Origin of the sequence: Clostridium sp. HBUAS56010 (assembly GCF_007115105.1) — a bacterium.
Lineage (GTDB): Bacteria > Bacillota > Clostridia > Lachnospirales > Lachnospiraceae > Lacrimispora.
The window spans coordinates 1-57,671 of record NZ_SULJ01000003.1; the positions used below are offsets into that span (position 1 = coordinate 1).

The following is a 57,671-nucleotide window of genomic DNA, read 5'->3' on the forward strand; positions in this document are numbered from 1 at the left end:
GTGGTGACTTTATTTTACCAAACGGCTATAGACCATGTCTATTTTTTATGAAACTAAATTTGCGAAATTAATTATACGTCATCCCAATCGGCGGTCATCATTTAAAACCGTACTTATGGTTTACCGTATACGGCAAATCTCAGTTTTGTTGATTAATTCATTCCAATTTGCGTATTAAAAAACTACCAGCTTAACACTGATAGTTAGTAGTTTTCGTTGAATATTCAATTTATTAACTTCACATTATGATAATCTGCTTGTCGCAATTTTTTGTAACTTCATTCAATATATTATCTCCATGTAAATGGATAATCTAAATATTGGGGCAATTTCGTGTTTCGATTACCTTTTGCAGAGTTTATTTGTCCTTGTGATAAAAACACCGCATCCCTTAAATCCGCATTGCTAAAATCTGCGTCTCGCGTATCAGCCCCCAAAAATATTGTTCCACCAAACACACAATTATTAAAATTTGCAGCTATTAATAACTTTGTGCTCAAATCCAATCCCCTAAAATCTTTATTTTCAAAATTTCTCCCCAGAAAATCTGATGGGCATTTTTTGTTTTCCAAACACAAACTCTTTTGCAGTATAGCGCAAACCTGTTTCAAAAAGATATTAGCTCTATTTCTATATTCCTCTATATTAAATATCAAAATATCATGAGGCTTGGAATTACATATTATTTCATTTTCTTCAATCAGGGGGGTGATATTGTTTCGCAACATTTTAGCAGGAAGAATCGCCATAGCTTCTAGCAAAAAGTAACGTATTTGATATAGTTGAAACATCGCTATATATACATCAAATATTTCCTTTGCCTGACCTGGAGTATTTTGCCACGTTTGCCCCGAATAAATGAACTGTGTTACCTGCTGACCCGCACCGAAGCAATCATATCCGATGCAGCCTTTCATTTTTCTTTTTTCAAGTTCCCCATGAATTTTGCATTGAAAATCCCTCTGAAGATTAAAACAGGCTTTTCCTGCTTGTTTATTTTCCGGAAACCCATCCATTTTCGAAAAAAACAACGCCGTACAACATAGTCCACTACATTGTGAACAATCCGATTTTAATGATTGTAACGATATCGTATTCTCATCATGTATTTTTATCACTTATTTGCTCCAATCGTACCTAGCTATATTCCCAATGTCATTTTATAAAATAACTATTTTTCTGCTTAGTATATAAATAATTTCATGAATAGAATACCACTCCACTTGCTAACTATCCATATTAAGTTTCAAAGTACAATACTCCATCAAATAGCAATTTGTTGTAATAATATTCACAAAGCACCTTCACATCCAGTCGGTCATATCAAACAGGCTTAAATATTCCACATTTAAACTATTGGCTTTTTCCTGGATAACAGATTCCCATTAGCAGATAAGCACATAGACCATACCATTTATAATAAGTTCGATTGTTCCCAAAGCTCTCTTTATTAGGATTTCCAGGTTATTATAATTGGGGGATAATATAACTCTGCCGTTCTTGGTTTGTGGTCTAATTGCGTTTGATTACTAGATTGAAGAAATATCATGCTCATGCCCTTCATCTTCTTCGATTTCTTCATTAAGCGGCAGCTTTTTCAAATCCGACCATGCTTTTACACCAATTATGAGGGAGTATATTACCCAAACATGAAATACAATATCAATTATTGCATTAAAATCAATTCCAAAAGATAAAATCCATAGCAAAAAAAGAGTATCTAAGGAGAAAAATACTAGTGCTATAGCAATAAATACTTTTCGTTTTTTTGATAATAAATAACATGCACCATAACAACCAATAATAAGAAAAGCCACAATAACTGCAATATTAAGAAAAGCATTGTTTCCTGTTTCATTTGAAAATGATTGCCCTAATCCGACAACAAACATTGGGAATGTTGTGGAAAATAAAAAATTAATTCCGGAATTGACCAGAGTTAAAACAACATTAATAACAGAAAATGCTATGACTAGACGTAGGTTGCTTCTTGACTTGTTAAAATTCATTTCGACTTCGGATCGCTTCTGCATAAAATATCTCTCCAATTTCCTATAATTTCACTTCTTTTTGTGCTACTGTATGTAACTCGCTAAATACGTTAATTTGTCATTATTTTATCATTCAATGGAAACGTTGTCTATGTATTATTTCCATATAAAAAAGAACTGCTAACCTCTTTCTAAGATAGTTAGCAGCTCTATTTCATTTTTATTCTTGTTCTGTCTTATTTCTTTCTCTTAATTCTTTGGCTATTTCATTAAACCGTTTATCAGAAAGACTATAAAGGAAGAAGACTATAATGCCTGCAATTCCTAATGCAAATGCCGGATATAATAACAACAATCCCTTGATTCCGAATAAGGTTCCTGCAGTCTGCTGTACTTTTGGTACATAACCAATGAGGGATAAGCCAACACCTGCTGCAAAGCCTGCAACGGACTGGGCAATCTTTCTTGAGAAATTAAATACTGAGTATGTAATGGCTCCTTTTTTTTCTCCGGTTTTCCATTCACCGTAATCAATTGCATCTGAAACCAGTGCCCATGTCATACCGTTTGGTATGGATAATCCAAAATAAGCAATACTCTGGAAAATAATAAAGGTAATTAAGTTTGATGGAAGAATAAAGTTAATCACATCTGCAATAATACTAATGATAAAACCGATAATTACTGTGTTTTTCTTACCAACCCGTTTGGAGATAAGAGGCATTGCATATACACCAAGTAAAGAAGTTCCAATACTGATAAAACTTACATATGGCATTAAGATTGTATTTCCTAAATTATACTGGCAGAAATAGATCAACATTGCTGATCTTAAGTTATATGCTGAAATGGTAAATACCGTCATTAAAATCAGCACCAACAATGGTTTGTTTGTAAAAATAATATGCTTAATACTCTTTAATGTTATTTTTTCATGCTCAACCTTTTCAGATTCTGTAACTCTCTCTTTACAATTCCGAAAGGTCATGTAAAAGGCACCAATACCAAGTAATGCCATAACTGCAATTGCAACCGGGTATCCAACGATAGGATCATCAAATTTTGAAACCATAGGAACAACCATAATACCGGAAAGCAATAAAGCCATAGTACTTCCTAATTGACGGAACGCAGCAAGAGAAGTCCGTTCCTGCGGATCTCTGGTCATGGTAGATGCCAGTGTTCCGTATGGAATATTGGTAAAGGAATATAACATACCCCAGATCATGTATGAAGCATAGGCATAAATCACTTTTCCATCAACGCCCCAGTTAGGACTCATAAATACAAAAACAGATAAAATTGCAAGTAAAATACTTGAAATCATCATGACAGGTCTGTATTTTCCTGATTTAGGATTAAATTTTCTAGCTTCGATAAAACCGCCAACAAGAGGATCTACGATTGCGTCAAAAAGTTTTGTAACTAAAAAAATGCTTCCTCCGACAATAGCCGGAATTCCTGCCACATCAGTCAAAAACTTGAGTAAATACAACTGCCCCATATCAAACATAAAGCCATTACCTAAATCACCAAACCCATAACTGATTTTTTCTTTTAACGATAGTTTGTTCATAATTTCACCTGCATTATTCTTTGTTTTCTACAATATGTGACTTATTATAACAATTCTTTCAGCAGGATTTCCTTGACAAAATAGTCAAGTATATCATTATCTTGTTCACTTTTTTTAACAAAGTCAAAGCAAGGACGAAATTGTTATCCACCTAAAAATAAAATAACAATTTTGTCCTTGCTCTTTTAAACGCTTCTTTTTGCCCTTCTTATTCCCCTTCCTTTACCTGTTCCTTATATGCACTGGGTGTCTTACCCACAATCTTTTTGAACACTCTTGTAAAATAATTGGGATCAGAATATCCCACTAATAAAGCAATCTGGCTGATTGTCTGATCCGTTGTTTCAAACAGGGACATTGCTTTTTTTATACGAATTGTGCTGACATAATCAATGTAGCTCATATTGCAGTATTCTTTCATCAGCTTGGAAAAGTAAAAAGAACTAAATCCAATGATATTGGCGGCTTCCTCTAAAGAGATGTCTTCCTGATAATGTTCTTCTAAATAATTACAGATTTTTTGAATCAGTGCCTGGTTTTTTCTGCTTTTCTGTTCCAGACTTTTTTCTGCGTAATCCATTAATTGTTCAAAAAAAGACAAAATATCGGATTCCAGTTTTATATTCTCTACTACCTTGTCCGCTTCCGGCAACAAGGATTCCTTTGATAAGCCTTTGATATATCTTCTGACCACTGTGTATAAACCATGTACTTCTCTTTGCATCAACTCACTATGATCCTGCTTCCCAAGCTCTTTCACAATCTTTCTGATACATTCTTTTGCTTCTGGAAAATTCTTTTTCTCTATTTCAGAAATGAGTCTTTCTTCTATTTCATATGGGTAGAAATAAGTTCTTTTCTTACTGAAAAAGGATTGTTTAAAGGAGTACACGGTTGTCGGCAGATCCTCAATCCTCTGGATTAACCGGCTGCATTCATAAGAAACTGTTATACTCATATTTTTCTTACTATTCTCTATGAGAGTGGTTACAGTCTGCTTCAAGTCTTCTTCCGAATCCGTTTCGCTGAGGAAAAATAATAGCTCCACATCTGTCTCGCTTTGCTGCATACATTTTAGCCCGGCTTTTTCACTTTGTACCTTAATCCTGTTTAAAAATCTGGTACAAATAAAATCCTTTTGAACCTTTCCAATGGATTCTTCTTCCAAAACAGTTTCAAAATCTATGATAACGGCAATTCCTTTGCCAAAAGAATAATCAATAATATTCAAATATTCCTGTAACATCTGAGGAGTTGTGTTATACCTTTGAAGTAAATCCATAAACTCCTGTTCATAACGAATTTTAATCACTTCTAATTTTGATTCTATTTCAACACTGTATTTTTGCGATTCTTCCCTTTTTCTAAGCTTTCCCAAAAGACATTCTACCTGGGAAATAACCTCATGGATATCAATGGGCTTAATCAGAAACTCACTCACCTTTAGGGATATTGCCTCTTTTGCATAATCAAAATAGTCATAGGCTGTGATAATGATAATATCAATATCCGGCAAAAACTCACGAATCTGCCGAATCGCTTCAATCCCAGACTGACCAGGCATCTTGATATCAATGAAAATAATATCAGGTTTTACCTGTTCTGCCTGCTTTACAACATCAAGACCATTGGAGCACTCCGTCACTTCAAAATCGTTGGGGAAATTTTGATAAATGATGCTTTTAAGGGCTTGTCTTTCAATAGATTCATCATCTGCAATTAATAATTGAAACATAGCGATTCTCCATTTCTATAGCAGCTTTCTGTGCGATTCCATCTGATTGTCCTATCATTCCAGTGTAATCTGAATGGTAATCACTGTTCCTCTCTCTTTGGAACTATAAATCAAGAATTTTACCCGGTTTTCGAAACTCCGATACAGCCGATAAGAAACATTCTCCATGCCGATCTGGGCATCCTCTGCAAAATTATCACCTTTATCCATTACCCGGTTTCTTGCATCCTGTAATTCCTCTTTGTCCATCCCTGTCCCGTTATTATAAATACTGATCACCATCCTATCATTTTGCTGTTTCAGCCGGACAATAATTATCCCCTTCTTCACAAGCTTTTCGATTCCGTGTCGAAAGGCATTTTCTACAATGGGCTGTAACGTGAACATAGGGATCTTAATCTGTCTTTTCCTGGTAACCGTATCACTTATGATCACTTGATAATCCAGTTGGTCTGCCATTCTTGCTTTTAAAAGAGTGAGATACTGGGTGATCATATCAAATTCTTCTTCAATGTATACATTCTGATCTGCTTTTTTTAAATAATGGCGTAAAAATTTAGAAAATGCAAGGAGTAATTCATACACATGATCTGCCTTTTCAAGGTAGGCGGTCATGGATATGATATTTAACGTATTAAATAAGAAATGGGGCTGAATCTGCATCTGAAGTCCATGAAGCTGTGCTTCCTTCAGCTTTTCCCTTACCTTGATCTGCTCCAATTCTTCTTTTGTTAATTGTAACTGCAAGTCAGCTTTGTTTTTCTCTTCTTCAATCAGCCGAAGCTCCAGCCTTGACTTTTCTTTTGCTTCTTTATTTAATTTATAAATGGTCTCCAGTAAATGATTAAACTGTATGGTTAACTCCTGTATTTCCTTGGGTCCATCCAAAGTGATTACTTCATTTTCTTTTTCGCCCTTTGAAATATCTTCTGTAATTGCCATGATGTTTTTGATTAATTTACTGGCATATTTGGCAAAGGCATAGCAAAAGCCAATACTGACTGCGAATAAAAACAGAAAGAAACCTAAAACCATTGCCTGCAGATATTTGGAATTATCAATGGACTGATGGATAAATTCCTGATTTTCATCTACGCTATAGCGCAGAATCTCCTGCAGATACAGATTAATGCGGTTGGATATCTCCAAGGTTTCCAAATACATGGAATAAGCGGCACTTTCTTCGCTCATTTCATCTATATCGCCTGGAGCACTGGTTTCATAGTCCCTCAGCCATATCATTTCTTTCGCATGGTTTTGAAACCGCTTTACCAGATACTTTACAGTCCGGATACGAAGTTTGGTGTCTCTTGTTGTAAAGCCATTCTCCAGATCGTCCAGGTATTGATTGGAGAGTCTGATATTATAAAGCAGCTCTTCTGTCTTTGATTCATCCCCACCTTTTTCGATTTCATAAAGAATTCCTTTGTTTTCTTCCTGTAATTTATAGAGTTCATTTATATTGGATATATAAGTTAAGTATGTTGAATTACTCCTTAACACATTATGGTTGAACCGTACAACAAAGAAAGCAATTGCTCCTAAAATTAAACCTATGCTAAGAAAATAAAGAATTAACTGCTCAAGAATTGATAACTTTCTTCGTCCCTTATTCTTCATAAAGACTTAACCTCTGTATTCCTAAACTGTATCATCAGTTCTGTCCTGTTGTCTTCTATTATAATGCTGTTTTCCCCAAACATATCTTCCCATCTTTTTTTCACTTCATAAAAGACATCACAGCCCTCGCTTTCTTTGCTGGTGATCTCCTTCCTTATCTGTGTCCAATCTGCCTGTCCCTTCATTACTAGATTCACAGTCCATATCTGTTCAACAAAAGAAACGGTAACATTTATCTCCAGATCCCGGTCATCTTCCTGCATCTGCTCCAAACAGCCGCTCATTGCACTGCAAAAGGAAAAGTGGGGGATCATCACGGACTTTGTATCAATATCCGGCATGATTACTACTTCCGTCTTCAGCTCATTGTTGGATTTTATTCTATAATACTCCAGCATCATCTTCATATATACCAGTTCCATATTCGCGGTTACCATCTGTTTTTCATAAGACCAGCGGTATTTTAAAACCTTTATATAGTTTCTTAACATCGCCTCTACATGGTAGGCTTCTTCCAATACTGCAACTCTTGAAATATGATTCAGATCCAAAAGTAATTTTTCTTTCCATTTGTCCATTTTATTATTCCATTTCCTTAATTGCCTGAATCGTCTTCTGGTATTCTTCTCCAAACTCCTCATATAAAGAAGAACATGCCTCAATGAATTTCTGCTTCTCTTCCTCTGTTAGCGTAAGAAATACCACCCCTTTTTCTTCCAGTGATGTTCTTGCACGGTCTTCTGCCTTCTTCCACTGCTCCCTTTCATACTGCTCTGTTTCTTTGGCGCACGCTCTGAGAATCTGCATATCCGTATCTGTCAGTTCCTCCAAAGCCGCCTGAGATGACACCAGAATCTCCGGTATTCTGGTATGCTCATCCAAAAGAAAATATTTGCACGCTTCATACTGCTTAAAACTGAAAAAGGTAGGAATGTTATTCTCTGCACCATCCAGTGTCCCCATCTGGACATAACGGATAATCTCATTTTCAGCAACATTCTTTGGATTGCTTCTCAATGCTTCACACATGGCAAACATCATGCTGCTTGTCTGAACCCGTATTCTTTTTCCTTCAAGCTGATCCAGGGTTTCAGCTTTATCTTTAAAATAAAAACTTCTTGCACCGCTGTCATACCATGCCAGTCCTGTCATTCCTGCAGCAGATATGGACTGGAGCATCTGTTCTCCGATCTCACTGTTTAATACGTTCCACATATGGGCATCGTCACGGTACAGATAAGGCAGCATCAACACATTTAATGAATCTGAATATTCTGCCATTGGCGCAATGGAAACTCTGGCAAAACCAAGGGTACCATTCTGCAATTTTTCAATCACATCTGCCTCTTCCCCCAGTTTTCCTCCCGCCGTCACATGAATCTGAATCCGGCCTTCACTTCTTTCATAAACCAGGTCTGCAAACCTTTGATCAGCCAGAACGGTTGGATAGTCACCTTCCTGCAGCTCTGCAAGTTCAAAGGTATGAGTGAAACTGCTTTTATCTTGCTTATTTTCATTCTGTGTCTTTTTTATTAACATACTTCCTGCATATACAGCACCTGTTATAATTGCCAGGATGATTAAAATACTGCATATCTTTGTCTTATGCTTCATCGTCGATCCTTCTCCTATTGCAATTGATTCCATGATTAATCTCTATTAGAAACAGGAATCCTATTATTCTACACTTAAATTTCCTTCTTTATTTATTGTATCACACAAATCTATGATTCTGTCTGGAAAAGCAAAAAAGCACCTCAAATAATTTCATACTTGGGATGCTTCCTTATTACATATACATTGCTTTTTCTCCTCCCCCTGTAACGTTACATATCTTATCATTAATCTGGCACATTTACAAGTATCGTTACCAATCAGGAAAGTTATTTCTGCAATCCACGAACCTTTTTGCAAGACTTTGTTCGTAAGAATAAATTAAGTTATTACAATTTATTGCTTCATCTTGTAAGATTCCCGATTTTCTGCTATGCTAGGACGTGTCCTGAAACAAGCAGGTTTCAGACAATATTTGGGAAACATAAATACAATCAGGAGGAAAGTAAATCAGATGAACCATTATAATAATCAGTCAAGACCAGTCCGCAGGCAATCAGGCGCCCCGAACCGACGGGATTCGGGCAAACGTGGTTTTCTTTCGGTCCTTCTGTTTTATGTGCTGCCTTTTATCGCGATCAATGGTCTTATCTTTTTTCTTGCTACAGAGAAGCCAAAGGGTGATGTAACCATTGCAGAAAGCAGTGATTATATCTCTACAACCATGGAACTGAAAATCAGCTCAATCCTCCCCTTAACCGCTACAGAAGTATTCCTTGACGGAACTCCCGTGGAGATTAAAAAAAGCGGCGCAAGAACTTATACTGCTGCGTTGCAGAATAATGGAGTACTGGAAGTTAAGCTTACCTGTTTTAATAAAATGAAGACAATATTGTACGAGCAGGTTAACGTACTGGATGATACGCCGCCTGCCATTAAAGATAAGGTATTTAAAGATGGGATTCTTTCCTTCCGCCTTGAGGACAGCCAGTCCGGTGTGAATTATTCCTCCATCTCTGCTTATAACGAGGACAAGCCCATCATTCAGCCATTGTCTATTGACAAAAGTACCGGACTTGTGATGTTTGAGATCAAGAAAGGGAACTTAACCGTTTCTGCCAAGGATAAGATCGGCAACGAGATGCACGTTACCTTTAATCCAAGAGGTGAGAATGTGGAAGAAGATGTCCTGGAAGACGAGACACAGGATGAGGAAGATATCTCTGATGAAAACAGTACTAATGAACGTTCTGAAAAGCAGACCAGTCAGACGCAATCCGTCTTTACCCCCTGATCCAGGGATCAAAAAAGAGACTTTAAGAAATATCAGCCGGGAACATGGCACTTATTTCTTAAAGTCTCTTTTCTTGTAATCAGACATCATCAAAGAAGCAGGTTACCGCAAACGCCCATAGAGGAATGCCAGTTCCCGGCACCGATCCAGAACGGATTCGGTTAAAGCACCAGGTTTCAGGCGCCAGCGCCAGTTTTTCCCTATTGTGGACGGCTCATTGATGCGGGCTTCTGAACCAAGGCCAAGATAATCCTGAACCGGAATGACTGCAAGGCGGGCAACACTTGATAATGCCAGACGAATGTAGTTCCAGGAGACTTCCTCCTCCGGAGGGTTCTGTACGTTTAAATAACGGTCTGAAAAGGAACGGTCCTGGTCTGAAAGATGATGATACCAGCTCTTTAAGGTGTCATTGTCATGGGTTCCGGTGTATACCACACAGTTATTTGTATAATTGTGGGGCAGATAATCGCTTTGCTCCCAGGAATTAAATGCAAATTCCAGCACCTTCATTCCAGGAAACCCGGTCTGCTCCAACAGAGTGCGGACTGATTGGGTTAAAAACCCCAGATCTTCTGCAATAATATCCAGGTTTCCAAATGTCTTGTGAAGCTGGCAGAAAAGTTCCATTCCAGGTCCCTTCTCCCAGGTCCCGTTTACGGCATTCTCATCACCCGCAGGAATCGAATAGTATTCATCAAATCCACGAAAATGATCCACCCGCACAACATCATACAGTTCAAAGCTGTATTCCATACGCTTTTTCCACCACTGGTAATCCGTTTCCCTGTGATATCCCCAACGGTACAGGGGATTTCCCCACAATTGTCCCGTGGGAGCGAACTGATCAGGAGGACAGCCTGCCACTGCAATGGGAGAACGGGTTTCATCAAAGAGAAATAATTCCGGATGAGCCCAGGCATCCGCACTGTCAAATGCCACATAAATGGGCATATCCCCAATGATTCTGATTCCCTGGGAAGCCCCATATTCTTTCAGCCGTTTCCATTGCTCCATGAATTTCATCTGGAGAAATCCGTAAAAACCAATCTCTTCCTTTAACTCCTTCTGATAACGCATCACTGCCTCAGGAACCAGAAACCGGATATCTTCCTCCCACACATTCCAGCTTGCACCGTGAAAATGATCCTTACATGCCATATATAAACAGAAAAGAGCGGTTTCTTCTCCGCATGTCTCAATGGATTCCTCCGCCGTATGCCCCTTACTTCTCCACCGTTTGTAAGCACTCTTTAATAAGGGAAACCGATTATGGTATAAACGCTCATAATCAATCTCATCTTCCCTGTGTCCAAAATCTGCCATATCACATTCTTCCCTGGTCAGCAGTTCTTCCCTCACCAGTTCTTCCAAGTCAATGAAATAGGGATTGCCGGCAAATGCGGAAAAGGACTGGTAAGGTGAATCGCCAAATCCTGTAGGACCCAGGGGGAGAATCTGCCAGTACTGCTGTCCTGCTCTTTTTAACTGATCAATAAATTCATATGCTTCTTTTGAAAATGCACCGATTCCATATCTTGACGGAAGACTCGCCACCGGAAGCAGCATACCACATTCCCTCATAAGTACCCTCCTCTTTTTTTGCTGATTCAACAGTAACACGGCGGCTTCATAAATACAATAAATAAAGTTTTTTTCTGTCCGGATTTTTCTGTAAAGAAAATCTATGAATTTCGACCTGGAATGTTAAGAGAAAAGAAATACATCATTTCTTTTTTTCCTGTAAAATAAAGGAACATAAAGGAGGAATTTCCATGAGAAGAATCAATAAGACACTGGCTGGCATACTTTTCGCCGCTACGGCACTCAGTCTTACCGCGTGTGCCAAGACCCAATCTGTGGCAGCACCTGCTGCCAATGTATCCGCTGACCAGAGAGCGGCAAGTACCATTCAGGTACAGAGCACAGAAGATGTAAAAGTAATTCCCGACATTGCACAGATCAGTTTTGCAGTATCAACCCAGGAAGCAGACCCTAAGACTGCTCAGGAGAAGAACAGTGCCGATGTGAATAAAGTCCTTGATTTCTTAAAGCAATCCGGAATCGAAGAAAAGTCCATTCAGACTTCAAACTTTGGGCTGCAGCCTGTTTATGATTACACCTCCGGTCAGACCATCACCGACTACCAGATGCGGACCACTCTTCTCGTATCAGATCTTCCCATCGAGAAAGCAGGAACCATCGTTGCCTCCAGTATTGACGCAGGAATCAACAACATTGACAGCATTTCTTATCTGTCAGGCAAATACGACGAAAGTTATCAGGAGGCTTTAAAAAAGGCAATCGCCTCTGCAAAAGTAAAAGCTGAGGCAATGGCAGAAGCAAGCGGCACCAAACTGGGAGACATCTACAGCGTGGAAGAAGTGAGCACTTACAACAACAGCCGCTATGTGGGCTACACCGCCAATGGCTCCGCCGCTCAGACAGAAGCAAAAGCCATACCGGTTGAGCCAGGGCAGTTAAATATCCAGGCTCAGGTTATCGTAACTTATAAGATTAAATAATACAATTCCCCGGCTAACTCTCCTGCCGGGGAATTTCTGCTGAACGATCCTCTTTTACGGTTTTGATTCAAAAAGATCATAATATATCAGACATTTAACAGATAATTATTTAAAATTGTTTTTATCTTATGCTTATTCCCGGCTCAATGCAGATAAAGAATGATAGGAAATCTCAATACCGGATTCTTCCAGTCTGAGTTTGCTTTGTTCCAGTATCTCTGGCCGCACGCTCCAATATTCTTCCATCAGTGTCCAGCCTCGGATTCCAAGCTCCACCCCCAGATCCGTCAGTCCATTGACATATACCTCCCGCACCTGGTCTTTTAAGATTCCCGGATGATCGTTTATGATCTTCTCAAGAACTTCCTTTGCTTTCTTCAAATCCGATTGATAGCTGATTGTAACCAACAGATCCAGCCTGCGGGTCTTCATGGCAGTTACATTGGTCAGTGCAGAATTGGATAAGACTCCATTGGGGATGACAATCCGCTTGTTATCTGCTGTTGTTAGGATTGTATAAACCAGACCAATGGTATGAACCGTTCCTTCCCCATCCTTTGCCACAATATAATCACCAACCCGGAAAGGTCTCATAAGAAGAATCAGGACTCCTCCTGCAAAGTTCGCCAGACTTCCCTGAACAGCAAGACCGATGGCAATACTGGCAGAACCAAGAAGTGCTACAATAGTTGCTGAATTAACTCCGATCTGACCTGCTATAATAAAAACAAGCAGACAATACATGGCTGCATTGAGAACGGATAAAAGAAATCTTCTCAGACTCAGCTCCATATCCATCTTTGTAAAAGAACGCTCCAGCATCTTATGAAGGATCTTAATAATTCTGGAACCAATAAAAAGAATCACAAGAGCAATAAGCAGATTGATTCCAAAGGAAACCAGATCCGGGACCCAGCCTTTTATGGTATCCAGAATCACGTTTGGTTTTAACTGTTCTAAATTCTCCTGAACCTCCTGTTTGATATCCAGAACAGGTTCCTCTGCTGCCGCAGCGCCAAGGGCATAAAATATCATAAACATTCTCCTGTCTCTTTTCATCTATGCAAAAGCATAGCACATCTTTTGGTGAAATTCCACTCTTATTGCAGGAGATTATGTTTTCTTTATGATTGTGAATATTTTCTTACCATTTCGTGAACCCCCTTGCGTTATGAGGGAAACTCATATAAACTCAAAGAAGAAACTTTCAATGAAAAAACATAGGAAAAGAGACAAAGCCATGCCCAACCAGGAGAAAACATTTAACTGGAAAGAAGAAATTATCAGTTGGATTAAAATTATTATTACGGCTGCTGTTATTGCGTTTGTGCTTAACAACTTCATCATTGCCAACAGCAGAGTACCAAGCGGTTCCATGGAACAGACCATTATGACAGGGGACCGGGTCATCGGTTCCAGACTTTCCTATCACTTTTCTGATCCGAAACGGGGAGATGTGGCAATCTTCCATTTTCCGGATGATCCTACTGAAAAGATCTATTATGTAAAGCGGATCATCGGACTTCCCGGAGATACAGTGGATATCAGGGAAGGCAGGGTTTACTTAAACAACTCTGAGACTCCTCTTGATGAACCCTATCTTCCGGAACCTATGATACCGGAACCGGATGCCCATTTCGAAGTCCCGGAGGACTCCTACTTTATGTTAGGTGACAACCGGAACCACTCCGCAGATGCCAGAAGATGGAATCAGAAATATGTGAAAAAAGATAAGATTATTGCGAAGGTCCTATTCCGCTATTTTCCATCCATTAAAAAGATTAAATGACAGAAAACCATCAGCCAGAGCTGGTGGTTTTCTTAACAGTTACCACTGATAATATTTTACAAGAGCCTGAGTGCCTTCTTCTCCATGCCCTTTCTCATCCATCTCTTCATACATGGAAAGAACATATTCTAACATTCCCAGATTGGCACCTGCTTCCCTGCCCTCTTCTGCGGCAATCTTCATATCTTTGATAAAATGCTTGATGAAAAATCCCGGTGCAAAATCTCCTGCCAGAATCCTTGGTGCCAAAGCCTTTAACTGGGCGCTTCCTCCTGCTCCTGTCGCGATGGATTCCACCATGTTTTTTTCATCAAGCCCGTTTGCTCTGGCATAGACCAGTGACTCACAGACACCGGATAACGCTCCTGCAATGGCAATCTGGTTGCACATCTTGGTGTGCTGCCCATTGCCTGCCTTTCCCTGATATCTGATGTTGGCTCCCATGGCTTCAAACAATGGAAGGCAGGCATGGAAATCTTCTTCCTCTCCTCCTGCAAAGATGGTGAGTGTGCCTTCTCTCGCTCCTGTATCTCCTCCGGTTACAGGGGCATCCAGAGGGTTCAATCCTGCTTTTTTTCCCGCTTCGTAGATACGGACCGAAAGCTTCGGGCTGGTGGTAGTCATATCTATGATATAGGTACCGGGATCTGCACTGGCAATGATTCCGCCTTCTCCCAAATAGACCTCTTCCACATCAGAGGGGTAACCGACGATTGTTATAACCGCATCCTTTCCCTTTGCACAGGAACAGACATCCGGACACCACAAGGCGCCTTCTAAAAGAACCTCTTCTGCTTTCTTCCTGGTCCTGGTATATACAGACACTTCAAATCCTGCCTTCATAAGATTGCGGACCATTGATTTTCCCATAATCCCAACTCCAATAAATCCAATTTTCTTCATGCTATAAACCTCCTTTGGTGTGCTCCTCTTTTATCATGTTAACACTGTGAATGAATAAAATTATTAAGAAATTGCCTCCAGGATTATAACAGAACAATCCCGGAGGCAATCACATTCCCTACTCTCTATTCTCAATATCCATCACCATGTCCACACGGCGCTGGTGTCTTCCACCTTCATACTGGGCATCAAGCCACTGTTCTGTAATCATCTTTGCCATCTCATCCCCGATCACCCGGGCACCAAAGCAGAGAACATTGGAATCATTGTGCATTCTGGACAGCTTTGCTGTATATGGTTCACTGCATACGCAGGCACGGATTCCTTTCACCTTATTGCAGGCAAGAGAGATTCCAACTCCGGTTCCACAGATCGCGATTCCAAGATCAGCCTCTCCGTCTGCTACTGCACGTCCCACTTTTTCCCCATAAGCCGGATAATCACAGCTTTCTGTGGCATTGGTTCCGAAGTCAATGACCTCGTATCCCTTTGCTTCTACAAATTCTTTGATAACATTCTTAAGTCCTATGGCTGTATGATCATTTCCCATTGCAATCTTCATGTGTTTTCTCCTGCTTTCTTCTATTATTATATCGCATTCTATTGATGCAAGTTCTTACTTCTTATAAAAAGACACGATCCGGTCCATTCTTGATGTCATGTTCGTTAAGAGCAGATCGGCAGTTGTCAGAGCTGCCATCGCTTCTACTACCACAACGGCTCTGGGAACAATGATCGGATCATGACGGCCTTTAATCTGAATCTCTGTTTCTTCGCCCTGTGTTGTTACGGTCTTTTGAAACTTTGCGATGGAAGGAGTGGGTTTAAAAGCCGCCCGGAATATGACTCTGGAACCATCGCTGATTCCGCCTAAAATGCCGCCGGAATGGTTGGTGGCTTTCTCCACGGAGCCATCTTTTCCAATTCGGAAACTATCATTATTCTCAGATCCTCTGGACAGGGATGCTGCAAATCCGTCTCCCACCTCAAATCCTTTTACCGCACCCAAAGACATGACTGCCTTTGCAAGAGCCGCATCATATTTTTCGAATACCGGATCTCCAATACCTGCCGGAACCCCGTCAATGATACATTCCACCACACCGCCTACCGAATCTGGTTCTGCCATCATCTCTTCCACATACTTTTCTGCCTTTAAAACGGTCTCTGAATCAGGCATATAAAGCCGGTTATTGTCCCGTTCCTTTATGTCAAAACGGTCAGGGTCAATGGTATAAGGTCCGATTGATCTGGTGTATGCAGCTACGGTGATTCCAAGAGACTTTAAAAAGCTGGCGGCAATGGCACCTGCAGCAACTCTTGCAATGGTTTCTCTTCCGGAAGACCTGCCGCCGCCCCGGTAATCCCGGAATCCATATTTGGAGTCGTAGGTAAAGTCCGAATGTCCGGGACGGTATACTTCCATAATATTCCCGTAATCCCTGGAGCGCTGGTCTGTATTCCATACGATCATGGAAATAGGAGTGCCTGTGGTCTTTCCTTCAAAGATTCCGGATAGGATCTCCACCTCATCCGCTTCATTCCTTTTTGTTGTAAACTTGCTCTGCCCTGGTTTTCTGCGGTCTAAGTATTCCTGGATATCCTCTTGTTTAAGGGCAAGTCCTGCCGGACAGCCGTCTACAACCACACCAATTCCTTTTCCATGGGATTCCCCCCAGGTGGATATCTTAAATATTGTTCCAAGTGTTGATCCTGCCACGTTTGTCCCTCCTTTTAATCCCTGACTTTTACAATTACACAGCTATTGGGTTCATTGACCCTTAATTCTTTTCCATTCATAATCAGAAGACCTTTTTCATAATCCACCGTAAAGAAGGTGATGCTTCCTGTCTCATGGTTAATAGAGGCAATATGCCTGTCATCAGGGAATATACAAAGATCTTTGGGGTAGCTTCCGCTGATGGGAAGGCAGCAGCAAAAGGTTAACAGTCCTGTTTTTTTATCACGTTCATAGACCGTTACGGTATTGTCTCCTGCATTGCCGCAGAACATGTGCTTCTCATCATTTGACAGACGCATGGAACAGGCTGCCGTCAACTGGGTGAGCGGTGCCTTTCCCGTAGTCTTAATGGTCTGGATCTTCTCAATCTTTGGAAGACGCTCTCCTTCTTCATAAGTAAATACATCAATCACGTTCTTTAATTCATATAGAAGATAGAAGAATTTTCCGTCCTCGCTGAACCGGAAGCACTTGGGAGCCGATTCCAGGTCACAGCGGATGGCATCCATTAAAACCATCTGCTTTTCCTTCTCGTCAAAACGGTAGATCTTCACCTGGTCAATTCCAAGATCAGCCACCATAATAAACCTGCCATCCGGTGTTCTTCTGGAACAACTCACATGAGGGCGGAAATTCCTTTCTGCCACACTTCCAAATCCCTTATGAAACACGCTGGTAACAATATCTCCTACAGAGCCGTCTTCGTTTAACTGAAGCACCGTACATTTTCCGTCATGGTATCCTGATACGAAGATGTACCTGTCCTCTTCATCGGTGGATAAATGGCAGCCTCTCATGCCCTTAATATTGGCAGAATTAAGCCTTGTTATAGACCCGTTCTCATGAATGCGGAAGGATACCACCCCTTCGTCAGCAATCGAATAAAGGGTCTTACCATTGCTGGAGGCAATCAGGTAGGAAGAATTATCCACTTCAACCTCGCATCTGGGAATAAAACTGCCCTTGTCCACGTCCACATCATAGACTGTAATCCCTTTTGCTTTCCCGTTGTAGGAATAAGAGCCTACATAAGCCATATATTTACCTTTCATCATTAAATTTCCTCCTGGATTTTTCCTTGTGTAAACTACCAAATATCATATCATAAGATTCCTCATTTGTTAAGGATAAACTTCTTTAAAAACTATTGACATAACAGGAAAAATAAGTATAATGTATCTTGCTGCCTGTTTATTATTACTAAACTTTTAACTTATATTTATCGTCAGTTAGTATAAGTAAACTTTCGGCTTAACATAATAACAAGGAGGAGCATATGGATATCGGTACAAAACTAAAAGAACTGCGCGTGTTAAAAGGGCTGACTCAAGAAGAGCTGGCGGACCGGGCAGAACTGTCAAAGGGATTCATATCTCAGCTTGAACGGGACTTAACTTCTCCCTCCATTGCAACTCTTATGGATATATTACAATGCCTGGGCACTTCGATTGGAGAATTTTTTAACGAAACTCCGGAAGAACAGATCGTGTTTGGAAAAGGTGACTACTTTGAAAAATTCGACTGCGATTTAAAAAATGAAATCCGATGGATCATTCCCAATGCACAGAAGAATATGATGGAACCCATTCTTCTGACCTTGAAGCCAGGCGGACAGACATACCCTGACAATCCTCATGAAGGAGAAGAATTCGGCTACATCTTACAGGGCAATATTTCCATTCATATTGGAAATAAGACATATAAAGCAAAAAAGGGGGAATCCTTTTACTTTATATCGGACAAGAAACATTATTTGAGCAGCAAGGCAGGTGCTACCCTTATCTGGGTAAGTTCCCCGCCAAGCTTTTGACAGGAGGATAAAAGGTCATGGGTCAGCCACTAATTGATTTACGCAATATCACAAAAAGTTTTGACGGTACCATGGTACTGGATGATTTGAATCTCTCAGTAAAACAAAATACATTCGTTACGTTACTAGGACCCAGCGGATGCGGAAAGACCACAACCCTGCGCATTATCGGAGGATTTGAGCGTCCAGGGAAAGGACAGGTAATCTTTGAAGGACAGGATATTACCAGCCTTCCGCCTAACAAAAGACAACTGAACACCGTGTTTCAAAAATATGCTTTATTTAACCACATGTCTATCGCAGAGAATATTGCCTTTGGTCTGAAAATCAAAAACAAACCAAAGACTTACATTCAGGACAAAATCAAGTACGCCCTGAAACTGGTAAACTTAGACGGATTTGAAAACCGCTCCGTTAGTTCTTTAAGTGGCGGGCAGCAGCAGCGAATTGCCATTGCAAGAGCCATTGTAAATGAGCCTAGAGTTCTTTTGCTTGACGAACCTCTGGGTGCACTGGATCTTAAACTCCGCCAGGACATGCAGTACGAACTGATCCGCTTGAAGAATGAGCTGGGCATTACCTTTATCTATGTTACCCATGATCAGGAAGAAGCACTCACCATGTCCGATACAATTGTTGTTATGAACCAGGGCTATATCCAGCAGATGGGTTCTCCGGAAAATATCTACAACGAACCGGAAAATGCCTTTGTGGCTGACTTTATCGGAGAAAGCAATATTATGCCGGGAACCATGGTCCGGGATGAACTGGTTGAAATCTTTGGTTCCAGATTTTCCTGTGTGGACAAGGGATTTGGCACCAACAAGCCGGTTGACGTAGTGATCCGCCCGGAAGACATTGATCTGGTTACTCCAGAAAACGGAAGTATTGCAGGAGTTGTAACTCACTTGATCTTTAAAGGTGTCCATTACGAGATGGAGGTCAAAACTCCAGATGGCTTTGAATGGCTGGTGCACAGCACGGACATGTTCCCGGTAGGACAAAACGTCGGCATTCATGTAGATCCTTTTGACATTCAGATCATGAATAAGCCTGCTTCAGAAGACGAGGAGGCGGTTGGAATCAATGAATAAAAAACTATTATCCGGCCCATATCTGATGTGGATGATTGGATTTATCCTGATTCCTCTGGGCTTAATCGTCCTTTATGGAGTGACAGACCGATCCGGTGCATTTACCCTGGCAAATGTTCTCTCCATCTCCACCGATGAACATGCAAAGGCTTTATGGCTTTCTTTGGAACTGTCACTGGTGAGTACCGTGTTGTGTCTGATTCTGGCATATCCGCTTGCCATGATACTTCGCTCAAAGGGAATGGGACAGGGAAGCTTCATTGTATTTATCTTCATTCTTCCCATGTGGATGAATTTCCTGCTTCGAACCCTTGCCTGGCAGACTCTTCTGGAGCGAAACGGTGTCATAAACGGGATCTTATCCACACTCCATCTGCCAAAACAGACTTTAATCAACACACCCGGAGCCATTATCCTTGGTATGGTGTATAACTTCCTGCCATTTATGGTGCTTCCTATTTATAATGTACTGATGAAGATTGATGACAACGTGATCAATGCTGCCAAGGATTTAGGCGCTAATTCATTTCAGGTCTTATTCCGTATTCTGCTTCCTCTCAGTATTCCAGGGATCGTAAGCGGAATTACCATGGTTTTCGTTCCTGCCCTTACTACCTTTGTCATCTCAAATCTGTTAGGGGGCAGTAAGATTTTATTAATCGGCAATGTCATTGAGCAGGAATTTACAAAAGGAAGTAACTGGAACTTAGGTTCCGGGCTATCTCTTGTTCTTATGATCTTTATTCTGATCAGCATGGCGCTGATTGCAAAATACGATAAAAATGGGGAGGGAACCGCATTCTGATGAGCAGACGCAATGGTATTATCAAACGAATCCTTCAGGACTTTTATCTGGTAGCAATTGTCATCTTTCTTTATGCTCCCATTGCCACCATGGCAGTCCTTTCCTTTAACAGTTCCAAATCCCGCACCCAGTGGGGCGGTTTCACCATGAAATGGTACAGCGAACTTTTTGCAAGCAGTACCATTATGACAGCCCTTTATAACACCCTGCTGATTGCCTTTTTATCCTCTCTGATCGCAGTTATTATCGGCACAGCGGCTGCCATTGCCATTAACAGCATGGAGCGGGGACCTCGTTCCATTATTATGGGGATCACAAATATTCCCATGCTGAACGCTGATATTGTTACGGGAATCTCCCTCATGCTTGCTTTTATTGCCTTTGGGATCTCTCTTGGCTTCCAGACCATCCTGATTGCACATATTACCTTTAACATTCCGTATGTGATTTTAAGCGTCATGCCAAAGTTAAAGCAGACAGATAAAAGTACCTATGAAGCCGCATTGGATTTGGGAGCCACATCGGTTTCGGCATTTTTCAAAGTAGTGTTCCCGGATATCTTGCCAGGAGTCTTATCCGGATTTTTACTGTCATTTACCATGTCCCTTGATGATTTTATTATCACCCATTTTACCAGAGGTGCGGGCATCAATACCCTTTCTACCTTGATCTACAGTGAAGTGCGCAGAGGCATTAAGCCTTCTATGTACGCATTGTCAACCATCATCTTTTTAACAGTGCTGGTGCTTCTTTTAATCACCAATTTTGCACCTAAGAGAAAAAAATAAGAGGAGAATTTATATATGAAAAAAAAGTTTAAAGCCATTCTCACACTAGGCATTTTATCCGCCTTGTCCCTTTCCCTGCTTACGGGCTGCGGCGGAAAGAGCGCGAAGGCAGGCAGTGCCGGAGAAGTCTATGTTTACAACTGGGGAGAGTATATTGATGAATCTGTCATCAAAGAGTTTGAGGAGGAAACCGGAATCAAGGTAGTCTATGACTTATTTGAAACCAATGAAGAGATGTATCCGGTTATTGAAGCCGGCGGTGTAAAATATGATGCCGTCTGCCCGTCCGACTACATGATTCAGAAAATGGCGGAAAACAATCTTCTTGCAGAAATCAATTTTGATAACGTTCCAAATGTAAAAGAGATTGATCCCAAGTACATGGAGATGTCCAAAAGTTTTGATCCGGAAAATAAATATTCTGTTCCTTACTGCTGGGGAACCGTGGGAATCCTTTATAATACCAGCATGGTGTCACCAGAAGATGCTCCCACCAAATGGTCTGATCTCTGGAACGACAAATTCAAGGACAACATTCTTATGCAGGACAGCGTCCGGGATGCTTTTATGGTAGCGCTTAAATCAAAGGGATATTCCATGAACACGACTGACGGAAATGAGATTAAAGAAGCAAAAGATCTGTTGATCCAACAGAAACCACTGGTACAGGCTTATGTCATCGACCAGGTCCGGGATAAGATGATCGGCGGAGAAGCGGCTGTTGGTGTTATCTATTCCGGCGAAATGCTCTATATCCAGAATGAAGTAAAAGATTTAAATCTGGATTATTCTCTGGAGTATGTGATCCCGGAAGAGGGAACAAACCTGTGGCTGGATTCCTGGGTCATTCCTGCCAATGCTCCGAACAAAGAAAATGCGGAGAAATGGATTGACTTTTTATCCCGTCCCGATATTGCAAAGAAGAACTTTGAATATATCACCTACGCAACACCAAACAAAGGAGCTTTTAATCTTCTTGACCCGGAACTGAAAAACAACAAGGCACTGTTCCCGGATGAAGATGCACTGAAAAACAGCGAAGTGTATCAATATCTTGGCAACGATGTAGATTCTGTCTATAATGAAGCATGGAAAGAAGTAAAATCAAATTAAATAATAAAAAGCGGAAATTCTGGTTTTGTAAACCGGAGTTTCCGCTTTTTTGCTGGAATGAATCATATTACTTCCAGAGTCCATTATCTTTCTTTATCATAGGCAATTCTAATCTGATCGAACAATTCCAGATAGGTATCGTAATTTTTCCGATATAATGCCTCTAAATCATGCCGTCCAACAGTCTTAAAATCTTTTATTCCTTTATTAAATGCCTGCAAAAGATCCACCCGTTCTGTTCGTCCCACATTCCTGATCTCTGCCGGCAGAGAACTAAGCCCCATGATCTTTTCACCAACTCCGTAATGAGAAGCCAGAGATTGCAGTTCCACAATGGTTGCATGATGAGGGTCTACATCATTAACAGAAATTGTCTGTTCAAACTCATTCCCCTTCTCATCCACCCCTTTTGCAGTTATCAGGGGATTTTCCTTTGTTGAACCCTCTGCGTATTCAAGATAAAACGATAATCCTGTTCCATTGCCTCCAGAATACAATGCTCCTTTTTTTATGTACATGCGCTAATAACCCGAAGGTTCTTCTGGAGCTTTGGCAGATCTCTCCCCATTGCCAATGGCGGATACCGGAGCGGTTATGTCCTTCTTACTCAAACCAGTTCCTGGATAAGAGAGGTTATTGGTTAAGGGAAACAAGTCAGATGGTATCATTATCATAATCCTCCTAAAAATAAGTATGAAAATAGATTCATTCTTCATTTAATTGCTGTATAAAAAGTTAAACTTCATTCAGTTAATTGTATGATTAAATGGATACGATGCACTCAAACTGGAGTAAGGATACTCTCTTACATGCTACATCCCGCAAAACGTTTTACTTATTTATATACAATAAAAGTATATCTCCATTCTCACGTTTATCAACGCAAATGCCAAAATTATACACTTGAACTGCCAAAATTTGCACTTCTCGTTTAATAATTACTAATTAAAAATCTCTTTCACATTTTTACCTTATCAGACATTGATATCAAGTGATTTGTGTTTCGTATGCCACACAGATTTTATAAAATCACGACTCACAATAAAAAAAACAAATCCCGGAATCCAAATTCCGAAAATCTGTTTTTTTTAATTATAATTGGTAATCAGCACTTCAACCGTAACCGCATTCCGTTCTTTAAACTGATAATTGCAATTAGAATATGTCTTATCAATATAGTGAATATGATACTTTTTACTCCATTCAATTAAAAGTTCATTGGATAATCCCTTATGAAAAAGAACATTCGAAAGCGCAAAACGGACCCCTCTCCTATCCAGCCTGTCAAGAAGATCGAGAAGCTCCTGCTCTTCTTTTTCCTTCCAGTCCTTAAAACCACGGTTTCCATCGTTATAATTGCCTGTGGAAATCAGATAGGGGGGATCACAGTACACCAGATCTTGTCCCCCAAGCGCTGAATAATCCAGTTCTGTAAAATCCAGATTGGAAAACTCAATATTTTTCTTATGAAGAGCTTTGCAAAACTCCGTTAAATTCTTCTCAATATTAGGGTTAAATGAACTCCTGTTTCTTCCAAAAGGAGAATTAAATTCATGGCTGTTATTAAACCGGATCTGATGATTAAAAGCATAGCAGGTCAGAACAAAAAGCTGGGTTAAATCCTTTGTTCTGTTATACTCAGCTCGAAGGGAATAATATCCGTCTGTATTGTGCTGGGTTAACCCATAGGTTTCAATCAATCCTTTAATATCTCTTAACAGTTGTTCAATCCCGGTCCTCTGAAACAACTGGAACAATTCAATCAGACTGGTAATCTGATCGTTGCAGATAATGGTTTCTGCCTGTACATTAATGCCTACATTAAAACCCCCGGCAAAGACATCCACAAAAGTTCTGATATTCTTTGGAAATTCCTGAAAAATAGGCTCTAAAATCTTAAACTTCCCCCCTGTATAATTAAGAGGACTTTTTACATACATGGCGGCACCTGCTTTTCGATATAGAACAACAGCTCCTTTAACCGCTCCGTCTCTTTTACCTGCCGGCTTTTATATCTCCTGTAAGGAATCTCATAGATCTGGAATGTCTCCGGCTTTCCATACGCTTTCATGGTCTCTTCAATCTCTTCTACGGTCATAAGCCCATCGGTGCTGTAGCTGAGTATAATATGAGAGAATCTGGCATTCTCAAGCAATTGTGCAAATGCCCCTACAACCTTCCCCTTCATACAGAACTCTGATCTCTGACTCTCACCCATCCTCTGTCCCGTAACTCCCCGTACCTGTGGATAATCGTATCTGGCAGCCGTTTCCAACACATGGTAGTTGGATAAATACTGACGTGCATTATAAGGAGGATCTATGTATAAGATGTCCCCTTCCACCTGTTTGAGCATGTCCGCACCATTTAAGTTAAAGCACCGGTTGTCTTTTCCATTATGAGTAACCGGAAGGCGGTAGAGCTGATAACGCTTATAACTGCGCCGCTCCCAGGTTTTATGAAAAGCACCGTAAGTTCCAGAGGTATTGGACACGAAAGGAATACCCTCCACAATGCAGGCAACCAGATAATAATATTCATCATCGTTAAGCAGTCCGGCTGCCTTCCAGTCTTCTACACTGCATCTGGCAAAATCAATGCGAAGGGCATTCTCATCATTCAAATACATGCGTCCCCCTTCCGGGGCATAGGTGTTCTGAAAAAAGCGGCGCTCCTTTGGCAGTTCTTCCAGATCCTTTTTTTCTCTTCCACCCAGATACTCCACCGGGTCTTCGATTCCCAGCTTCTCCAAAAGAAGGGGAAACTCCGGCATACTGTCATTCTCAACTGTCGCCCGCTGGAGTACATAGGAAAAATACAGCAGGTCATTGGAACAGACCTGGTACCACTGTTTAAAATACCTGGCAACCGCAGCGGTCCCCGAAAATATATCACAAAAGCTTTTCGCCTCTGGCGCCTTATCATCCACAACCTGTTTGATCTGGTCCAGCAGCAGTGTCTTGCTTCCAATAAATCTCATTTTTCTTGCTCCCATTCCTTTTAACCTGCATATCATTATATAGGAAAAACTCAAAAAACACAAGAAAGATCAGGGGGTAAATCCGCCCCTTTCCTTCTCTTTTCTTTGTTTACGCGCCCGTTTAAAACAATACATTCTTTCATCTGCTATTTCCAGAACAGACTCTGCAGCAACGTTTGTGCCATCCTCTACAAAAACAGCCCCATAGCTGACAGACATCGGATATTCTTCCTGAGCTTTGCTCAAAGTCCTGTCAATAGCATCAAGTTTCCTTAACGCTTCTGCCTCCCCACAATTTTTATAGAGCACCACAAACTCATCCCCGCCAAACCGGCAGGTAAAATCCTGCTCCAAAGCTGACTTTTTTAACTCCATAGAAACCCGTTTAATATATTTATCTCCACTCAGATGTCCATACTGGTCATTAATTACCTTTAAATCATCAAGATCCATCATGCAAAGACAAAAGGGCACCCCCTTTTCCAGATAACTGTCAATGGTGTGGATGCACTTTCTCCGGTTATTCAAACCAGTCAGTTCATCTTTATAAGCCATCATTTCCAGAGAAGCTTCATTTTCCTTCTGACACGTAATATCTGTAATTAAGTGAACCACTGCTTTCCTGTCTTCCCACAAAAGCGGATATTCCTTTACCTGGAACACTTTATCCGGGAAACAGTTCCATTCATATTGTCTTTCCTGTCCACCAAAAGACTGAAACTTATCCAGGAAAGGACAATCCGCCCCACAAAAAAAGGTGCCGCTTTGGGAGTCATAAAACTTCTTTCTTGCCATTTCATTGGCATAAAGTACCTGTCCTGTATCATCTTCCGTCACCACCACCCACTCCTGAAGACTGTTTAAAATAGAGATTAAGAGCTGGTGGAACTTCCTTTCTTTCTCCGTCATATTAACACCTTCGTTCTACAGTTCTCCCTTTTTCCTCGTCCGCTTCATACATTAAGAAGTCATAAAAAACAGGAGATTTATGATTAATATATTCACATAGCACCTGTATTTTGTATGATTTTCTTTATTTTAAAGCAGAAAAACAAAGGGAAAAAGACCTTACTTGAAAACCCATGCCAATCTGTGATAGAATAGAAGCAGTTATTATGGAGAAAGAAGGTGTTATTACGAAAATTCAAGAATCTGCTGAAAACTATCTGGAAGCTATTTTGATGCTTCATAAACGAAACGGTCATGTGCGTTCCATTGATATCGCCGGGGAACTGGATTTCTCCAAGCCAAGCGTCAGCGTTGCAATGAAAAATCTCCGGGAAAACGGATACATTGAAGTTGACGAAAACGGTTTCATCTCATTGTTAAAAGAAGGACAGGAAATCGCAGAGCGGATGTACGAGCGTCACACACTGCTTTCGGACTGGCTTATGACTTTAGGAGTTACCCCTCAGGTGGCTGTTGATGATGCCTGCCGAATTGAACATGTTATAAGTGCGGAAAGTTTTGCCGCCATTAAGACCCTTGTGAATAAGGATAAAAATTAAAGAAACGTGTGTAAGCATCAGTTTTGCTTACACACGTTTTTTGTCTCCTGAGAGAACTTTGTGACTTTAATTGCCTTTGCAGTCTCTTTCCCAATGGCAAGCCGCTTTCTTCCGATTCCGACAATCACACTTCCAAAGTATGCTCCAACCACCTGTACCGTTGTGCCTTCCTTTAAATCATAAGGTTCTATGGCACGGGCAGTCTGGGAATCTAACATCAGCCAGCTAATGGTGCAGATATCTCCGATTTTTACATCCTGTAAGGATTCCATGGCATTTCCTCCATCCATAAATATGAAGGTTATTTTAACCAGGAATCCTCCGGAAATACATATTTTTAAAACTCTTCTTACATCCACTCCTGATACCGTCTGATATACACCTTTTTCCATACCTGAACACAGATTAAGTATGCTGCCAGAATGAGAATCAGCCACGGCACAAAAACGGCCGGCAGAGGGCTCATATCAAATCCAACGGAAAGATCTGTAAACCCGATCACAACTGCTGCAATTACCACAATGACCGTGGAAACCAAAAGGGGCAGAGAAGGCATACTGCGTATAAAGGGCAGCTTTTCCGTACGGATCATGTAAATAACAAGAATCTGGGAAACCGTTCCGAATAAAAACCAGCCGCACTGGAATAAGGGCGCCAGTTCCATCCGGTTGGCACCAACTGCCCACCACATCACTGCAAAGCACAGCAGGTCAAACACGGAACTAAGGGGACCAAAGAACGCCATAAAAGTCTGAATCGACTTTGTCTCCCATTTGTGAGGCTTTTTCAAATATTCTTTATCCACACGATCAAAGGGAATACCCATCTGGGAAAAATCACACAGAAGATTCTGAGTCAGAATCTGAACCGGGAGCATCGGGAGGAAAGGAAGGAATAAACTTGCCGCTATCACGGAAATCATATTTCCAAAATTACCGCTGGCTGCCATCTTAATGTACTTAATAATGTTTCCGAATGTCCTTCTTCCTTCCACGACACCCTCTTCCAGAACCATCAAATCTTTTTCAAGAAGAATGATGTCAGCCGTTTCTTTGGCAATGTCAACGGCAGTGTCAATGGATATTCCTACATCTGCCTGATGAAGTGCGGGAGCATCATTGATTCCGTCTCCCATATACCCCACTGTATGACCTGCTGTCTGAAATGCCTTTACTACCCGTTCTTTCTGGGAGGGAGATAATTTCGCAAACAGACTGCAGGTGCCCACTGCCTTTAACAAAGCTTCATCATTCATGGCTTCCACATCACGTCCCGTTAACAGTGTGCTCACATCAACTCCAACCTTTTTGCACACCTTTACTGCCACCCCTTCGCTGTCTCCGGTGAGAACAACCGTTCTTACACCATGATCCAGAAGGGCGGAAATAGCTGCTCCTGCACTTTCTTTCGGCGGATCTAAAAAGCCTACAAAACCAATTAAAACCATATCCCGTTCGTCTTTGACACTAAAACTTCCTTCTCCGGGAACCTCATTTTTCTGGGCAACTGCAATCATCCGCAGACCATCTTCGTTGTATTTATTATAGGTTGCCATGGCAATGTTTTTTGTCTCTTCGTCCATGGCAAGGACACTGCCTCCGATTTCCATAAAAGAGCAGATTTCAAGAATTTCTTCCACTGCGCCCTTTGTGATAAGCTGTAATTTTCCGTTTTGATCGGAAAGCACCACGCTCATTCTTCTTCTGGAAAAATCAAAGGGAATCTCATCTACCCGGCGATAAGAATTAAGAAGATCGGAAATCCCATTCTCCTCTGCCCGGTGAATGATGGCAAGATCAATCAGATTCTTAAGTCCAGTCTGATAATAGCTGTTTAAATAAGCATGACGGAGAATCCTTGTATCATCTTCTCCATTTAAATCCATGTATTTTTCCAGCACTACCTTGTCTTCTGTTAAGGTTCCTGTCTTATCTGTGCACAGAACATCCATCTCTCCAAAGGTCTGTATTGCTCCCAGAGTCCTTACAATCACCTTGTGTCTGGACATGGATACCGCTCCTCTTGCAAGGGTCGAAGTCATAATCATGGGAAGCATCTCAGGCGTCAGTCCCACCGCAATGCTGAATGAAAATAACAGTGCTGAAGCCCAGTCTCCCTTTGCAATTCCATTAATTAAAAACACAATGGGAACCATGACAAGCATCATGCGCACAAGAAGACGGCTGACGGAATCCACGCCCCGCTCAAAACTGGTTTTTGCACGGTCACCGGAAAGAGACTGTGCCATGGAACCAAAATAAGTGTTGTTCCCGGTTACTAAAACCACGGCAATGGCGCTTCCGCTGATTACGTTGGAACCCATAAATCCGATGTTTTTTAAATCCGTTAAGGACTGAACACCTTCATCTCCGGCATGGGTAAACTTTTCCACAGGAGCGGATTCCCCTGTCAGGGCTGCCTGAGCTAAGAACGTGTCCTTTGTGGAAATAAAACGCACATCAGCCGGAAGCATATGTCCTGCTGAAAGCTTTACAATATCTCCTGGAACAACCTCATTCATGGGGATTTCTGTGAGAACGCCGTCTCTCCAGACATCCGCTTTATTGGAGATCATCTCAGAAAGCTTCTCTGCAGCCGCATTGGACCGCTGGGACTGGACAAATGCCACCAGGCTTGACAGAGTTACCAGACATAGAATAATGCCTACTGTAAGGTAATCCGGTCTGGCAGAGGAGACTACATCGGTAAAATAAGTAACCGCTGCAATCACCAGTAAAATCACATTAAAAGGGTTAATCACTGCGTCTCTTAGACGATGCAGGGCAGTATCCTTTTTGCCGGCTGTAATCACATTAGGACCGTACTCATCCTGTCTTTCTTCCGCTTCCTCTTTTGTAAGGCCTTTTCTGGTCACAGATAAACGGGAAAGCACCTCTTCTTCCTTAAAAAATGCACAGGTTTTTAATTCTTCTTCGTGAACAAGAGAATGTCTCTTTATCTGGGGATCTTTTCTTTGTTTTGTTAAAAAATTCATGGGATTCATTCCTTTCTACTCTTAGAATTCCCCAATTTCAATAAAAAACAGCACAAAAAAAGCCGCCCCAACAGACGACAGAAAGAAATGGGCACAAAAGCCCCTTATTTATATACAAACATGGGACATCTGCCCGCTCCATGAGCCGAAATATTGGGTTTTATTCTCAAACTGGGGTTTGAAGCCGTATATCTGACTTCGAGGGTTGCTGTCCATGTCTTCATTCCTTTCATGATAAATTTTACATCATATCAATTTTATCCTACTACCGCTCAAATGTCAACCGCAGGATCATAAAGATACAAAAAAAGGCGGTTCACATCAATGAACTGCCCTTTTCTTTCTTTTAAAGATTCTATCAGCCTGCAATACCGGAAGTTCTGCCCATAACGATGGTATCATAATATTTTCCGTCAGAAAGCAGTTTATCACAGCGTAAAACTCCTTCCACTTTAAATCCATTATCCATATATAATAAAATGGCTCTTTTGTTTGTCTCTAAAACCTGCAGCTCCACTCTCTTAATTCCATTTAAGTCTGCCCAGTTAAGAATTTCTGACAGAAGATTTCTTCCAATTCCGCAGCCCCAGAAATCTCTTTTCACACATACTCCAACTACTACCTTGTGGGATAAACGCTTTAAGGAATTGCCTTCACATCTTGCAAATCCAACCAGCATTCCGGCAATATCGGCAACCAGAAATAAATGGTTTTCTGCTTCCTGATCTTCCCGTATTACCTTTTTTAAATCTTCTTCGTCAAGAAATGCCTCTCCCGCTTCCCGGTCCAAGTTCTGTGTCTCTCCATCAATCTGGAATCTAAGTTTTGATAAGCTTGCTGCGTCTGATTCTACTGCCGTACGAATCACATAACTTACCCCTTTTACATAAAACTCTTTCTTCTCTGCCTTCATAAGGTTCCTCTTTCCGTCCAGAATCCATCTATTCCGGTCTTTTCTCATAGTCTTGTAATATCTGCCAGTACAAAATCCCCCGCCGTATGGCATACTTGTAGCATGTATTTTTACTTTATTGATTCAATCATTATAACACACAGGGTCAAAATTGTCTTATACAATAAAGGAAATATTTGTTAATACTTTGTCGAAATTTCATCACCCTGGAACTTCCCACAACCAGAGATTAAATGTGTTCGAAATGAATTCCGGATAAATCCAGTGATTCTTCTTTATAAGGTTCTTTTTCTTCCGCTTTGTTTCCAATGGCAAGAATAGCAAGAACACCATAAAACTCTGGTATGTCAAGCACTTCTCTTACGGCTTTTTCAGAATCTCCTGTATCTGACTGGCGGTTGCGGATCTGAATCCACACAGAACCCAGTCCCAGACTCTCCGCCTCCAGCTGCATCATAATGGCTGCAATGGAGGCGTCTTCCTGCCATACATCACTTTTAAGGGTATCTCCAAGAATTACCACCGCACAAGGTGCTGTTGCAAGACCTGCTGTTCCCGCATTTTTACAGCTCTTTAACTCTTTTATCTTCTCCCGATCCTGGATCACAATAAGTTTTACAGGCCGTTTGTTTTTTGAGGAAGGAGCTAAGGCTCCCGCTTTTACAAGCTTTTCAACCTGTTCTTTGGTCAGCGGCTCTTCTTGGAACTTCCGTATGGACCGTCTGTTTTTCATAAGTTCTAATAATTCCATAGAAATCCTCCTTTATTCTGCATATAGTATACCAAATCAATTTTGCAGGTTGCATACATGAATGAAACAAAAGGGACTATCACAAGCAGCATAACAAGGGACGGTGATGTCATGGCTGCACAAAATGTTCTGGTAGAAGAAGTCATCACACCAGACAGCCGGACCGGATACGTTGTGTTTTCTTACCAGCTTCCTCCGGAACGTGACATGATTTTCACCAGCCTCCTGCAGCTAAATGTAGGCTGGGACACCCATCTTACCAATCAGTTCCACGAGACAATCAGCCTGTGCCGGATTATCAAGGGTATGAGAATCAATGCCTGGTATTCTTCTTCCATAACAGACAGCATTCCTCCTCAAGCTCACGCATATTGGATTGAAGCAATCCTGCCAAGCCCTGCCATCCGGGTTATGACAGACCGAATCGCATATGTGGATTTAGAAAATCAATTTCTTTATACCGGCAATCCCAACAACGCTGCCGACCAGCTTCGCTTTATTATTTCAAACGTAACCAAAATCCTTGATACAAACCAGAATCCCATTCCGCTGGAACTTCTTCGGTCCGGACAGATGGTACGGGTGGAATACGGCGATTTCCAGACTGCCAGCATTCCACCACAGACTCCTGCATACTTAATTCAGATACTGACTTATTAACTATCCGATTGCAACAAAATCTCCCCGTTTTTCTACGATCTCATAGCCAATCGAGGAAACTCTTCTTCTCAGACAGGCATTGCATTCTGCCGCTTCTTCTCCGGTACAGATCTTATTGTCATAAAGCTCATATTTTTTTCTCACACCAATGGGAGACAGATTAGGCATCAGCACATTGGAACCGGAGAGAATTCCTTTTTCCCTTCCTTTGGGATCCAGAGTACCAAGAGCCGTGGTGGAAGGAAGAAGGGCATTGGGAAGCATGAGCCTTAAAATTCCAATAAGGAATAAAGTGAGATCCACACTTCCTGCAGGGAATTCCCCAAATGGTGTATCTTTGTGGGGGATAAACGGTCCGATTCCTACCATCTGTGGGGATAACTCTTTGATAAATGCCAGGTCTTCTGCCAGACATTTTGAAGTCTGGTAAGGAGAACCTACCATAAAACCGGTTCCCACCTGATAACCAATCTTTTTAATGTTTCGAAGACATTCCTTTCTGTTCTCCAGAGAAAGGGAGGATGGGTGAAGCTTTGAATAATGTTCCCCGTCGGCAGTTTCATGACGGAGAAGATAACGGTCGGCTCCAGCATCAAAATAAGCCTGATACTGATCATAACTCTTCTCTCCGATGGAAAGGGTGATGGCACAATCCGGATATCCCTGTCGGATGGATCTTATAATATCCACCATGATCTCATCGGTATAGGCAGGATCTTCGCCTCCCTGAAGCACAAAAGTGCGGAATCCCAGCTCGTGTCCGGTCTTACAACAGGAAAGAATCTGATCCTTATCTAAACGGTAACGTTCCGCATGGCTGTTACCTCTTCTGATTCCGCAATAATAACAATCATTTTTGCAGTAATTGGTAAATTCAATCAATCCCCTGATGTAAACTTCTTTTTCAAAATATGTCTCGCTATAAGTTCTGGCAAGAGAAAATAAATAATCGCTGGTTTCCTTGTCATGGTGATCCAGCAAATCAATAAATTCCTCCTGGGAAAGATTGTGCGTTTCATATAGTTTATCAATCACATGTTTCATATTCTACTCCTTATCATTCAATCAATGTACTGCTCCAAATAAATTCAGCAGGATACAGCCGGCGATAATGAGAATAATTCCAATTACACCGATCAGAGAAACTCCCTGCTTAAATAAAATGGCAGAAATAACGGTTGTCAGCACAATCCCCACTCCGGACCAGGTTGCATAGGCAATGCCCAGATCAATCTTGTCAAGCGCTTTGGAAAGCAGGTAAAAGCATAAAACATAAGCCAAAACGCAGCTTATGGTCGGAAAAAACTTCTTGAATCCATCGGAATACTTCAACAGAGTTGTTGCCAGCATCTCAAGCGCAATGGCTGACCCAAGGAACACATATTGCATTGCATATCTCCTTATTCTTCTTTTGTATTCTATAGCGAAAAACGGTACCGCTCCATCAGTGCGACCGCGGACTGGAGAATATGGGCGGTCATACCCCAGATCGTTACATCGCCGTACTGGTAAAACAATATCTCATGGGTTCCATTTACCCACGGGTAATTCTCTCCTCCCGGAATCCACTCATAAGGGAAATCCTCAGGAGGCTTTTGCATCAGTCTGGTCTCATAGACCTTTGGCTGGCTGGTCTTAAAATATTCCAGAGGAACTTTTATAATCTCCTCCACCTCATCGGTGCTGAATGTATCTTCATACCCTTTCACCGTTCCGATAAACGGATGAATCATCAGTTGAAAGGGGGATAAGTAAATGTCACCAGGTCCAAGAATCTTAACCTGCTCTCTGGAAACCATCAATTCCTCTGATGTCTCCCGGACTGCACATGCCCGGTAAGATTCCATAGGCTCCACCTTTCCGCCTGGAAAACAGATCTCTCCGGGCTGGTGTCTTAACGTTTCCGCTCTTTTTTCAAATAAAATATGGGCTGTCCCGGCAACATCAATTACAGGAACCAAAACGGCATACTGCCGAAATGACTTCTCTCCTATAATTCCTGGTCTTCTGCCGGATAAACCTTTTCTTTTCAGAATAACTACCTCCTTGCCATTCTCTGTTTTTTCTAAAACCTGTTTCCCCTCAGATTCGGGGTCACCAGTTCCTTTAAATTTTACCTCAAACCTTGGAGATTCACAATGGGTTATACGGAAATTACAGGTATTTGTATTTTTATTACATATTCATTGGAATCTACAGCCGCAAGATGGCTTAACATGTCATCCTCATAGGAATCCCCATCAATCTGCATATGATTTTCCTCAATAAATTCCTTAATCTGATCATAAGACTTGTGCAGTTGTATGTAGGGTCCCTTGTGAATCATAACCGCATACGTTCCAGCCCTTTTTCGTATCATTCTGTCACTGTCAATGGCAGTCTTAATTTTACTGCTGTAATACCCCACCTTCTGATACTGCCCCGCCATTACATCTTCCTTTTTTATAATTGCGCCCAAAAGAAGCTCGCTTTCACTGCTCAACTGACCGCAGTATTCAAAATGTTCCCGAAGCTTTTCCAGTTCTTCCTTTTCAGAAGCATATCCTGTCATTTTAACTGCGATATAATACTCTTCCTTACTCTCTTCCAGATAAGGCACCCCATAAACACATTGTAATGCCTCTTCGGTTGTCTCAATGGTAGCAAGAATCCTCTTCCTCATTAAGATGGTCTTATTAATCTCCGTTTCTAACTGCTTTTCCTTTTGCTTTAGTATGGAAAGAAAGTGATTTGGGTTATAATCTCCTATATAATCTTTTATTTCGCTCAAAGACGATCCCGCCTGTTTTAATATATAGATCATATCATAAAGGTAAAACTGCTTAAAAGAATAGTACCGGTATCCATTGGGCTTTACAAGCTCCGGTTTCAAAATGCCGATTTCATCATAATGAAATAAGGTATGTTTGGTTACTCCGCACAATTGTGCAAACTCTTTTGTTGTCAGGTATTGTTGGTTTTTTCCGGACATTTTCCACTTGCCTCCTGTTCCTGTTTCATGGTTACGGGAACTGCCCTAAAACAGCCAGAATCCTCTTGACTTTCGGGTTACCCTATCCTTTATAATGACATGGCTGCCAAAATCCGTCAATAGCTGATTTTTAACAATTTTTTACAGGAGGAGTGTTATGAGAAATTTACTGCATTATCTAAAGCCGCATAAAAAGCTGCTTGCAGGTGCCGTAATATTTTTATTCTTTAATAATTTTACTGCCATGTTTTTACCTACACTGACAGCCAGATTAATTAATGTAGGGGTTGCCAATGAAGATATTCCCTATATTTACCGCATCTGTATTCTGATGCTTACGGTTGCTGTCTTTGGCGGACTGAGTTCCATTGTTTCCGCCATACTCGCATCCAAAACAACTGCCGGATTCTGCAGAGACCTGCGCGAAGCCCTTTTTATCAAGGCACAGCAGTACTCCCTGACAGACTTTCAGACAGTTGGAACTGCGTCCATGATCACCCGCTGTACCAATGATATTAATATTTTACAGCGGTCCGGTATGATGTTTTTAAGGATTCTTCTTCCTGCACCGGTTATGACAATCGTGGGACTTACTCTTGCCTTCCGTACCAATGTGCGTGTTGCATGTTTTTTTGTTGCCGTGATTCTATTCTTCGGTATCATGGCTTACTTAATCGGCCGCAGAGCCATTCCCCTGTTTAAGCACATGCAAAAACGAATGGACCGTCTTACCTATGTCCTTCGGGAAGGCATATCCGGGGTACGGGTTATAAGAGCCTTTAACCGCCAGGAATTTGAAAAGAACCGCTTTGTGGATTCCTGCAGCGATTACCGGGAGATTGCAGTAAAAACAGGGCGTGTATTTGCCATCTTACTGCCTTCTTTATTCATTATTATGGATTTCAGTGTTGCTTCTGTTATATGGTTCGGGGGCATTCAGGTTTCTAACGGCTCTATGGAACTGGGAAGTATTTTTGCCCTGATTGAATACTTAACCATTATTCTGTTCTGCGGTGTTGCGGCAGTGATGTGCTTTATGGAGATTCCCCGTGCATTAAGCAGTGCGGAACGAATCAATGAAGTACTAAGCCTTGCACCAGAGATCCGTGATAACCCTGCTGCACTTGAGAAAAGCCCGATGAAGGGAACTCTGGAATTTAAAGATGTTACCTTTGAATACTCCAATGCGGAAGAACCGGTATTAAGCCAGATTTCATTTACAGCCAGGCCGGGACAGACCACTGCTATTATCGGAGGCACAGGTTCTGGTAAATCCACCATTGCCAACTTAATCCCCCGGTTCTATCAGGTGAACAAAGGCGAGATTCTGTTAAATGGGATTGATATTAAAAAATATCCGCAGAAAGTGCTGAGAGATAAAATCGGATTTATTCCCCAGAAAGCTTTTTTATTCCGGGGAACCATTGAAAGCAACATCCGGTTCGGTAAAAAGGATGCTACCATGGAAGAGATTCAGGCGGCAGCAAAGACCGCCCAGGCCCATCATTTTATTGAAGGTCTGGAAGACGGATACCAGTCTTATGTAGCACAGGGCGGATCAAATCTTTCCGGCGGTCAGAAACAGAGAGTTGCCATCGCAAGAGCTCTTGTTAAAAAACCGGAAGTGTATGTGTTTGATGACAGCTTTTCAGCCCTTGACTTTAAAACCGATTCCATGCTTCGAAAAGCTTTAAAATCAGAGATCAAAGATTCCGCTCTCATCATTGTTGCACAGAGAATCAGCACAATATTAGATGCAGACCAGATTATTGTCCTTGACGAGGGAAAAGTGGTAGGAATGGGACGCCATGAGGAACTGATTAAAACCTGTCCCATCTACCAGCAGATTGCTGCCACACAGTTAAGTGAGAATGAATTAAAAGGAAAGGAGGCACCGGATTATGAACAGGCATAAAAAGACAATTGTAAGAAGACTGCTTCCATACTTTAATGGAATGGGCGTTAAGATGATATTCGTTATCATATTTTCCATTTTAAGCACTGGCTTCTTCATTGCCAGCCCATTCTTTTTAGGAAAGGCGCTGGATCAGCTTGCAGACGGAATCAAAAATGCCATTGCCGGCGGCACCAGGTTTTATGTGAATTGGGGAACCATGGGCAACGTTTTTTCCATTCTTATCGCCCTTTATGTCCTGAGTTTTATTACCAACTATGTGGCGGGCTATATGATGTCAGCCGTTACAGAAACCGTAACCTTAAACATGCGTAGGACCTTAATGAAGAAACTCAACAGCCTTCCTCTCAGCTTCTTTGATGCTACCGAGCGGGGAGACATTTTAAGCCGTGCCACCAATGACGTGGAAAAAGTAGCAGACTCCTTAAGGGAAGGTTTTATCCGTCTGATCAGTTGTTTCATTTCCATTGCCGGTTCTGTTATCATGATGATATCCATCAGTCCGGCATTATCCGTGGTTTCCTTTCTTACCATTGGAACTGCTACTGTTCTGACTGTATTAATCTCAAGAAAGTCCAGAAAATACTTCTTTAACTATCAGACTTCTCTTGGCGATTTAAATGCCAGCATTGAGGAGACCTTTACCGGGCAGCTTGTTATTAAGGCATTTAACCAGGAAGAACCATCTCTGGCAAAGTTCCGGGAGATCAACAACCAATTGTACAAACACAGTACTTCCTCTCAGATCGCCCAGTTTATCGTTGCTCCATGTGTTCGTGTCATTAATAACTTCGGGTACATTGCCATTGCAGTTTTAAGTGTTATTTCCATTATACAGGGACGGCTCACCATCGGAATCGTTCAGGCATTTATCCAGTATTCGGATAAAGCTGCAGAACCGGTTATTGAAGGTTCCCAGATCATCAGTTCCATGCAGTCCGCTTTTGCATCCTGTGCTAGATATTTTGAAATTATGGATAAACTGGAAGAGGTTCCTGATCATATCCACAATGCAGTTCTTCCTGAGACAAAGGGTAACGTAACCTTTGAGCATGTACAATTCGGCTATACTCCGGATCACATATTAATGAATGACATCAATATTCAGGTAAAGGCTGGAGACCGGATCGCCATTGTGGGACCTACCGGTGCTGGAAAAACAACATTGGTGAACCTGCTGATGCGTTTTTACGAGATACAAAAAGGCTCCATTTTAGTGGACGGTGTGGATATCACCTCCATGTCAAGAGCGGAGCTGCGCAGTAAGTTCGGTATGGTTCTCCAGGATACCTGGCTGTTTGGAGGTTCCATAAAAGAAAATATTGCATACAGCAACTTTGATGCAACAGAAGAACAGATTATCGCGGCTGCCAAATCAGCAAGAGCGGATCACTTCATCCGCACCCTGCCAGGTGGATATGAGACAATTCTTAATGAAGACGGTTCCAATGTCTCTCAGGGGCAGAAACAGCTTCTCACCATTGCAAGAGCCATTCTGGCTGATCCAGCCATTCTGATTCTTGATGAAGCCACCTCCAGCGTGGATACCAGGACCGAAGCGGAGATTCAGAAAGCTATGAATAACTTAATGAAGGGCCGGACCAGTTTTATTATCGCCCATAAATTATCAACCATTCGGGATGCGGATTTAATTCTTGTCATGGACCACGGTACTATTATTGAACAGGGTACTCATACACAGCTTCTGGAAGAAAAGGGATTTTATGAAACCCTTTATAACAGCCAGTTTGCGCAATAAATCATGATAATAAGAGCCGCTGTCACATCAGTGTTCCTTCACCGATGTGACAGTGGCTCTTATTTGTTTGCTCATCAGATTTACTGCCTGTTCCCAAGTACCTGATTCAGTTCTGTAAATGCAAGTATGGCATTATGAATATCTTCGGAATAGTAGTTCTTAATCTGTTCCTTTTCTAAAAATACATCTTCCTTTTTGCTGATTCCAGCCTTTTTAAAATTACGGGGCATAGAAAACATGGTCATCCCATTCACCTTAAATAAAATCGCATCCAGTTTTGAAAAATCATAGGAAAACTGCAGTGTCTGAGTCCAGGGAAATACATGCAGCCTGGAACTGAACAGTTTCTTTTCAATGAGACGGATGCCATGGCTGGTAATTAAAAGCTTGGAGTGGCCGATAAAAGGAATCTCATCCGGATCTTTTTGAAACCATTTCTTTTTCACAATGGCTTCCATATCATAATAAGATTCTGAATTCTGATCTGCAACCGGAACCGTATAAGACAGCTCACAGAATTCCTCTTCAAGCAAATACTCCACACCATATTTCTGAAACACAGGAAGAACCCGTGACTGGACAAAAGAGAAGATGGGGTCTGCTTCTCCAACTTCAGATTCTGCTGCATTAAGAGTCAGATTATAGCTTTTTCCAATCTCTCTGCAAAATTCTGCTGTATCACTGCCCTGCCAAAGCCCGGACACTTCAAGCAGTCTGCCTTCATGAGCCGCCAGTTTGTAGCAGCTATTTAAATAGTCTGAGGAATCAAGAACAAAGGCTCCTCCGTCCGAAGACATAACCTGTTTTCCTAAAACCGCACTTGCTAAAAAGGACTGCCAGTTATCAAAAACTGTTTCTGTAAAGGTACCGTAACGGTTTAAAAGTTCTTCTGCCTCCAGATCCGTCAAGTAACCGCAGGCCTGGCTGTCGGCAAGAATGGAGATGGCACGGGACAGATGAAAACCTGCCACGGATCTGCCTTCTGTTAAGGAAAGCCAGGAAAGATTCTTCTCAAATAATAAGGCGAGGTTGTCTCGTTCCTTCTGATTCTCCGCCTGAAACATATCAAGAATTGTAATTTTTATATCCTGTAAAAGATTTTCAAAATCATCTTTCATATGAAATTGCTCTAAAGCAGAAGAAAAGGGAGCCGTGTACTGTAAGAGCCGGTCTCCTGCTGATAAATACTCTCCTGCCTGTTCTGGCGGCATGGAACGGAATTCTCCTGGTGCATTTAAAAACAGATCAATCAAAGCGCTGTAAACGATTCCTTCTGCCCAGGCATATTCCATGAATCCGTCCACCACCAGAAGCATGTCCTCTCTGTTGTTAATTCCGTAGTTGTCTTTTAATGCTTTTTTTACAATCATCTTGCTTCCTGGAATGACTGTATGGGGATTGGTGGTTGTCAGTACGTCTCTGATCTGTTCCGGAGATGGCTTATCTTCCATAAAAAGAATTCCATAGCGGTACATGGCTGTCAGTATTATGTATTTGTTATTCACTCAATTCTCCTCTTTCTTTTTTTTCATAGGTTTATAATGAATTCTGGCCCCATCATTTCCTATTCCTACTATTTTAGTATATTTTTGCCGATAAAGAAAGAAGATTTTTCGCTAAAATTGCACGAACAGGAAGAAAATCCATTTTTTAAGTGGAAAATCGTTCCTTCCTATGATAGGATAGGAAAATAAAAAAGAAAACGGAGGCAAACAGATTGAAGACCATTGGTTTAATCGGAGGAATGAGCTGGGAAAGTACCATGACCTATTATCAGCTCATCAATCAGACAGTAAAAGATCATCTGGGCGGACTGCACTCCGCAAAAATTCTCTTGTACAGCGTGGATTTTTTTGAGATAGAACAACATCAGTCAAGAGGGGAATGGGAAGACTGTGCCCGTATTATGACGGAGGCAGCCATAAAACTGGAACAGGCAGGTGCTGACTTTATTGTGATCTGCACCAATACCATGCACAAAGTGGTTCCTCAGATGGAACAGGCCCTAACCATTCCTATTTTGCACATTGCCAGAGCAGCAGCCCATGCACTGAAAGAAAAGAACATTAAAAAAGCAGCTCTGCTTGGAACAAAGTATACCATGACTCAGGAATTTTATAAAAAAGAGCTGGAACAGGAAGGCATTGAAGTCCTTGTGCCTGATTCGGAAGACATAGAACGGATTAACCGGATAATCTTTGAAGAATTATGTCTGGGTGTGATTTCAGAAAATTCCAAAAAAGAATATCTCCGCATTATAGACGAGATGGGAAAACGTGGCGCAGAAGGGGTCATTCTTGGCTGTACGGAAATCGGGCTGCTGATCCGTCAGGAAGATACCACACTTCCAGTGTTTGATACTGCAATCATTCACGGAAAAAAGGCGGCTCTCGCCGCCTGTAAGTAGAATCCGGATTATTCAATAATATAAGCGCGGACAATCTCTCCATAAAACGCGGTGTGGAGATCCTGGTTTGCACCGTGGAATGACCCATCGACATCCTGAGGATAGCAGGCTTTATAGTATTCTTCTTTGATTGCATGTTCATCCTGTTTTTGTTTGTATACAACCTTGCACTCAAGGGTCAGGGGAAGTTCTTTGATTGCAGGAGCAGATACCGCTTCCGGCTCTACCAGGGTGAGATTTAATTTTTCAATCTTATCCACGGAGCGGCCGGAATCTGTTCCGCATATCCCCAGAATCTTTTTATCAAACTCTCCATAAGGAATATTAATGGTAAAGTCAGAGCCTTTTTCTAACTGTTCCTTTGTAAAACGGCTCTGTCTTACAAACGTTGTAAAAATAGGAACTCCCCATTCAATTCCCAGAGTTCCCCAGGAGATGGTCATGGAATTCACCTTTCCATCGGCTTTTGTCGTTAAAAGAACCCCTTTGTTTACTGCTTTTAAAATCTCCTTGGCATAATCAAATACATCAATTTCTTTTTTCATCCTATTCTCCTTCACTAAAGTCTTGTTGAAGATATCATATCCATATACAGCATTTCGCACAAGTATGCACTTTTTTGTAAGATACTATCCAAAAGAAAGCCATGATCAAAGGTTTAGTGTGATTGGGACTGTGTACCTAACCGTTTTCCCAGTTCAAATGCACGCTTTAAATCCAGAGGAAACTGCTCCTCTCTCACTTTTGCTTTGTGAGATTCTTTGAATTTAGACACCTCATACAGGGAATAATCCCGAAACTGATACGTATCATTGCAGATGAATATCTCCGAATTCCCATGAAACAGTTGAAGCAGTGACTGATTCTGTGCAAACACACTTTCATAACCCGCCTGTGTCATAATCTCTTCGTTCACATTCATGGTATAGATAAACCCGGTTTCGATCGTTCCATGAAATGTAGAGAAATCTCCTTCATGATAAGATAAATTGGGAAACCACAGACGTTCCAGAAACGAACGCATTTCTCCTGTGACATTGCCAAAATAGATGGGAGATCCCAGTATTATGCTGTCACAGGAAAGGGCATATTCTAATACTTCTTTTAGATCATCCTTTACCGCACAGATTCCATTGCATGTACTTCCTTTGCGTTTACAGGCAAAGCAACTGATACACCCCTTAAATTGGAGATCGTATAGGTTGACAAGTCTTACCTCAGCACCGCTTTCCTCTGCTCCCTGCAGTGCTTCTTTTAACAACTTTGCTGTATTTTCATTCTTCCGTGGACTTCCGTTAACAGCCAAAACCCTCATCGTATTCTCCTTTTCCATTCCCGCGATTTTGTTACCAGCTCCTAAGATTTTATATTAACATAAAACTGCCTGCCATGAAAATACGATAATAAATGATACCAGTATACAAAGTGATAGTTAGTATCCTTTTATACTATGTTAAAACAAAACCTGTTTTTCTATAAAATTCTTCTAAAATCGACAATTAATAATTTAATCAATATATAACTTGGAATTGACTACACAAATACAGGAGTGTATAATAAAAATAGCTTTATATGTTAATCAATTAACAATCAAAGGAGATGTTTTTTATGAAGGGTTTTGCAATGTTAGGAATTGGAAAGACTGGATGGATTGAAAAGGAAAAACCAGCCTGTGGACCTATTGATGCGATTTGCCGCCCCATTGTTCTGGCTCCCTGTACGTCTGATATACATACGGTCTGGGAAGGTGCCATCGGAAACCGCCATGACATGATTCTTGGTCATGAAGCAGTTGCAGAAGTTGTGGAAGTCGGAGACTGCGTCAAAGATTTTAAGCCGGGCGATAAGGTGATTGTACCTGCCATTACACCGGACTGGAACTCCATTGAAGCGCAGGGCGGTTATCAGATGCACTCCGGTGGAATGCTGGCAGGCTGGAAATTCTCCAACTTTAAAGATGGGGTATTCGGTGAATTCTTCCATGTAAATGATGCAGACGGAAATCTGGCAAAGCTACCGGAAGGGGTTGACCCGGTGGCTGCATGTATGCTTTCCGATATGGTTCCAACCGGATTTCATGGAGTGGAGTTAGCTGACATACAATTTGGTGATCAGGTGGCAGTCATCGGCATCGGTCCTGTAGGGCTTATGTCTGTTGCTGCTGCTGCACTTCGGGGCGCTTCCCATATCTATGCAGTGGGTTCCCGTCCCAACTGTGTGAAACTGGCAAAAGAATACGGGGCTACGGATATTATTAATTACAAGGAAGGAGATATTGCCGAGCAGATCCTTGAAAAAACTGACGGCAAGGGGGTTGACCGGGTCATCATTGCAGGAGGAACCAACGATACCTTTGCCCAGGCAGTTACCATCTTAAAACCAGGCGGAAAGATCGGGAATGTCAACTACCTGGGAGAAGGGGATTCTATTAAAATCCCCCGTATCCAATGGGGCTGCGGCATGGCTCATAAAGTGATTGCAGGAGGGCTGATGCCAGGAGGACGGCTCCGTATGGAAAAACTGGCATCTCTTCTGGAATCAGGAAGACTGGATCCCGAAAAATTGATCACCCACCGCTTTGAAGGCTTTGAACACATTGAAGAAGCGCTTCTGCTCATGAAAGACAAACCAAAGGATTTAATTAAACCAGTTGTTGTGATTCACTGGTAAATAGAAAGGCTGATTTTCTCCACTGTTAAAATATGCTAAATTAAGTGCATGCCATCCTAAGAAAACTTGTTGAGTAATCATCTGTATGGTATAATGCAGGAAGATAATTACAAAATTAGTAGAATTCTGTCGGGATAAGGGGTATCTGACACCATAAGAATGATACAATTGCATTTATCGGATATTTTAACTGGAGGAAATCAGATATGAAAGAAGAGCAAGAAGTACAAAAATCACCGCTTTTTGATTCAACACTCGAGAATTTGAACCAAAAAAATTCCATCAAGAGAAAATTACAGCTCAGCATTGCCATGTTAGTAATCGGAATCGCTGTTCTTTGCGGAGGAATCAATGCCGCCCTGCTTTACCATGTAGCTTCCAGCAACATGAAGTCAAGAATCAGTGACAGCACGTCTGCATATAGCCAGTCTGTCCACAATGCCATTCAGATTTATAAAACAAAAGTGGAGTCAATTGCCCAGAACCCTGATCTTACGAATCCAAACAAGTCGAAAAGCCAGAAAGAACAGCTTCTTTTGGACTTAAAAGATTCTTATGGCTTTGATAAAGTTATGATTGCAGATGCTTCTGGTAACACTCTTGAGGGAAGCAATGTTAAGGAGCGAGAATATTTTACCCAGGCTATGGCAGGCAACACCTATCTCTCAACCACATTGAAGAGCCAGACAGAGGATAAATTTATTCTGGTTGTCTCCACAAAGGTACAAAGCAACGGATATAATGGAATTATATTTGCTACATTGGACAGCACTGCGTTCAGCAAGATGATCAAGGATATTTCCATTGGAAAATCAGGTTACGGCTTCATCACAGATAAAACCGGAAAAATTGTCGCTCACAAAACCCAGGAAACTGTGGACAATGAAACCAATTACATTGAACTTGCCAAAGAAAATCGTTCTTTCAAGGGGCTTGGCAGGATGATCGAAAACATGACTGCCGGAAAAACCGATATACAGGCGGAAACGTTCAAGGGTGATAAACTGACCATTGGATACACTCCCATTCCTGATACAGACGGCTGGTCCATCGGTGTTGTCGTTAAAACTTCAGAAGTGATGAAAGACTTTTATGTTTCCATCGGTGCAACAGCCCTGTTGGCTCTGGCACTTGTAGCTCTTTCCTTTGTTTTTGCAACCCGGATCGCCAATCCCATTGTAAATCCGATTATCCGTCTGATACAGCGGATTGAATTCTTAAATAAAGGTGATTTACATACGGATGTTCCGCAGTTTGATACAAAAGATGAGATCGGAATTCTTTCCCGTTCTCTTACTCATACAATCAAAACCTTAAATGCAGTGCTTGGAGAGACTTCTTCTGTATTAATTGCCTTACAGAAAGGGGATTGCACCCAGACCTCTAAACTGGAATACACAGGAGATTTTATTCCTTTAAAAACTGCGTTAAACGGAGTGATCTCCAATTTAAATACAGTATTCTCCAATTTCAGAATTTCTTCCGAACAGGTTTCTATTGGTGCAGACCAGGTATCTTCCGGTGCACAGCTCCTTGCTTCTGGAACAACAGAACAGGCAGCTACCGTGGAAGAATTAAACGCTGCCATTTCCAGTGTAGCACTGCAGGCAGAAGAAAATGCAAAGACCGTGAACGAAGCCAGTGAATATGTGGTACAGGCAGGTGATGAACTTATAAAAGGCAATGCTCACATGGAGAGTTTAAATGCCGCCATGAGTGAAATCAGTCGTTCTTCCCAGGAGATCATCGGTATCAGTAAGGTAATTGAAGATATTGCATTCCAGACGAATATTCTGGCTCTGAACGCTGCCATTGAAGCCGCACGTGCAGGAGAAGTGGGAAAAGGATTTGCAGTTGTCGCTGACGAAGTCCGCAACCTTGCAGGAAAGGTTGCAGAAGCTTCGAAACAGACTTCTGTTCTATTACAACACTCCGCTGAAGTGGTAGGCGATGGAAGTAAATTATCCCAGGAAACATCAGAAATCCTAAAGCTGGTTCAAGACCGTTCCAATCAGATTGCCCGGTCTATGGAAAAAATCAAGGATTCCTCTTTCCAGCAGACTGATGCCATCGAACAGATTAATACGGGGCTGGCTCAGGTTTCTTCCGTTGTTCAGACCAATGCTGCCACCGCAGAAGAAAGTTCTGCTTCCAGTGAAGAACTGGCAGCCCAGGCACAGAACATGCAAAAAGAAATCAGTTGGATTAAACTGATGGACCAGGAGAACGTTCCTGAAGCAGTCCAGGAAATGACTCCGGAAGCTTATACGAAATCGGAAAAAGAGGAAGCTGTCTCTTATACAGAGGAACCAGAAGAAGAATTCTCTTCTGAGGATGACTTTGAAACAAGCTTTGAAAACGATTATTCTAAGTATTAATAGAAAAAAAGAAAGAGCCAATGATAAGCTCTTTCTTTTTTTATTTATTTTCCCGGTATCTGGCTGTCAGCCCTTTAAAAAAGACTTTAATATACCGGTCTCCGCATGGTTTATAATTCCTCTGTCCCTGTCTGCGGAGCACCGCACTCAACTCGCTGTTTGACAGTTGGGCACCGCCCTGTTGAAAGATGTGAAGCATGTCCTCTCCTGTTAAGGATAATGCAATCTTCACTTTTTTTAATACCACATTGTTCACATCTTTGTCATCCTTTATAAGAAATGCCTGTTTATCCGCTTCTCCCGGATCCGATTCCTTCTTTCCTCTTTTTAAAACAATCAGCCCGTTTAAAAAAGATTCCAGCATGGAATTGCTGCAAGGGCTTCCTTCGTTGGTCCAGACTCCTTTTTCCGAAGAATCCGTATCGCTGATGGTTGATTTCACCATAATTTTCTGCAGTTGTTCTTTTGTTATGGCCACTCCTCCAAGCTCAAATATCTTAACCATATCAACATCCTTAATATCCAGAGCATACCTTAACCGTATCAATATATCGTTATTAATCATATAATCCTCTTTCCCTGTTCCTGGGTTGTTCCCCGGTCATTCTTCTATTCCTTTATCCCCGTTTGTCCACTGCTTTTATTACCTTTAGCTGCTTTCCATTTACCGGTGTGTGCTTCATCGCTTCCAGAACAAGGGTACCTTTGCCATTTAATATCTCAATGTAAGTAAGAGTATCCTGAATGGTTATGATTCCAATATCTTCGGCATTCACTCCCTCCAGATTGGAGATGACTCCTACAAAATTGGTGGCTCGAAGCTTCTTTTTCTTTCCGCCATTGAAACGCAGCTTCATAATATCTTTATTAAGCTTGTCTCCTCTGATCTCCTTTTTTGGGGGAACCGTGAGCTGTTTCTCATCAAAAGACTCTTTTTCCCGGGATATTTCCTCTGCTTTTGGAACTTCCAGACAGGGAATGGAGAACCCAATCAGTTCCTCAATCTGGTGAAGAAATCGAAACTGGGTTCTGGTCACAAAGGTAATTGCCTTTCCCTCCTGGCCTGCCCGTCCGGTTCTTCCGGTGCGGTGGACATACGTTTCTCTCTCTAAGGGAATGTCGTAGTTAATTACAAGGGAAACCTGATCAATATCAATGCCTCTGGCAGCTACATCCGTTGCCACAAGATAGCGGTATGCGCCTCTCTTAAAGCCATTAATGGCTTTTAAACGGTCAGGCTGTTCCATTCCTCCATGAATCTTTCTGCACCCATATCCCAACTTATTTAAATCCTTACACACCATGTCTGCCCGGTCCTTTGTGCTGCAGAAGATGATACAGCTATCCGGTTTTTCCATAATGGTCACATCCGTAAGAAGATGAAACTTCTCCTCTTCAGAAGTCATGTAGAGAAAATGGGCAATTGCCGGTGCAGTCGCAGACTCTTGATCGGCTTCAATTCTTACCATCTCTCTGTTGCCGCCTGAGGTCAGTCTGAGCACTTCTTCTGGCATGGTTGCAGAAAAAAGCATGGTCATACGTTCTTTTGGAAGCTTGTCCATAATTGCCTGTACCTGGTCAATAAAGCCCATATCAAGCATCTGATCCGCTTCATCAATGACAAGGCAGGCAATCTTATTAAGAGGCAGAGTTCCCTTTTCAATATGGTCCAGGACCCGTCCCGGCGTTCCAACCACAACATGGGTCTTTTGTTTTAATTCCATCTTTTCAACAGCAAAAGGATGACCTCCATAGACGGCCGCAGCTTTCATTCGCTTAAACCGTCCAATATTGGTCATCTCTTCTGTTACCTGGACCGCCAGTTCCCTCGTAGGCGTTAAAACCAGGGTCTGAGGTTTATTCTCCAGCCATCTGCTTCCTTCACAGACCGGAATTGCATAAGCGGCTGTCTTCCCGCTTCCTGTCTGAGCTTTGACCACAAGGTCAATCCCCTCCAGTGCAAGTGGAAGAACCTGTTCCTGAACCTTTGTAGGAACCTCGTATCTCAGGACACGAAGGGCTTTTTTAATGTCTTCACTAATCTTGTAATCTTCAAAGCTCTTCTTATTCATGTACAATTCCCTTTTTCCATTTTCTGATCTTACTGCGGAACGTTTTGAACGGAGCCACCGTATTAATATGAATCCATTTCCAGATGGGCCATTTCGATGGTGTAGAGGAAGCCCATGCTCTTATATTCTGGTCAGTCAGTTCCTCATTGGAAAATGTACCTGTCCAACGGATGAATTCAGCCACTTTTGTCTGATACATCTCTATAAGACGGTGGAGAGGAAAGGATTCATACTGCTCATAAAAACTTTCATACAACCCTCCCAGATTGTTCCACTTGTAACCAGGTGCAGGAGTTTTCACTTCTTTTCCTGCCAGTTCATCCTGGTCCCAGCTCATAACCAGATTCATCCAGCCAAGCTGATATGCGATCATGCGTGCCGGACTTCTGTCAACCCCTTCTATTACCTTATCCTTATCCTGTTCCTCCACCGTTTGAAACTCTCCAATAAATAATCCAGCTGTCTTTTCGATCTCTGCAATCAGCTCTTCTTTGTCTTTGTATTCCTGCACTCGCTTCCTCCCTGTTTTTTCATTTTATCTATGTTATCATATACCAAAACAGGAAAGAATAAAAGCGGTTACATCAAATCTTCCTGCTCTGCACGAAAAATTGTAAGAAATCCACATACAAGAGCTGCTGCAAACATCAGGATAGGAAGAATGAAACTTCCACTCAAGGTTAAATCCCCGATTGTTCCGTTCATAACGGAAAAAATCAAAAATGAAGAGATAATTGCAGCCTTCGATGACTTTAACTGCCGTCCCACATAAAGAGGAATCAGGCTTAAGGTCACCGTAAGAATTGTCTTTAAAATCATCTGGACATACAATCCCGGGCTGGTTAAATCATATCCAAGAGGAAAACTGGCACTCAGTCCATATCCCAATGATAAAAGTACATAGAGAAACAATTTTGTGATTAAAAGACTGGCACCACAGAAAATCCATACTGCCATCATCTGGGAGAAAAGAATCTTTTTTCTTGGAATCGGGTAACTAAACATCAAATTCTGCGTCCTGTTTTTATATGCTTTTATAATAAAGGAAGACATCATTGCCGTTGTCAGGATCACATAGAATAAATTGCTGAATAAATCAATCTGCAACGCCATGGTAGCCAGCTCTTCTGCCGATTCTTCCATCACCCCAGTACCTGGATCAACTGCAATCCCCCAATAACAAAGGGCAAATAACAGAAGTCCCAGAATAGCCGCCCCAATCACCTCTGTTACCACATACTTCTTTATATGGTTCTTTTTCCATTCCATCTGAATTAATTTCCACATGTCATTTCTCCTCCTGTCACTTTCAGAAAATACTCCTCCAGGGACTCCATATGGGAGTAAAAGCCTTGTATCTCAACCTGATTTTCTGTTAATACTTTCACAATTTCCTGTGATGCTGCCTGGTTGCCATAGACTCTGATATGGTCATGGTTTAAGACCTTAAAATTGGTAATTGAAAGATGGTTTGATAACACATAAGATGCCTTTGTGACATCTGAGGTTACGATCTCTAAATACTCAAGCCCCTTGTCAGAAAGTTCCTTCATGGAAATCTCCCTTACCAGTGTGCCCTTATGAATAATTCCTATGGTATGGGCAATGTTTTCAATCTCTGATAACAGGTGGCTGGAGATGAGAATCGTCATTCCATATTCCTTACATAACATGAGAAATAGATCCCTTAACTGTTTCATTCCTGCCGGATCAAGTCCATTGGTCGGCTCATCAAGAATCAGAAGTTCCGGTTTCGTGAGAACGGCCCTTGCAATTCCAAGCCTCTGCTTCATTCCCAGGGAAAATTCCTTTACCTTTTTCCCTCTTACCTCTGTTAAAGACAGGAGCGACAATGCCTTTTCCACACTATCCGGGCTAAAATAGCCCATATATTCGCCGTGCATCCTTAAGTTCTCCTCTGCGGAAAGATCTTCATAAAAAACAGGGAACTCAATGATACTTCCCATTCGCTTTAAAACCGAATAGGAATCCGGAAGCAGCTTTTCTCCAAATAGTAAAATCTCTCCGGAAGTTGGCTTCCACTGGTTGGTGAGCATCTTCATCACCGTTGTCTTTCCTGCTCCATTTGGTCCGAGAAACCCGTAGATCTCCCCTTTTTCAATGTGCATGTTTAAATCCGATATAATGATCTCTGTGCCGATCTGTTTATTTAAATGATTGACTGATACGATTGTCTGCATATTGTCACTTCCTTTCCATATCCACAATTCTAGCAGGAGAACTCTTCAAAACTCTTGAATAAATCTTACAAATTTCTTTCGCGGTTTTTTTTATATTTTAATAATGAAACTGCTTTAATTTTAATGTAAATACGGTTTCCTGGTTCTCAATGCTTTTTAAAGTCAGAGTGCCATTGTTTCTTTCTGCCAGATTCTTCGCTATGGTAAGTCCCAGTCCGTTGCCCTGAATCTCCCGGTTTCTGGAATCCTCCAGTGTATAGAGGCGGTCAAAAACATGGGAAAGCTCTGAATGGGCAATTCCTTTTCCGTGATCAATGATCTCCACAAGCACAAAATCCTCTTCCGTTCGCAGAGTTAACCCAAGATAATGTCCATCTCCTCCATAGCGGACCGCATTGCTGATTAAATTATGCAGTATGCGCCCCAGAGCTTCCCGGTCCCCATAAACGAAAACAGGGGTGTCCGGAATGATAATATCCACCTGAAAGTCACGTTCTGTTAAGATATGATAGAAGTCAACAATGACTTCCCTGCAGAATTCATTGAAATTGATTTTAGACATGGTTAAAATGGTATCCCCGGCTTCCAGTTTGGCCAGGGTAAAGAACTGATCAATCCTCTCTTTTAACTCATTGGCTTTCAGGGATACTTTGTTTAACATCTCCTTATCCTCGCCCTCCTTCATCATAAGCATCTCCAGATAGCCTATAATAACGGTTAAAGGTGTCTTTAAGTCATGGGAAATGTTAGACAGCATCCGCTTGGTATTCTGTTCCGATCTGCGGAAACCGGCACTGATATTCTGCCTTTCTTCTAATGTCCGGTTAATCTGTTCAAGAAGATATTTCATCTCCTCTTCTTCGGTAAACAGCATTACCTTTTCATCGGTTTTCTCATCTAATATCCGTTTTAAATCATCGGCAATCTGTTTTATCTGCCTGGACATTTTTTTATGAAACAATGCCATAACCTATTCCTCCAGACTTCCCAGCTTGTACCCAATTCCCCATACAGTAAGAACATGTCTGGGATTTCTGGGATCGTCCTCAATCTTTGTCCTGAGCCGGCTGATATGAACGTTTACCGCATTTTCATCTCCAAAATAATCATCCTTCCATACCAGGGAATAAAGCTGTGCTTTGGTATACACTTTTTTCGGATTGGAAAGAAGAAGGCGGAATATCTCAAATTCCTTTGCCGTCAGCTCAACCAGTTGTCCGTCTTTTTTCACCGTATGGCTCTCCAGATCCATTTCAACAGCTCCAGTCTTAAGGCAGTCGGTTTCCATTTCCCTGGTAGTACTATACTGGGTGGTTCGCCGTAAATTAGCCTTTACCCTTGCAAGTACCTCGGTCAGAGAAAATGGTTTTGTAATATAATCATCAGCCCCCAGCCCAAGCCCAAAGATCTTATCGGATTCCGTGTCCTTGGCGGAAAGAATGACAATGGGAACCACACTTTCTTTTCTGATCCGCTTCATGACCTCCATTCCGTTTATCTTTGGCAGCATAAGGTCTAAAATCACCAGATCAAAAGAACCCTCTTCAAATACCTTTACCGCCTGCTCTCCATCAAAAGCAGTCTGCACTTCATATCCTTCCATCTGAAGATAATCAAAGAGCATCTGACTGATCTCCCTGTCATCCTCCACCAGCAGCAGATTCATCTTTTTGTTTCCTTTCTATCGTTAAAATACAACAATCTGTCTAAATTATATTTTGTATCAATCATTCTATTATTTCCTTATTCATGATAACTGATTCCAGAGAATATTTCAATTGACATTCTTAAAGCATTCTAGTAGAATGCAATTAACAAAAAGGATTTACTAACACCACAGAAGACGGACTTTTGCGTGATGTTTTATCAATCGGCAAGGGTCTCTTTTTGTACCTTTTTAATTCAGTATAAGGCAAAGGGGAAACCATGGAATCATCATCGAAACAACTTAACATTTCAAAGCTGAAACTGGGTGGAATCTTAGTCACATTGGGAGTGGTATACGGAGATATCGGTACTTCCCCTCTCTATGTAATGAAATCCATTCTTCTTGGCAACGGCGGTCTGGAGCATGTTTCAGAGAACTTTATTCTTGGAACTTTATCTCTGGTATTCTGGACCTTAACAGTTTTAACCACGATTAAATATGTTCTTATCACTCTAAAGGCGGATAATAACGGAGAAGGAGGAATCTTTTCTCTGTTCACTCTGGTAAGGAGCCGTTCCAAATGGCTGATTATCCCTGCCATGATCGGCGGATCCGCACTGCTGGCAGATGGAATGCTGACACCGGCGGTAACCGTTACTTCTGCTATTGAAGGACTTACCCTGGTTCCTGTCATGAACGACTATTTTGGAAACAATCAGGGAAACATTGTGATTCTTGTTATTGCAATTATCTGTATCCTGTTTTTTATCCAGCACATTGGAACCGAATTTATCGGCAAGCTGTTTGGTCCCATTATGCTTGTATGGTTTCTTACACTTGCAATATTTGGAATCGTCAATATGGCTGGTAATCTGTCCCTGCTGCGGGCATTATCCCCCCATTATGCAATCGAGATTCTTTTCAGCAAGGATAATAAACAGGGGTTTTTCATTCTTGGAAGTATTTTCTTATGTTCTACGGGAGCCGAAGCACTCTATTCCGATTTAGGACATGTAGGAAAGAAGAACATTTACCTGACATGGCCTCTGGTAAAGCTGTGCCTGCTGCTTAACTATTTCGGTCAGGGCGCATGGATTTTATCTGCTAAAAATGATCCGTCGCTTTCTGCCGCAGGACATTTGAATCCTTTTTATCAGATGATCCCTCATGGGTTTATGATATACGGCATCGTCATTTCTACGCTGGCTGCCATTATCGCTTCCCAGGCTTTGATCTCCGGTTCATTTACCCTGGTGTCCGAGGCAATCAAGCTGAACCTGTTCCCAAGGCTGCATACCCGTTACCCATCCCGTTTAAAAGGCCAGCTCTACATTCCGGCTGTTAACTGGATCTTGTGTATCATCTGTATCGGAGTGGTTTTATATTTCCAAAGCTCAGAACGAATGGAAGCAGCTTACGGACTTGCCATAACCGTTACCATGATGATGACTACCATTCTGCTGTTTAACTATATGTGTAAAAAGAAGACTCCCATTGTCCTTGCCTCCATTATGCTGGTCTTCTTTATGAGCTTTGAATTCTCCTTTTTCATTGCCAACATTGTAAAGTTTTTCCACGGAGGATTTGTTGCAATCATCATTGCAGTATCTATTTTATTTGTGATGTATTTGTGGTACCGTTCCCATATTATCAAAATGCGTTACCGGGAATATGTGCCTGTGAAAGATTATATTGACCAGTTGTCCCAGTTGCGCCAGGACCCGGAGATTCCCAAATACGCCAGCAATCTGGTATGCTTAAGCAACTGCTCCAATCCAAAAGAAATTGAACGCAAGATCATGTATTTTCTTCTGGATAAGCGGCCCAAAAAGGCGGATATCTACTGGTTTGTCAATGTTTCCGTTACAGATGAACCTTATCAGGCAGAATATCTGGTTGAGAAATTTGATACTTCCAATATTATAAAGATTCAGCTTAAACTTGGTTTTAGAATTGACCAGAACTTAAATGTATTCCTGCGCCAGATTTCCACGGAGCTGGTGAAAAACGGAGAAATTAAACCTCAGGATAATATTTACTCCATTCTTCCAGACCGGAAACTGGGAGACTTCCGGTTTGTATTTATACAGGAGATCCTTTCCCAGCAGTCCGCTTTATCCGCCTGGGATTCGTACCTGTTAAGAACCAAGTTTTTTATCCAGAAGTTTACGGCAACACCAGCCAACTGGTTTGGTCTTGATACCAGTGATGTTTATATGGAAAAGGTTCCTATGTTTGTAGGACATTGCAATCCGACCGTTTTAAAACGAAACCAAAAAGGGTAGACACGTCCTAATAAAAAAGAGGGAATCCCAATGAAACTCTGTATGGGACTTCCCTCTTTTTATATATCGCTTAAATACGTTTCTTATTCTGATTCGTTATAGTCAACCAGCACCATTCCGCCCTTTCGTTCAAACCCGGTCGCCCAGAGTTCTCCAAACGGCAGCCAATGAGACTTTCCATAAGTTCCAATCTTAATATAGGCTCCGTCATCCCGTTCCTCATAGCCCACCAGCATAAACCAGTGCCAAACCAGATCTTTAAACTTTGAGCCTTTGTGCTTTAAGAGCAAAAAGGGAATGGCAATCCCCTGATCAATCTGATCTTTTACTTTTTGAAATGCCTCCTCTACGGAAACATCTCCATGACAGCCAGTAAGTTCCAGATTCTTATCTCCCACATCATTTAAATAATGGTTAAACCCATCTATCAATAATTCCAGTGTGTCGATCCCCTGAAGGCGAGGTTTTAAATAAGGCTTCATCTTCATGGCAAACTTAATATAATCTTCTTTACAGAGATTCTGAATCTCATAAGGATACAGATGTACCAGGTTATGATGGAGTGCTGCATTGATGCAGACATCACATGCCGCTGCTGCTCCGCAGCCGCCTAAACGCATCATCGGATCACGAAACCAGTCCTGATTACCACCAAATGAATGATTCACATTAAAATAGGGCAGTTCTCTTTTCATATTACCCCTCCTTCTTTTTTATGATATAAGGATTATAGTCCTATATTCTGATTTCGTAAAGAAAAAGAATCAGGAACTAAGAATTCTATGTAGTAATTCCCATGGATATATTTATAAACAATGGAAGGTTCTGTAATTAACCGGGTAAAGATCATAAAAGGCGGGTCCGAAAAACGGATACCCGCCTGAAGTATTTCAATTATAATAACAGTATCTTATCTTTTCCAATGTAATTAATTACCACCACCAGTTATTCCGGTTGCAGCAACGCCAATTACACCGGCATTTGCATCTGTTATTATTCCAACCCCAGCACCGATTAAAGCAGCCCATAATTTCACCCCCCTTCTCTGTCGTATATTATATCTTATGGAACGACTGGAAAAGATGTGAAAATCGTGGGGGTTAAGGGTTTTTTGATTTATTCATTCCGGTAAGGTTTATCATAACGATTCTTGTAAGCACCGTTCTTTTTCAGATTCAGATTCCAGTAAAAATCCGTTAAACCGGTCAGCGATAAAAGGGAATAGAAAAACTGTGCCGCCTTAGGTAAGTATTTCAGTTTCTCATACTTTTCCTTCAATCTCCGATCCATCAAACCGGTTTGTACATATGTCTTCCCTATCTGTTCCATCTCGTCAAAGAACTGTTTATTTGCCTTTTCCGGTTTCATTCGCAGTCCTTCCACTCCTCCTTTTATTATGGTTCCGTCAAATGATACGCCCAGCCTTTTCGTAAGAAGTTCCAGGTATGGTCTTAAATAATAGGATTGACTGTTCTCAGGAAACCCGGACTGAACAAAGAATGCCATATGAACCTCTTTCCGGTCAACGGGTTTTAACTGCTGAAAAAACTTCATGACAATTCCTGACATTGCATGAACATAAAGAGGAAAAACAAACAGATGATTCTCCACAAGGGAAAACTCTTCTGCCCACCTGGCATGATTCTTTTTCTGAATAAGATCCCTGACCTCCACCTGTTCTGCTCCCTGAGCCTTCATTCCCACCACAATCTTCTCGATAATCAGTCTGCTGTTGGAATGAATCCCTCTTGGAGAACCGTTATAAATCACCCACTTTCCTGCCGGTTCCCGTTCCGTCACCTGATGGGAAAGCTTTTCAGCCAAAGGCTTTGTATGCTTAAGTTCAACCGTACGAAATGATCCCTGATCAGCCAGCAGCTCTTTGCATTGGCTGTGAAAATGGTATGCCATCCGCCCCATATGATCTCTTATTACCTTAATTTCTTCTCTATTAAGTCCATTCTTTTCAAAGAAAATATGAATATCAGGATAAGAGTCATACCGCTTTAAATGACAGCACTCTCCATTTCTTATATAAATATAAGGCATATAGAGCTGAATCAGCCGATCCAGAAATGTCTTTCCCTTTCCATCAATAAAACCTTGCTCCGTATGGAAAAGAAGAATTACTTTCTCACTGTTTATATAATCCTTGTATAATCCAGACGCATGATCTTTGATGGCACAAAGCCCGGGAGTCTTCCACCAACAGCTCCAGCATCCGGTACAGTCTCTGATCTCCGTTTCATCCCAATGATGAAAGATTACTTCTGCTTTCTCCCAGCTGTCCTCATAGTGATTTTTAATCTCCTGACACAGAGCTTCATGCTCCCCTTCTCTTCCCAAATCGAAAACCGTTATCCTCATGATTCATCTCCAATCCGCTTTAAATAATGATCAAACCACTCAATGACAAAATCTGTATAGGCAAGTCCAAATTCAAGTGCGTCATTCTCATATTTTGCGGGTTTACAATTCTTAAAAATGGTCTGATTCTTGTCGGAAGGTCTGTCTTCTCCGTTTTGAATCTTGAGAAGATCCCTTTTCATATCCTGAAAATATGTAATCTGTGTTATTATTGACTGGATCCGCTCTTCTTTCGTTAATTCCTGAAAGAAAAACATCTTTAGCAACTGGGTGCACTTATACTTATCCGGTCCAAGATCCTGTCTCATTAACTCTCCAAACCGTACTTTTCCAGAGTCCGTAATACGGTAATATTTCTTCTTTCTGCTGCTGTCAGGAGCCACATCTGCCTTGATATAACCATTGTGCTCCAGTTTCACCAGTGCCGGATGAATGACGCCCTGGCTTGTGCTTAAAAAGTATTCTGTACTTCTTTCCATTCCTTTTTTTATATCGTATAGGGTAAGAGATTCGTTATGAGACAAAAATCCCAGAATAATTAACTCAATCATATGTGGATTCCTTTCCGTTCCTCTACATATGTCTAATAGACATATAGTGATTGAGAAATCATAATATGATTTTAATGGTTTGTCAAGCTGCATTTTCTTTCCAAGAGTTCAAATACATATTCATAAAATCAATAAATAAAAAAATCCAGGATTATGAGAAATATTTACTCATTCCTGGATTCTATTCTATATTTATTATCTTAAACTAAAATCAAAAAAAGCTGTTTATTCATTCATCGGATTATTAGCATGGGGTTGCCTTCTAAGCCTGTTCATCGCATTGAGAGTAAACTGTATGATTG

56 protein-coding genes (1 of these 56 running past the window's edge) are annotated in these 57,671 nt (G+C 41.4%); 16 read left to right on the top strand and 40 right to left on the bottom strand.

Annotated features, from left to right (window positions below; genetic code table 11):
- Positions 1 to 290 precede the first annotated feature (290 nt).
- The 7 genes from FAY33_RS06660 to FAY33_RS06690 all read right to left on the bottom strand — a co-directional run bounded on the left by FAY33_RS06660 (position 291) and on the right by FAY33_RS06690 (position 8,536).
- A complete protein-coding gene (locus FAY33_RS06660; protein ID WP_143320055.1) occupies positions 291 to 1,118 on the bottom strand; it encodes a pentapeptide repeat-containing protein in 828 nt (275 codons plus the stop codon).
- A 411-nt stretch (positions 1,119 to 1,529) separates the two neighbouring features.
- The gene (locus FAY33_RS06665; protein WP_143320057.1) at positions 1,530 to 2,033 is read right to left on the bottom strand and encodes a hypothetical protein; all 504 of its coding nucleotides are present in this window, start codon (positions 2,031 to 2,033) and stop codon (positions 1,530 to 1,532) included.
- 178 nt (positions 2,034 to 2,211) lie between these two features.
- Positions 2,212 to 3,567 (bottom strand): MFS transporter, encoded by a 1,356-nt coding sequence (locus tag FAY33_RS06670; RefSeq protein WP_143320059.1) that lies wholly within the window; start codon positions 3,565 to 3,567, stop codon positions 2,212 to 2,214.
- 208 nt (positions 3,568 to 3,775) lie between these two features.
- Positions 3,776 to 5,302 (bottom strand): AraC family transcriptional regulator, encoded by a 1,527-nt coding sequence (locus FAY33_RS06675; protein ID WP_143320061.1) that lies wholly within the window; start codon positions 5,300 to 5,302, stop codon positions 3,776 to 3,778.
- A gap of 54 nt (positions 5,303 to 5,356) precedes the next feature.
- Positions 5,357 to 6,922 (bottom strand): histidine kinase, encoded by a 1,566-nt coding sequence (locus FAY33_RS06680; protein ID WP_143320063.1) that lies wholly within the window; start codon positions 6,920 to 6,922, stop codon positions 5,357 to 5,359.
- The gene (locus tag FAY33_RS06685) at positions 6,919 to 7,500 is read right to left on the bottom strand and encodes a hypothetical protein (RefSeq protein ID WP_143320065.1); all 582 of its coding nucleotides are present in this window, start codon (positions 7,498 to 7,500) and stop codon (positions 6,919 to 6,921) included. The genes FAY33_RS06680 and FAY33_RS06685 overlap by 4 nt, the downstream gene beginning before the upstream one ends.
- A gap of 4 nt (positions 7,501 to 7,504) precedes the next feature.
- The gene (locus tag FAY33_RS06690) at positions 7,505 to 8,536 is read right to left on the bottom strand and encodes a TRAP transporter substrate-binding protein (protein WP_185967520.1); all 1,032 of its coding nucleotides are present in this window, start codon (positions 8,534 to 8,536) and stop codon (positions 7,505 to 7,507) included.
- Between the two features lie 454 nt (positions 8,537 to 8,990).
- Here FAY33_RS06690 and FAY33_RS06695 point away from each other — a divergent pair, with 454 nt between their 5' ends.
- On the top strand, positions 8,991 to 9,770 hold the full coding sequence (locus tag FAY33_RS06695; protein ID WP_185967521.1) for a hypothetical protein: 780 nt from the start codon (positions 8,991 to 8,993) through the stop codon (positions 9,768 to 9,770).
- A gap of 102 nt (positions 9,771 to 9,872) precedes the next feature.
- On the opposite strand, the gene malQ is transcribed toward FAY33_RS06695, so the two are convergent.
- Positions 9,873 to 11,393, bottom strand: a complete 1,521-nt coding sequence (gene malQ / locus FAY33_RS06700) for a 4-alpha-glucanotransferase (protein WP_279231814.1) — start codon at positions 11,391 to 11,393, stop codon at positions 9,873 to 9,875.
- Between the two features lie 152 nt (positions 11,394 to 11,545).
- On the opposite strand from malQ, the gene FAY33_RS06705 reads away from it, so the two are divergent.
- Positions 11,546 to 12,295, top strand: a complete 750-nt coding sequence (locus FAY33_RS06705) for an SIMPL domain-containing protein (RefSeq protein ID WP_143320071.1) — start codon at positions 11,546 to 11,548, stop codon at positions 12,293 to 12,295.
- Positions 12,296 to 12,427: 132 nt separating this feature from the next.
- Here the strand turns inward: FAY33_RS06705 and FAY33_RS06710 are convergent, their stop codons facing one another.
- Positions 12,428 to 13,330 (bottom strand): mechanosensitive ion channel family protein, encoded by a 903-nt coding sequence (locus FAY33_RS06710; RefSeq protein WP_143320073.1) that lies wholly within the window; start codon positions 13,328 to 13,330, stop codon positions 12,428 to 12,430.
- 175 nt (positions 13,331 to 13,505) lie between these two features.
- On the opposite strand from FAY33_RS06710, the gene lepB reads away from it, so the two are divergent.
- A complete protein-coding gene (lepB, locus tag FAY33_RS06715) occupies positions 13,506 to 14,084 on the top strand; it encodes a signal peptidase I (protein ID WP_243126633.1) in 579 nt (192 codons plus the stop codon).
- A gap of 39 nt (positions 14,085 to 14,123) precedes the next feature.
- Here the strand turns inward: lepB and FAY33_RS06720 are convergent, their stop codons facing one another.
- The 4 genes from FAY33_RS06720 to FAY33_RS06735 form a co-directional block, all read right to left on the bottom strand.
- On the bottom strand, positions 14,124 to 14,987 hold the full coding sequence (locus FAY33_RS06720) for an NAD(P)-dependent oxidoreductase (protein WP_143320075.1): 864 nt from the start codon (positions 14,985 to 14,987) through the stop codon (positions 14,124 to 14,126).
- Positions 14,988 to 15,105: 118 nt separating this feature from the next.
- Positions 15,106 to 15,549: a ribose 5-phosphate isomerase B gene (gene rpiB / locus FAY33_RS06725; RefSeq protein ID WP_143320077.1), complete on the bottom strand. Its 444-nt coding sequence runs from the start codon at positions 15,547 to 15,549 to the stop codon at positions 15,106 to 15,108.
- A 54-nt stretch (positions 15,550 to 15,603) separates the two neighbouring features.
- Positions 15,604 to 16,707, bottom strand: a complete 1,104-nt coding sequence (gene aroC / locus FAY33_RS06730; protein WP_143320078.1) for a chorismate synthase — start codon at positions 16,705 to 16,707, stop codon at positions 15,604 to 15,606.
- A gap of 14 nt (positions 16,708 to 16,721) precedes the next feature.
- Positions 16,722 to 17,780 carry a beta-propeller fold lactonase family protein gene (locus FAY33_RS06735; RefSeq protein WP_143320544.1) on the bottom strand — a complete coding sequence of 353 codons (1,059 nt, stop codon included), beginning with the start codon at positions 17,778 to 17,780 and terminating at the stop codon, positions 16,722 to 16,724.
- 224 nt (positions 17,781 to 18,004) lie between these two features.
- On the opposite strand from FAY33_RS06735, the gene FAY33_RS06740 reads away from it, so the two are divergent.
- Genes FAY33_RS06740 through FAY33_RS06760 form a run of 5 tightly spaced genes read left to right on the top strand, consistent with a single transcriptional unit; the run spans position 18,005 to position 22,338 of the window.
- Complete coding sequence (locus FAY33_RS06740; RefSeq protein ID WP_143320080.1) at positions 18,005 to 18,538, top strand: helix-turn-helix domain-containing protein; 534 nt, start codon at positions 18,005 to 18,007, stop codon at positions 18,536 to 18,538.
- Positions 18,539 to 18,555: 17 nt separating this feature from the next.
- The gene (locus FAY33_RS06745) at positions 18,556 to 19,632 is read left to right on the top strand and encodes an ABC transporter ATP-binding protein (RefSeq protein ID WP_143320082.1); all 1,077 of its coding nucleotides are present in this window, start codon (positions 18,556 to 18,558) and stop codon (positions 19,630 to 19,632) included.
- Positions 19,625 to 20,437: an ABC transporter permease gene (locus FAY33_RS06750; protein ID WP_143320083.1), complete on the top strand. Its 813-nt coding sequence runs from the start codon at positions 19,625 to 19,627 to the stop codon at positions 20,435 to 20,437. Before FAY33_RS06745 ends, FAY33_RS06750 begins: the two co-directional genes overlap by 8 nt.
- Positions 20,434 to 21,225, top strand: a complete 792-nt coding sequence (locus FAY33_RS06755) for an ABC transporter permease (protein WP_347562668.1) — start codon at positions 20,434 to 20,436, stop codon at positions 21,223 to 21,225. The genes FAY33_RS06750 and FAY33_RS06755 overlap by 4 nt, the downstream gene beginning before the upstream one ends.
- Before the next feature lie 15 nt (positions 21,226 to 21,240).
- Positions 21,241 to 22,338 (top strand): ABC transporter substrate-binding protein, encoded by a 1,098-nt coding sequence (locus tag FAY33_RS06760; protein WP_143320087.1) that lies wholly within the window; start codon positions 21,241 to 21,243, stop codon positions 22,336 to 22,338.
- An 83-nt stretch (positions 22,339 to 22,421) separates the two neighbouring features.
- Here the strand turns inward: FAY33_RS06760 and FAY33_RS06765 are convergent, their stop codons facing one another.
- The 5 genes from FAY33_RS06765 to FAY33_RS06780 form a co-directional block, all read right to left on the bottom strand.
- Entirely contained in the window at positions 22,422 to 22,856 is a 435-nt protein-coding gene (locus FAY33_RS06765; protein ID WP_143320089.1) for a hypothetical protein, read from the bottom strand.
- Positions 22,857 to 22,859: 3 nt separating this feature from the next.
- The gene (locus FAY33_RS19325; RefSeq protein ID WP_185967522.1) at positions 22,860 to 23,006 is read right to left on the bottom strand and encodes a hypothetical protein; all 147 of its coding nucleotides are present in this window, start codon (positions 23,004 to 23,006) and stop codon (positions 22,860 to 22,862) included.
- Positions 23,007 to 23,426: 420 nt separating this feature from the next.
- On the bottom strand, positions 23,427 to 24,278 hold the full coding sequence (locus FAY33_RS06770; protein ID WP_143320091.1) for a Dam family site-specific DNA-(adenine-N6)-methyltransferase: 852 nt from the start codon (positions 24,276 to 24,278) through the stop codon (positions 23,427 to 23,429).
- Positions 24,269 to 25,318, bottom strand: coding sequence for a DNA adenine methylase (locus tag FAY33_RS06775; protein WP_143320093.1), 1,050 nt, complete (start codon positions 25,316 to 25,318; stop codon positions 24,269 to 24,271). Before FAY33_RS06775 ends, FAY33_RS06770 begins: the two co-directional genes overlap by 10 nt.
- A gap of 69 nt (positions 25,319 to 25,387) precedes the next feature.
- The gene (locus FAY33_RS06780) at positions 25,388 to 26,227 is read right to left on the bottom strand and encodes a GGDEF domain-containing protein (protein ID WP_143320095.1); all 840 of its coding nucleotides are present in this window, start codon (positions 26,225 to 26,227) and stop codon (positions 25,388 to 25,390) included.
- Between the two features lie 206 nt (positions 26,228 to 26,433).
- On the opposite strand from FAY33_RS06780, the gene FAY33_RS06785 reads away from it, so the two are divergent.
- Positions 26,434 to 26,826 (top strand): metal-dependent transcriptional regulator, encoded by a 393-nt coding sequence (locus FAY33_RS06785; RefSeq protein WP_143320097.1) that lies wholly within the window; start codon positions 26,434 to 26,436, stop codon positions 26,824 to 26,826.
- Between the two features lie 17 nt (positions 26,827 to 26,843).
- Here the strand turns inward: FAY33_RS06785 and FAY33_RS06790 are convergent, their stop codons facing one another.
- The 4 genes from FAY33_RS06790 to FAY33_RS06805 all read right to left on the bottom strand — a co-directional run bounded on the left by FAY33_RS06790 (position 26,844) and on the right by FAY33_RS06805 (position 31,485).
- Entirely contained in the window at positions 26,844 to 27,098 is a 255-nt protein-coding gene (locus FAY33_RS06790; RefSeq protein WP_185967523.1) for a ferrous iron transport protein A, read from the bottom strand.
- A gap of 77 nt (positions 27,099 to 27,175) precedes the next feature.
- Positions 27,176 to 29,821, bottom strand: coding sequence for a magnesium-translocating P-type ATPase (gene mgtA / locus FAY33_RS06795; RefSeq protein ID WP_143320101.1), 2,646 nt, complete (start codon positions 29,819 to 29,821; stop codon positions 27,176 to 27,178).
- Between the two features lie 358 nt (positions 29,822 to 30,179).
- Complete coding sequence (locus tag FAY33_RS06800) at positions 30,180 to 30,734, bottom strand: GNAT family N-acetyltransferase (protein WP_143320103.1); 555 nt, start codon at positions 30,732 to 30,734, stop codon at positions 30,180 to 30,182.
- A gap of 229 nt (positions 30,735 to 30,963) precedes the next feature.
- Positions 30,964 to 31,485: a nitroreductase family protein gene (locus FAY33_RS06805; protein ID WP_143320105.1), complete on the bottom strand. Its 522-nt coding sequence runs from the start codon at positions 31,483 to 31,485 to the stop codon at positions 30,964 to 30,966.
- Between the two features lie 57 nt (positions 31,486 to 31,542).
- Between FAY33_RS06805 and FAY33_RS06810 the strand changes: the two genes are divergently transcribed.
- Positions 31,543 to 32,145 carry a hypothetical protein gene (locus FAY33_RS06810; protein ID WP_143320107.1) on the top strand — a complete coding sequence of 201 codons (603 nt, stop codon included), beginning with the start codon at positions 31,543 to 31,545 and terminating at the stop codon, positions 32,143 to 32,145.
- On the opposite strand, the gene hydE is transcribed toward FAY33_RS06810, so the two are convergent.
- The 4 genes from hydE to FAY33_RS06830 form a co-directional block, all read right to left on the bottom strand.
- A complete protein-coding gene (gene hydE / locus FAY33_RS06815; protein WP_143320109.1) occupies positions 32,146 to 33,189 on the bottom strand; it encodes a [FeFe] hydrogenase H-cluster radical SAM maturase HydE in 1,044 nt (347 codons plus the stop codon). It abuts the gene before it with no gap.
- 21 nt (positions 33,190 to 33,210) lie between these two features.
- On the bottom strand, positions 33,211 to 33,534 hold the full coding sequence (locus tag FAY33_RS06820) for a multidrug efflux SMR transporter (protein ID WP_143320111.1): 324 nt from the start codon (positions 33,532 to 33,534) through the stop codon (positions 33,211 to 33,213).
- 29 nt (positions 33,535 to 33,563) lie between these two features.
- Positions 33,564 to 34,181: a CoA pyrophosphatase gene (locus FAY33_RS06825; protein WP_347562669.1), complete on the bottom strand. Its 618-nt coding sequence runs from the start codon at positions 34,179 to 34,181 to the stop codon at positions 33,564 to 33,566.
- A gap of 107 nt (positions 34,182 to 34,288) precedes the next feature.
- Positions 34,289 to 35,116, bottom strand: a complete 828-nt coding sequence (locus FAY33_RS06830; RefSeq protein WP_143320115.1) for a MerR family transcriptional regulator — start codon at positions 35,114 to 35,116, stop codon at positions 34,289 to 34,291.
- A 157-nt stretch (positions 35,117 to 35,273) separates the two neighbouring features.
- Between FAY33_RS06830 and FAY33_RS06835 the strand changes: the two genes are divergently transcribed.
- Positions 35,274 to 37,031, top strand: a complete 1,758-nt coding sequence (locus FAY33_RS06835; protein ID WP_143320117.1) for an ABC transporter ATP-binding protein — start codon at positions 35,274 to 35,276, stop codon at positions 37,029 to 37,031.
- A gap of 52 nt (positions 37,032 to 37,083) precedes the next feature.
- Positions 37,084 to 38,790 carry an ABC transporter ATP-binding protein gene (locus tag FAY33_RS06840; protein WP_243126652.1) on the top strand — a complete coding sequence of 569 codons (1,707 nt, stop codon included), beginning with the start codon at positions 37,084 to 37,086 and terminating at the stop codon, positions 38,788 to 38,790.
- An 80-nt stretch (positions 38,791 to 38,870) separates the two neighbouring features.
- Here the strand turns inward: FAY33_RS06840 and FAY33_RS06845 are convergent, their stop codons facing one another.
- Positions 38,871 to 40,295 (bottom strand): DUF1266 domain-containing protein, encoded by a 1,425-nt coding sequence (locus FAY33_RS06845; protein WP_143320119.1) that lies wholly within the window; start codon positions 40,293 to 40,295, stop codon positions 38,871 to 38,873.
- 212 nt (positions 40,296 to 40,507) lie between these two features.
- On the opposite strand from FAY33_RS06845, the gene FAY33_RS06850 reads away from it, so the two are divergent.
- Positions 40,508 to 41,197: an aspartate/glutamate racemase family protein gene (locus tag FAY33_RS06850; protein WP_143320120.1), complete on the top strand. Its 690-nt coding sequence runs from the start codon at positions 40,508 to 40,510 to the stop codon at positions 41,195 to 41,197.
- Positions 41,198 to 41,205: 8 nt separating this feature from the next.
- Here the strand turns inward: FAY33_RS06850 and FAY33_RS06855 are convergent, their stop codons facing one another.
- Both FAY33_RS06855 and FAY33_RS06860 read right to left on the bottom strand, forming a co-directional pair.
- Entirely contained in the window at positions 41,206 to 41,742 is a 537-nt protein-coding gene (locus FAY33_RS06855) for a flavin reductase family protein (RefSeq protein WP_143320123.1), read from the bottom strand.
- 113 nt (positions 41,743 to 41,855) lie between these two features.
- Positions 41,856 to 42,512, bottom strand: coding sequence for a flavodoxin family protein (locus FAY33_RS06860; RefSeq protein ID WP_143320125.1), 657 nt, complete (start codon positions 42,510 to 42,512; stop codon positions 41,856 to 41,858).
- A 293-nt stretch (positions 42,513 to 42,805) separates the two neighbouring features.
- Between FAY33_RS06860 and FAY33_RS06865 the strand changes: the two genes are divergently transcribed.
- Together FAY33_RS06865 and FAY33_RS06870 are read left to right on the top strand one after the other, a co-directional pair.
- The gene (locus FAY33_RS06865; RefSeq protein ID WP_143320128.1) at positions 42,806 to 43,867 is read left to right on the top strand and encodes an NAD(P)-dependent alcohol dehydrogenase; all 1,062 of its coding nucleotides are present in this window, start codon (positions 42,806 to 42,808) and stop codon (positions 43,865 to 43,867) included.
- Between the two features lie 206 nt (positions 43,868 to 44,073).
- A complete protein-coding gene (locus FAY33_RS06870) occupies positions 44,074 to 46,245 on the top strand; it encodes a methyl-accepting chemotaxis protein (protein ID WP_143320130.1) in 2,172 nt (723 codons plus the stop codon).
- A gap of 40 nt (positions 46,246 to 46,285) precedes the next feature.
- On the opposite strand, the gene FAY33_RS06875 is transcribed toward FAY33_RS06870, so the two are convergent.
- The 7 genes from FAY33_RS06875 to FAY33_RS06905 form a co-directional block, all read right to left on the bottom strand.
- On the bottom strand, positions 46,286 to 46,810 hold the full coding sequence (locus FAY33_RS06875; RefSeq protein WP_143320133.1) for a DUF1456 family protein: 525 nt from the start codon (positions 46,808 to 46,810) through the stop codon (positions 46,286 to 46,288).
- A 52-nt stretch (positions 46,811 to 46,862) separates the two neighbouring features.
- Complete coding sequence (locus FAY33_RS06880; RefSeq protein WP_143320135.1) at positions 46,863 to 48,317, bottom strand: DEAD/DEAH box helicase; 1,455 nt, start codon at positions 48,315 to 48,317, stop codon at positions 46,863 to 46,865.
- Entirely contained in the window at positions 48,310 to 48,828 is a 519-nt protein-coding gene (locus FAY33_RS06885) for a ClbS/DfsB family four-helix bundle protein (protein WP_143320137.1), read from the bottom strand. Before FAY33_RS06885 ends, FAY33_RS06880 begins: the two co-directional genes overlap by 8 nt.
- A 68-nt stretch (positions 48,829 to 48,896) precedes the next feature.
- On the bottom strand, positions 48,897 to 49,604 hold the full coding sequence (locus FAY33_RS06890) for an ABC transporter permease (protein WP_143320139.1): 708 nt from the start codon (positions 49,602 to 49,604) through the stop codon (positions 48,897 to 48,899).
- Positions 49,592 to 50,518, bottom strand: coding sequence for an ABC transporter ATP-binding protein (locus FAY33_RS06895; protein ID WP_143320141.1), 927 nt, complete (start codon positions 50,516 to 50,518; stop codon positions 49,592 to 49,594). The genes FAY33_RS06890 and FAY33_RS06895 overlap by 13 nt, the downstream gene beginning before the upstream one ends.
- Before the next feature lie 97 nt (positions 50,519 to 50,615).
- Complete coding sequence (locus FAY33_RS06900) at positions 50,616 to 51,485, bottom strand: sensor histidine kinase (protein WP_243126637.1); 870 nt, start codon at positions 51,483 to 51,485, stop codon at positions 50,616 to 50,618.
- Between the two features lie 3 nt (positions 51,486 to 51,488).
- A complete protein-coding gene (locus FAY33_RS06905) occupies positions 51,489 to 52,184 on the bottom strand; it encodes a response regulator transcription factor (RefSeq protein WP_143320143.1) in 696 nt (231 codons plus the stop codon).
- Positions 52,185 to 52,444: 260 nt separating this feature from the next.
- Between FAY33_RS06905 and FAY33_RS06910 the strand changes: the two genes are divergently transcribed.
- Positions 52,445 to 54,451, top strand: a complete 2,007-nt coding sequence (locus FAY33_RS06910) for a KUP/HAK/KT family potassium transporter (protein ID WP_143320146.1) — start codon at positions 52,445 to 52,447, stop codon at positions 54,449 to 54,451.
- An 83-nt stretch (positions 54,452 to 54,534) separates the two neighbouring features.
- On the opposite strand, the gene FAY33_RS06915 is transcribed toward FAY33_RS06910, so the two are convergent.
- From FAY33_RS06915 to FAY33_RS06930, 4 genes are all read right to left on the bottom strand, one after another.
- Positions 54,535 to 55,146, bottom strand: a complete 612-nt coding sequence (locus tag FAY33_RS06915; protein WP_143320148.1) for a hypothetical protein — start codon at positions 55,144 to 55,146, stop codon at positions 54,535 to 54,537.
- Positions 55,147 to 55,567: 421 nt separating this feature from the next.
- Positions 55,568 to 56,818 (bottom strand): hypothetical protein, encoded by a 1,251-nt coding sequence (locus FAY33_RS06920; protein WP_143320150.1) that lies wholly within the window; start codon positions 56,816 to 56,818, stop codon positions 55,568 to 55,570.
- Positions 56,815 to 57,369 (bottom strand): helix-turn-helix transcriptional regulator, encoded by a 555-nt coding sequence (locus tag FAY33_RS06925; protein ID WP_185967524.1) that lies wholly within the window; start codon positions 57,367 to 57,369, stop codon positions 56,815 to 56,817. Before FAY33_RS06925 ends, FAY33_RS06920 begins: the two co-directional genes overlap by 4 nt.
- A gap of 225 nt (positions 57,370 to 57,594) precedes the next feature.
- On the bottom strand, positions 57,595 to 57,671 hold the 3' portion of the coding sequence (locus tag FAY33_RS06930) for a hypothetical protein (protein WP_143320154.1). The gene runs 547 nt beyond the window's last position; only the last 77 of its 624 coding nucleotides appear in the window; the start codon falls outside the window, past its right edge — the gene reads right to left on this strand; the stop codon is at positions 57,595 to 57,597.

Bases quoted from the DNA above. Each gene is read 5' to 3' on its own strand.
- FAY33_RS06720 (WP_143320075.1), bottom strand. From the start codon at position 14,987: ATGAAGAAAATTGGATTTATTGGAGTTGGGATTATGGGAAAATCAATG.
- rpiB (WP_143320077.1), bottom strand. From the start codon at position 15,549: ATGAAGATTGCAATGGGAAATGATCATACAGCCATAGGACTTAAGAAT.
- FAY33_RS06870 (WP_143320130.1), top strand. From the start codon at position 44,074: ATGAAAGAAGAGCAAGAAGTACAAAAATCACCGCTTTTTGATTCAACA.
- FAY33_RS06710 (WP_143320073.1), bottom strand. From the start codon at position 13,330: ATGATATTTTATGCCCTTGGCGCTGCGGCAGCAGAGGAACCTGTTCTG.
- FAY33_RS06690 (WP_185967520.1), bottom strand. From the start codon at position 8,536: ATGAAGCATAAGACAAAGATATGCAGTATTTTAATCATCCTGGCAATT.
- FAY33_RS06805 (WP_143320105.1), bottom strand. From the start codon at position 31,485: ATGGAATTATTAGAACTTATGAAAAACAGACGGTCCATACGGAAGTTC.
- FAY33_RS06875 (WP_143320133.1), bottom strand. From the start codon at position 46,810: ATGATTAATAACGATATATTGATACGGTTAAGGTATGCTCTGGATATT.
- FAY33_RS06685 (WP_143320065.1), bottom strand. From the start codon at position 7,500: ATGGACAAATGGAAAGAAAAATTACTTTTGGATCTGAATCATATTTCA.
- FAY33_RS06880 (WP_143320135.1), bottom strand. From the start codon at position 48,317: ATGAATAAGAAGAGCTTTGAAGATTACAAGATTAGTGAAGACATTAAA.
- lepB (WP_243126633.1), top strand. From the start codon at position 13,506: ATGAAAAAACATAGGAAAAGAGACAAAGCCATGCCCAACCAGGAGAAA.
- FAY33_RS06740 (WP_143320080.1), top strand. From the start codon at position 18,005: ATGGATATCGGTACAAAACTAAAAGAACTGCGCGTGTTAAAAGGGCTG.
- FAY33_RS06820 (WP_143320111.1), bottom strand. From the start codon at position 33,534: ATGCAATATGTGTTCCTTGGGTCAGCCATTGCGCTTGAGATGCTGGCA.
- FAY33_RS06905 (WP_143320143.1), bottom strand. From the start codon at position 52,184: ATGAATCTGCTGCTGGTGGAGGATGACAGGGAGATCAGTCAGATGCTC.
- FAY33_RS06865 (WP_143320128.1), top strand. From the start codon at position 42,806: ATGAAGGGTTTTGCAATGTTAGGAATTGGAAAGACTGGATGGATTGAA.
- FAY33_RS06835 (WP_143320117.1), top strand. From the start codon at position 35,274: ATGAGAAATTTACTGCATTATCTAAAGCCGCATAAAAAGCTGCTTGCA.
- FAY33_RS06735 (WP_143320544.1), bottom strand. From the start codon at position 17,780: ATGAAAGGTAAATATATGGCTTATGTAGGCTCTTATTCCTACAACGGG.
- FAY33_RS06910 (WP_143320146.1), top strand. From the start codon at position 52,445: ATGGAATCATCATCGAAACAACTTAACATTTCAAAGCTGAAACTGGGT.
- FAY33_RS06665 (WP_143320057.1), bottom strand. From the start codon at position 2,033: ATGCAGAAGCGATCCGAAGTCGAAATGAATTTTAACAAGTCAAGAAGC.
- FAY33_RS06695 (WP_185967521.1), top strand. From the start codon at position 8,991: ATGAACCATTATAATAATCAGTCAAGACCAGTCCGCAGGCAATCAGGC.
- FAY33_RS06800 (WP_143320103.1), bottom strand. From the start codon at position 30,734: ATGAAGGCAGAGAAGAAAGAGTTTTATGTAAAAGGGGTAAGTTATGTG.
- FAY33_RS06785 (WP_143320097.1), top strand. From the start codon at position 26,434: ATGGAGAAAGAAGGTGTTATTACGAAAATTCAAGAATCTGCTGAAAAC.
- FAY33_RS06770 (WP_143320091.1), bottom strand. From the start codon at position 24,278: ATGTATGTAAAAAGTCCTCTTAATTATACAGGGGGGAAGTTTAAGATT.
- FAY33_RS06855 (WP_143320123.1), bottom strand. From the start codon at position 41,742: ATGAAAAAAGAAATTGATGTATTTGATTATGCCAAGGAGATTTTAAAA.
- FAY33_RS06675 (WP_143320061.1), bottom strand. From the start codon at position 5,302: ATGTTTCAATTATTAATTGCAGATGATGAATCTATTGAAAGACAAGCC.
- FAY33_RS06780 (WP_143320095.1), bottom strand. From the start codon at position 26,227: ATGACGGAGAAAGAAAGGAAGTTCCACCAGCTCTTAATCTCTATTTTA.
- FAY33_RS06750 (WP_143320083.1), top strand. From the start codon at position 19,625: ATGAATAAAAAACTATTATCCGGCCCATATCTGATGTGGATGATTGGA.
- FAY33_RS06925 (WP_185967524.1), bottom strand. From the start codon at position 57,369: ATGATTGAGTTAATTATTCTGGGATTTTTGTCTCATAACGAATCTCTT.
- hydE (WP_143320109.1), bottom strand. From the start codon at position 33,189: ATGAAACATGTGATTGATAAACTATATGAAACGCACAATCTTTCCCAG.
- FAY33_RS06705 (WP_143320071.1), top strand. From the start codon at position 11,546: ATGAGAAGAATCAATAAGACACTGGCTGGCATACTTTTCGCCGCTACG.
- FAY33_RS06900 (WP_243126637.1), bottom strand. From the start codon at position 51,485: ATGGCATTGTTTCATAAAAAAATGTCCAGGCAGATAAAACAGATTGCC.
- FAY33_RS19325 (WP_185967522.1), bottom strand. From the start codon at position 23,006: ATGATACCATCTGACTTGTTTCCCTTAACCAATAACCTCTCTTATCCA.
- FAY33_RS06790 (WP_185967523.1), bottom strand. From the start codon at position 27,098: ATGGAATCCTTACAGGATGTAAAAATCGGAGATATCTGCACCATTAGC.
- FAY33_RS06680 (WP_143320063.1), bottom strand. From the start codon at position 6,922: ATGAAGAATAAGGGACGAAGAAAGTTATCAATTCTTGAGCAGTTAATT.
- FAY33_RS06760 (WP_143320087.1), top strand. From the start codon at position 21,241: ATGAAAAAAAAGTTTAAAGCCATTCTCACACTAGGCATTTTATCCGCC.
- FAY33_RS06830 (WP_143320115.1), bottom strand. From the start codon at position 35,116: ATGTCCGGAAAAAACCAACAATACCTGACAACAAAAGAGTTTGCACAA.
- FAY33_RS06810 (WP_143320107.1), top strand. From the start codon at position 31,543: ATGAATGAAACAAAAGGGACTATCACAAGCAGCATAACAAGGGACGGT.
- FAY33_RS06915 (WP_143320148.1), bottom strand. From the start codon at position 55,146: ATGAAAAGAGAACTGCCCTATTTTAATGTGAATCATTCATTTGGTGGT.
- FAY33_RS06860 (WP_143320125.1), bottom strand. From the start codon at position 42,512: ATGAGGGTTTTGGCTGTTAACGGAAGTCCACGGAAGAATGAAAATACA.
- FAY33_RS06920 (WP_143320150.1), bottom strand. From the start codon at position 56,818: ATGAGGATAACGGTTTTCGATTTGGGAAGAGAAGGGGAGCATGAAGCT.
- FAY33_RS06840 (WP_243126652.1), top strand. From the start codon at position 37,084: ATGATATTCGTTATCATATTTTCCATTTTAAGCACTGGCTTCTTCATT.
- FAY33_RS06775 (WP_143320093.1), bottom strand. From the start codon at position 25,318: ATGAGATTTATTGGAAGCAAGACACTGCTGCTGGACCAGATCAAACAG.
- mgtA (WP_143320101.1), bottom strand. From the start codon at position 29,821: ATGAATTTTTTAACAAAACAAAGAAAAGATCCCCAGATAAAGAGACAT.
- FAY33_RS06890 (WP_143320139.1), bottom strand. From the start codon at position 49,604: ATGTGGAAATTAATTCAGATGGAATGGAAAAAGAACCATATAAAGAAG.
- FAY33_RS06765 (WP_143320089.1), bottom strand. From the start codon at position 22,856: ATGTACATAAAAAAAGGAGCATTGTATTCTGGAGGCAATGGAACAGGA.
- FAY33_RS06895 (WP_143320141.1), bottom strand. From the start codon at position 50,518: ATGCAGACAATCGTATCAGTCAATCATTTAAATAAACAGATCGGCACA.
- FAY33_RS06745 (WP_143320082.1), top strand. From the start codon at position 18,556: ATGGGTCAGCCACTAATTGATTTACGCAATATCACAAAAAGTTTTGAC.
- FAY33_RS06670 (WP_143320059.1), bottom strand. From the start codon at position 3,567: ATGAACAAACTATCGTTAAAAGAAAAAATCAGTTATGGGTTTGGTGAT.